This is a genomic window from Saprospiraceae bacterium (assembly GCA_016716185.1).
Lineage (GTDB): Bacteria > Bacteroidota > Bacteroidia > Chitinophagales > Saprospiraceae > Vicinibacter.
Genome location: JADJWV010000001.1, coordinates 346,027 through 403,697 on the forward strand (window position 1 = coordinate 346,027; position 57,671 = coordinate 403,697).

Genomic DNA, 57,671 nt, shown 5'->3' on the forward strand with positions numbered 1-57,671 from the left:
TTTATTACTTGGTTCAGAAATTAAATACTTTTTCAACCATCCTCTTTGCCCATCTCAAATCGATTGGGTACAATCCTTAAAAAGACCCATTCCTTTTGTGGTTCTGGATGGCGAACGGAACTACAATGCCTGGTTTAAAGGAATCGACATGTTGCAGGAAGGACATCAGATGGATTATGACAGAAAAAAACACAAACTAACAACTGTTCGTTATTGGGATCCTTATAAGTCCGTTATGAACAACTCGTGGAATTCTTCCCGCCAGATCATGGAGTCTTACATGGAGCTGCTGGATGATTCTGTGCGGATCCGGTTGGGCAATGGAACTCAGGCTTATTCTTTTCTTAGCGGAGGCCTCGATTCGTCTGTGATCTGTGCCCTGGCCAATAAATACAAAGCTCTGGATACCTTTTCCATTGTCAGTCAAACTACATTGCTGGAGGGGACATCCGATTTCTGCGACCGTCTGGCGAAAGACCTGAACTTTAACAACAAGCAGTTTCTCATTCCCTACAACAATCTTTTACTGGATGTTGCATTATGGAAAAAAAGGATCTGGCGCGCTGAATCCCCTTATGCACATACTGACAGTCTGACTAAAACATTGCTGCATTATGCCATTGGTAAGTATCATGGAGATGTACCCTATGTGTTGACCGGTACCGGCAGCGATCAGCTGAACGGAGGGCTCACCCGTTGGATCGTAAATGATCCCGAAAACGCAGAAGAAAAATGGCCGCAACTTGCTGAGGCCATTTACCGCGAAGAAATTAAAAACGCCATTCAGGAAAAACATCCCGTTCTTTTTAATTGCAAACATTATTTCAGGAAAAATTTTATCAGCTCGTTATCCGAATACCAACTCGAACCGGTTCTTTTTCACTACTATCTTAAAAGCAATGTTTACATCAACCAGTTTACCTTGCAATGGGATGAAAACAGAGCAGCTTCTCATCACAAAAGAAGTGTCCGATATCCTTTTTTAGATTACCGCTTTCTCCCTTTTATTGCCGGTATTCCCGAAGAATTTCACAAGGATTTGTTTTACGATAAAGAGATCCTGCGACACCCTGGACCTGCATATCTTCCCGATTATATTTTAAATAAACCGAAAGCGCCGGCGCTCACTGGCCCTTATGACAAACGCGCCGTAATGTACCGGTTTTTACTTGAGCAGGATAATCACAAGCTGATCGCTGAGGCACTCGAAAAAAACAGCGATATCATAGACATCGATAAACTGCTGTTGGACTTCGAAGAAATAAAATATCAAAATCAACCTGTGAAATTCGAATACCTCATGCACGTGATCAATCTGGGTTTACTGGAACTTCTTCCCGGGCAGGATGAATCTGAGCTGGACATGGAAACAGATCTCGACGCTGCAATTGAAATGATGTATCCATGGTCCGCTGCTTCCGCACAATCCTGCAAGAACAAATTAAATATTCTCGAGGAAGCCGATATGCTTGAACTTCAGCTTTCTTTTGCACCTCAATGTTCCGTGGTTCAGGATATACTCCAAAAGAAATTTTATATCGTCAAAGACGAAATTCTGATTTATGAATTAGACGAATCCCAACAAGATTGGTTTTGTTTCATAAACCATATTGACAATTTGAAATCATGCAATTCCATACTTTCAGAATTGGATATTCACTTTGAATCCATCAGAGATCATTTCTACCTCTGTATCCGCGAAAAAATTCTTCAGCTCAGCCACCAGACCTCATGAAAACAAAAAAATCATTTCCGTTTATTCAACAAACCGGTATGATGGAGTGCGGACCGGCTTGTCTGGCCATGATCTTTAAATATTATGGATATTACAACATCCAACCATTTATATCCAAACTTGCAGAAGTCAGCACCTCAGGTGTCAATCTGTACAATCTGGCAGAAGTTGCGCAGCAATTCGGATTTCAGGCGGAGGCATATGAAATGGGCTACGAGCACCTCAACCAAATCAATCTTCCCTGCATAGCCCACTATGGTGGCATTCATTTCATTGTAATTTATAAAGTAAGCGATACGGAAGTGTGGATTGCTGATCCGGCATATGGAAAAGACAAATTAAGCAAGGAAGAATTTCTCAAACAATGGAATGGCATTGTATTGACCGTAGAGCCTGGTCCGGATATTTTTAAAAACAAAGACCTCGAAGAATCGGTTCAAGACTTTTTGAAAACCAGGCAATCGCTCTATTCCAAATTTTACAAACCGGTTCTGCAAACATTGCGCGGCGTGATCTGGCAAATCCTCATCGCAACCGGTATTCTGCAGCTCCTGGGCCTGGCTTTGCCATTTTTTACACAAACCATCGTCGATTATGTTTTGGTGAACCAGAATAAAAAATTATTAATGATCATCCTTCTGGGTATGGTCTGTACTTTTCTGGTTCAGGTATTGATCATGTATGCACGAAACATCTTGCTTGTGCACCTGAGGGTTCATTTTGAATTGCATTTTTTCAGCAATTTTTTTAAACACTTCATCTCCTTGTACCAGGGGTTTTATGACCGCAACAAACGGGAAGACTTCATGGTCAGGTTTCAGGAAAACATTACCATCCGTCAACTTGTAAATCCGACAGTCATTGAAAGCGTGGTTGATCTGTTATTCGTCTTGCTTTACGTTCCCATTTTATTGCTGTATAATTTTAAACTGGGGAGCATCGCATTTATTTTTGTCCTGATTTACTTTTTACTGACGCTGATATACACCCCCGTCATTCGCAGCCTGGTATATAAAGTATTCTACAAGAATCTGGAAACTCTTGGTGAGTTTCTGGACACTCTTTTAGGAATGCAGTCCGTAAAATTGCTTGCCATTGAAAACTTCAAATTCTGGCAATGGAAAAATAAATTTAAAAGAGCATTGAACGTAGTTATGGATGCAGAACGTAAAAGTGCATTGCTCCATTCCATACAGAAATCCGTATATTTTATGAGTCAGCTTGCGGTATTCTGGATAGGCGCTTATATGACTTTTAATCAGGAAATTACCATCGGACAATATCTGGCGATGACGGCGATTTTTTTATTGATCCTGAATTCGCTGAACAACCTCTCTTTGGTGTGGTATAATTTAACCGAACTGTCCGTGAGCCTCAACAGACTGAATGATGTGCTGCTTCAGGAAACAGAAAATGCTTCGATACTTGACAAAGTCAATCAATTTGAAACCTTTCCACTGGAGATCAATAATCTTCATTTTAAATACCTGCAAAGTCAGCCGGAATACGTCTTGAATAATATTTCATTAAAAATAAAACAAGGAGAACACATTGGCATCGCCGGTAGAAATGGATCGGGCAAAACGACATTGGTCAGATTGTTGCTCAACTTATACCCGCATTACGAAGGACAGATCAAATTAGGCCAGCACGAACTCCGGCAATTGAATCCGACCGTTCTGAGAAAAAAAATATTTCTGTTCCCTCAGGAAATATACGTTTTTAACGGAAGCATTCGCGAGAACATCCAATATGGCAATCTGAATGCCAGCATGGATGAGATTATTCAGGCAGCCAAACTTGCTGATCTTCACGACTTTGTTTCTGCTCAATACCTTGGATATAATTATAAAATCGGAGATCTGGGAGCTAATCTTTCGGGTGGACAAAATTAAAAATTGGATTTGCAAGATTGTTTTTATCGGATCCCGACCTGATCATACTCGATGAAGCCAGCAGCATGCTCGACGTTGAGGCAGAAAAAAGGATTATGGATCATCTAAAACGTCATTTCAAAGATAAAACCATCATCAGTATAGCTCATCGTATGCAAACATTAAAAAATGCTGACAGGATATTGGTCATTGAAAAAGGCGAAATCGCAGAAGAAGGGCCGCATGAAGAATTAATGAAAAAAGAACAGGGCATCTATGCAAACTTTATGAAAACTTACATCGATTATTGATAAGTTATCCGGACATGGAAATCAAAGAACAAAATCAAATTGAGGGACTGGAACCACAACAATACCAGAGAATGTATTGGGAAGACGACGTCCCCGTTAAGGATCTCAGAAAAGGAATGATCCGAAAATTGTATTACTTTGCCATAGGCTTGTTTGTTATGATCCTATTGGTAGCTTCCATTGTTCGCTTTCCCGATCAGATTGAATTGCCTTTTATTTTAAAAACCAACGAGCCTGAAACCACCTATAAGTTTCCCTTTCCGGTATATGTCGATGAGGTCTATAAGCAAACGAAAGATACTGTTCAAGCCGGAAGTCCTCTTATTCGAATCAGTTCTCCGGAAATTGTCGATATGATTTATGCACTGGAAGATTCGCGTACTTCTACAGCTTTATTTGAAAGTCATCAGACACAAATGCAGGAGAAACAAAAAGAAATTTTGAAAACCAAGATCCGCCAGAATGAAATTCTAAAAATTGAATTGCTAAAACGCTGGAACACTACCCGGAAAAACTGGGAATTGCTTTCTGAAAAATTACTGCTCGACTGGAAAGATGCACAACAACGACTGCATGCTTATCAAAATCTGGTAAACGAAGGCATGAGTTCCAAATTTGATTTAAAAGATCGCGAATTGCTTGAAATAAAAGCACGCGAGGCCTTAAATTCTGGCAGAAGTCAATATCAATTGGACAGCAGCCGTGCTTTGCTAGAACTTAAAAATTTGAATCTGGATATCCATAATGCAAACTCCGAAATAGACCATCTTGAATTGGCTTCGCAAGAACAGGATCTTCAGCTAAAAAGCAAACTCCAGCTCAATCAACAAAAACTTTTGCAATCATTTGGTCCTTTTGAAATATCAGATGGAAGTATCGTGTTGAAAGCTTCACATCCGGGGATGGTGAGCTATATGTTTGAAGGTGAGAAAGAAATTAAAGAAGGAATGACCGTTTTGAAGATCAGTTCACACAATTCTACCGATTATGCTTTTATCAAATGTCCGCCGGGCATTGCCGGTAAAATTAAAATTGGGCAACAGGCCCATTTAAAAGTGGCCAGCTTTCCCTTTTACGAATGGGGAACGCTTACAGCTTCGGTATCAGAAATCAGTCAGAGTGCAGACGAAGCAGGACAATTCAATCTAAAACTGAGTATTGAAAATAATAATAAGCTGCAATCTTTGCTCATCCCGGGATTGAACGGCACAGCAGTTGTGCTCATCGATGAGAAAACCTTATTGCAATACTTTTTCAGAAATGTGAAGAAGAATTATCATCGGTTTATGGAGGGGTAGACCTGTCGCCCCGATGGGGCTGATCTCCCATTATCCTTCTGTTTCTTTTGCAACATCTTTTTGGTTGGTTATAAAGACAAATTTAAATTTTTTTGAGGTTTAATTCGGCTTCTGGTTCGCTGGCAAGATTGGCTCTTTTTTTACTTGAATCCCGGCTTACGTGGGTTTCGCTCCTACGGAGCTGGTATTTATTTTTTTGACTGCTATTGACCTGTCGCCCCGATGGGGCTGATCTCCCGGTCGCTGTTCGGATTCTTTCCGACATCTATTTGGTTGGTTATAAAAACAAAATTAAGCTTTTTTGAGGTTTGATTCAGCCTCTGGTTCGCTGGCAAGATTGTCTCTTTTTTTACTTGAATCCCGGCTTACGTGGGTTTCGCTCCTACGGAGCTGGTATTTATTTTTTTGATGACTGCTATTGACCTGTCGCCCCGATGGGGCTGATCTCCCGGTCGCTGTTCGGATTCTTTCCGACATCTATTTGGTTGGTTATAAAAACAAAATTAAGCTTTTTTGAGGTTTGATTCAGCCTCTGGTTCGCTGGCAAGATTGTCTCTTTTTTTACTTGAATCCCGGCTTACGTGGGTTTCGCTCCTACGGAGCTGGTATTTATTTTTTTGACTGCTATTGACCTGTCGCCCCGATGGGGCTGATCTCCCATTATCGTTCTGTTTCTTTTGCAACATTTTTTTGGTTGGCTATACAATATAATCAACAATCTTCTCTCTCCTCCTTAAGCTCCGTAGGAGCGACATGTCAATAGAATCAACATTCATCCCTCTCCTCTTTGAGCTCCGTAGGAGCGACACTATAGTCATCAAATATATATTCCGGCTTGAAATCAATTTCGTACACCTTCAAAAAATCAATGTATTCTTCCCTGAATGTTTTCTTTTTATGGTGAGCTTCCTGATTCAGGATATATTTTGCAATGGTTGCTATCTGGGATTGGCCAATTGTAAAGGCTCCATAGCCAGTCTGCCATTCAAATTTTCCCACTACATGTTTATTTTCATTGACCCATCTGGATGAATTGGATTTTATGTCCCGAATTAATTCAGAAAGATTGCAATCAGGTTTTATTCCAATGAGAATGTGCACATGGTCTGGCATTCCGTTAATGATCATTAATTTTTGATTCTTATTTGTAACGATGCCCGTGATGTATTGATACAATTTTTCCTTCCATTTTGTAGAAATGATATTGGTTCTGCCTTTTACTGCAAATACTACATGAACGTATAATTGTGTATAGGTATTAGCCATTTTTCTCCCTAGGTTTCGCTCCTACGGAGCTGGTATTTATTTTTTTGACTGCTATTGACCTGTCGCCCCGATGGGGCTGATCTCCCGGTCGCTGTTCTGATTTTCTCCAACATTTTTTTGGTTGGCTATAAAAACAAATTTAAATTTTTTTGAGGTTTAATTCGGCTTCTGGTTCGCTGGCAAGATTGGCTTTTTTTTTACTTGAATCCCGGCTTACGTGGGTTTCGCTCCTACGGAGCTGGTATTTATTTTTTTGATGACTGCTATTGACCTGTCGCCCCGATGGGGCTGATTTCCCGATCGCTGTTCGGATTCTTTCCGACATCTATTTGGTTGGTTATAAAAACAAAATTAAGCTTTTTTGAGGTTTGATTCAGCCTCTGGTTCGCTGGCAAGATTGGCTTTTTTATTTACTTGACTCCTGGCTTGTCTTGGTTTCGCTCCTACGGAGCTGGCATTTATTTTTTTGATGACTGCTATTGACCTGTCGCCCAGATGGGGCTGATCTCCCTTCCGATGTCCTGATTTTCTCCAACATTTTTTTGGTTGGCTATAAAAACAAATTTAAATTTTTTTGAGGTTTAATTCGGCTACTGGTTCGCTGGCAAGATTATCTCTTTTTTTTACTTGACTCCTGGCTTGTGTTGGTTTCGCTCCTACGGAGCTGGTATGTTTTTTTTGAATGCTATTGACCTGTCGCCCCGATGGGGCTGATTTCCCGGTCGATGTTCGGATTCTTTCCAACATCTTTTTGCTTGGTTATAAAGACAAATTTAAATTTTTTTGAGGTTTAATTCGGCTTCTGGTTCGCTGGCAAGATTGGCTTTTTTATTTACTTGACTCCTGGCTTGTGTTGGTTTCGCTCCTACGGAGCTGGTATATTTTTTTTGAATGCTATTGACCTGACACCCCGATGGGGCTGATCTCTCTTCCGATGTCCTGATTTTCTCCAACATTTTTTTGGTTGGCTATAAAATGTAATCAGCAATCGTCATTCTGATTTTTAAGCTCCGTAGGAGCGATATGTCAATAGAATCAACATTCAGTCCTCTCCTCTTTGAGCTCCGTAGGAGCGACACTATAGTCATCAAAGATATATTCCAGGTGTAATTTTTGTACTTTCATCAAACTAAAAAACCCCGGTTTCATCCCGGGGTTCAGTTCTTTTTCTTAGAGGTGTAATTACAAAGTATTTAAAAAATCCTTGATCTCCTGAAGCGTTTTAATTTCAAGTTCGATAACTACTTTATCATCCGCGATGATATCTTTTTCAAGGTAACCCAGGTAATATCCTTTGTTCCCTTTTCCAATCATAATATAATAGACCGGCTCGCCAACCGGCAATGGACCAAAGCAGACCTCTTCTTTGGATCCCTTGCAGCAGGGTTGAATGACTACCATGTAGTTTTTGAATACCGCAAATGCTTCCAAATTCACAACGTCACCGTTGGAGGGGCCATGCGCGATGAGACATGGAATCCCGAGCGGCTTGTCGTTTAGTTTGCTGAAGTAATCGCAATTGACCCAGCCCAATTTCTTCGGAAAACATTCCATCCCAAGAACATCGCGGCCTGTAGAGTCCGGTGTCCATTCTGCAAAAAATACATTGTTCTGCGTTTGAGGGTCTCCATCGGCTTCTATCCAGTTGATCCCATTGTTGGTTTCCTCCCCATAAAATAACTCCATTCCGGGGTTGAAATTTCCTCCAGGAACCGATAGCCTGAGCACATATCCTCGCGCTGGATCAATCGTTAATTCTTTGCCATCACAAAATGCTCGCACATTGGCCATCCCTCCAGACTCTATGATTTTATCACCTGAAGAAGTTCCTGCCAAGTGACTTACCATTTGTGTTTTGTTGCGAACCAGCTCAACTTCAATTTGAATTATTTTACCAGTGACCAGACTTCCATTTAGTAAAAAACTATTCCCCTGAAATTCAATGCCACTTCCATCCGGAAAAAAGTAGCCTCCACCCCAATCAGAAAAAATTTCAAACCGGTACGCATCGGGTTTTAAATCCTGCAATGAAACTTTGGAAATGTCACGTGAATAACTGAATGTGCTTGATTCATTGTCGGGAATAAACGTATCTTCATTCTCACAAGATACCAAACCCAAACATCCGATCAATCCCATCGACCAGATGAAAAAATACAATTTAGATGTTCTCATAATGATTTATTTTTGTTTAGATATCCTAATGACTGTTCGTTGATGTATTTTGTTTCTTCTGATTCAGAAATTTTTTCGAAAACCAACTCTCGCCTGAAAACTCTGGTATTTTTGATCGAAAGGATAAGCGTCCGCATTAAAGGGTTTTAAATAATAATGAATTCCTGGTTCTACAAACCATTTCCATTGATCGGTAATTCGACCACTTGCAGAAACGTGAAAACTGAAATAGGGTATGATTTTGCGATCAAATAACCTGATACCCCCCACATTTTCAAAAGCCATCGGCTCAGAAAATTCATTCAAAATTTTTCCCTGATGGGAACTCCACAAATTGAGACCAACACCGGGTTGCAATCCGAATTCAAGATTTTTCCATTTCCAATGGTAATTCAACATCAATGGTATGTTGAACTGATGGTGATAGTTGTGATTTTTGATCAAACGAAATCCATTGATGGTGTCTATATACAACAACTTGCCATCGCGATACACCGAAGTGATTCTGGTTTCACGGCTGTTTGATTGAAGCTGTTCGTACATCAAAAGATACTCCAGGCCCAATTTAACAGACCAATGCCCTTTGCTGAACACTCCTCTGACTCCTGCAGTCAATCCGGTCCGGACAGACTCCGTGGCTTCTCTTTTTTCCTGGTAGGCTTTTAAGTCGCCTTGCTTATCGTGCAACTGAAATGGACTGTATGCAGGCCCAGCATAAATTTCGATGCCCCAATTTGCATTCGACTTGTGAAACTGGTAACATTTTATTCCCGAATTGCCTGTGTAGAGTTCAGACGTTTCTGGTTTGGTGGTTTGTTGCTGGTAAATTAATTCAAAAGGCAAGGGTAAAACTGCTAAACCAATCATTCTTATGAATCCCTTTTCTTGAAAATATTCATCGCTTTCTAAGGATGATATCTGTGGTGCCGCCGAAGCAGTATTTTCAATAACCTTCGCCCTTATATTGTCCTGTTTTTCTGTTGTTTTACTTCCCTGGTCAGTTTTGTTAGTATGTTTTTGAAATTTAACAGCCTTTTCATTCTGGACGAGTATGGAAGAGGCATGATTCGTAAGACCGGATTGAAGAATTGATGTGTTTTGGGTTTGTGTATTCATCGCTTGCCCGGCCTGTTGAAGATCATCTGCTTTCTTTATAGATTCAATGTTTTCCTGAGCTTTGTTGCTTTGGACGGAAACATTGCTTTCTTTTGTTATGGCTGGTCCTTCTGTATATAAATCAGTAAAATACCATGCCGAAATGAGTAATGTACCTCCAAGCACGCACCACCAGAGCCATAGAAATCTTTTTTTGGATTTCTGAGGTAAATGAAGTTTTACCTGATCCCAAATAGCATCCGGAACTGCTTTTTCATGTCTTTCGGACAAGGTTTTTAAATGATCCTTCCAGTCTTGTTTCATGCCGGTAATTTTAAATTTGGGTACAAAGAGTGAATTCTTTGATATAAAAACTGTTTTGCTTTATGGAGCTGCGACCTACAGCTAACCTCTTTTATTTTCAACAGCGTTGCAATTTCTTCATAAGAGTATCCCTCGATAATCGATAAATTAAAAACGGTTCGATAACCTATGGGCATGCTTTTTAATATTTGTTCAAATGCCTGGTAGTCCAAAGAATAAAAAATATCTGGCTCCACTTGTATTTCAGGAACCAAAGTTTCCGAACCATTTAATACTTCCGGTCCGTGAGCCTGAATCTTGGACAAGCAAGTATTGACAATGATTCGACGGATCCAGGCACCCAATGGACCCGAATGTCTCCAGGATTGAAGATTTTGAAAAATTTTGATAAATCCTTCCTGCAAGGCATCCTCCGCTTCTGCGGTATGAGCTATATATCTATGGCATAGCCCCAACATTTTAGGTGCATATGATGAATAAAGCTCCTTACAGGCCTTTTGATCGCCTTCCAGACACTTTCGAACCAATTCCACTTCCTGCATGCTGCAATATGACTGTATTTTAATTCCATTTGTTGCCTGGCGGGTGAATTTTTTTCGTCCCGATAAAATAAAGCTCACTATTTCATTTCTTAAGAACTATGCCATTTTATCGGGATTTTGGCCTTAATGGTAATTCGAGACCTCATTCTCCGGTTCCCGTGAGTTAAATATTGTTAGCCGATGACCATGTTTTTTTAAGCGTTATCATGTTGATGCGAAATTCCTGCCTGAACGACAAGATTTTTATAAAGCTAAATAGTTCCATTTCGGGCGGGAAGGTGCGGGGTTTTCTTTTCAGTGAGGCTCCGGCAGATCATGCGGATTACAAAGAATGGGTAGTTTCTTTTTTGACGTTTCGATGCTTGAACTGTTCAACTCTCCTATGGTCTTACGCCTGTTGTTCTCTACTTTGAACTCTGAATTTCCCACTTTCTCTCGAATTGTCAACATTACTCTTTACACTTTCTTAAGCCTTAGGCCTTCAGCCTATGGGCATGAATCTTTGCATTCTGCGTTTTCAGATTTTATCCACTTTCATGTGATCAAAAGCCAAATAGAGGCCATCTACATTTGTGACATCATTTAACAAAATAATTAAACCATGTCTTTTTTATCAAACTTCCTGACCACTTCCGTAAAAACCGAACCGCTATCATTTTTGAAGAATTGTTTTCACCAAAAGGGATTAAAAAAATCTGATTATGCACAACTCGAAAAGATATTGCTTGAATTGAATTCAAATGCAATGCCTTCCGAAACAATGGATTCTATACGATCGCTTTTCAATGAAAAATTTCTATCCAACACCATCCAGGGATTTGCCATACGCAAACCCTTTGGATATTCCGGTGATTTTAAAATCATCGATATGATTTATACAGAACATAAATCGGAACTTCCTGAATATTATGGATGGGATGATTTTTTTCATACGCAGCCTGCACCCATTGCCGTGAGAAACCGAAAAACGTATTTCAAAAACCTGATGGCTGATAAATTAAAGAATGGTCCCGTCCGCCTTTTAAATGTGGCCAGTGGTCCTGCACGCGATCTTTGCGAAGTGTATATGAATTGTGCTGATCCCGCGATGCTCCAAACCGATTGCGTCGAGTTGGATCCCCATGCCATCGAATTTGCAGAAAAACTTTGTTCGAAATACAATCGTCAAATTCGCTTTCACAATAAAAATATACTTCGGTTTTCATCTGAAGAAAAATTTGACATCGTCTGGTCCGCCGGTTTGTTTGATTATTTCGAGGACAGAATCTTTATCCTTGCACTTAAAAAATTTCGCAACTTCCTCAAACCCGGTGGCGAAATTGTCATCGGCAATTTCAGCCAGAATAATCCAAGCAAAGCGTATATGGAATTGTTTGGCGATTGGTTTTTGATCCACCGGAGTCCGGAGCAATTGTTGTCCCTTGCGATGAATGCCGGATTTAAAGAAGAACAGATCAGCATCAAAAAAGAACCCCTGGGTGTAAATCTTTTTATGCACATTCAATGCTAAGCTGTATCATTAACATGTTGTACTGTGAGCCTGATCCCTCAGTTTATCTACTTTTATGTGATGCACTTTCATTTTGAGCTGCAGTAATTTTGTGGTACTTTATTTATTTATCCACCTTTTAAAATTATATTTATGAAAAAACTTACCAGGGTTCAACTCGCATCCATTGCGGCTGGAGGTCCTTATCTCCAATAATCTGATTGTGATCTCAATTTATAAAAAATCGGTAATGAAAAAATTAAGCCACAAGCAAATCGCCTCCATACTGGCCGGAGGACCAAATTTAAATTAGTCAGAATAAAAATACTAATTTGTAATTTTACGAAAAGCTGGTAATATGCAAAAGATCCGAATTGCCCTTGTAGAAGACGATCCAGACATCCGGTCCTCGATGGTCGAACTTATTTCTCTGGCGGATGATCTCATCTGCAATAAACAGTTTGAGCGTGCCGAGGATTTTTCAAAAGCATTTCCGGACATGATGGTCGATGTCGTGCTGATGGATATTACACTCCCGGGGATGTCGGGCATCCAATGCGTCAGGGAATGCAAACCCAAGCGTCCGGACATTCAGTTTCTGATGTGTACTTCCCACAACGATGCCGAACGAACTTTTGATTCGCTGTGTGCAGGCGCAACCGGCTACATCCTCAAAAATTCCAGTCCGGAACAGGTCTTCCAGGCCATACGCGATATTTATAATGGAGGCTCTCCCATGTCTTCCGAAATTGCACGAATGGTCGTAAGCTCCTTTCCCAACAAAAAGACCGACCACGTGCTGCTCGATAGTTTCACTACGAGAGAACAAGAAATCCTCCATGCGCTCGCCAAAGGTCTTTCCTACAAAGAAATTGCAGATCAGCTCTTCATCAGCATCGAAACCGTACGCACTTACCTCCGTAAAATCTACGAAAAGCTGCAGGTGCATTCGAAGGTTGAGGCCTTGAATAAAGTATTTCCTAAGTAGAGCGCTTTTAAGTCCACTTATTCAATCCAATCAGTTTCCAACCCAATGGCTATATTTCTCTTTGTGTTTAACCAGATCCTGTAACTACCCTCCACTTTTATATGCTTAAGCAGACTGTTTGATTTAAGCTGAATAAATAATCGTATTATTTAAGCTTAAGTACGGGTCTGATCATTATCAAAAATTTTAATAAGAATAAGTTTTCATCTTTGTAAGCGTCTCCGCGAATTTGTTTTGAACGTTTCCAAACGAGCGATCCAATATTTAGGGGTTAATATGTACCAACCAGGGATTGTAAATATTTGTAATACCCAGAAATACATATACCTAACTAAATAAGATTGGTTTTTAATAATCGGCATATTTTATGCCGATTATTGCTAAATTTGGGAGCTAATGGTTTTGAAATATACGAGTATATGGGAGTTCAAGCCAATTTTACAACAGAACCGACTTAGCACATGAATCAAAGAACAAGATAATTATAATTAATATGAGTAAAATATTATTTATCCTAAGGAGTTTAATCTTGTTGCTTACAACTCTACAATTCACTTCTTGCAAGGGACAAGTAAAAGAAAAATCTGTTACTGATACAATTCAAAATCAAGTAAACACCCAACCACTCATTTTAAAACAAAGCACTACATTTCCTCAAATTCACACCAACTTAAATGGAATGGTAAGAGAGTTTGTAAGGACAATGCATCAAGACAATAAAGGGAATTATTGGTTTGGAACAAATGGTGATGGGATTATACGCTATGATGGAAAAATACTTGAAAAAATCACTGTTGCAGGAATCAGCCCACTTTTTAGGGTTTTAGAGATTGTAGAAGACAACGTAGGTAATATTTGGTTTGGAACATCCGAAGGACTCATAAAATACGATGGTGTAAAATTTAAGACATTTTCATTCAAAGAAGGACTGCCCGGTGTGGTTGCGGAAATTTGGGGTTTAACAATTGACAAAAACGGACTTATTTGGGTTGGGGCGACAGGAGGAGTTTGTCATTTTAACGGTGAAAAGTTTATACCATTTTCTTTGCCAGTTTCAAAAGTCGAAAATGCAAAACCAATGCTATCTGACAAATTGGTTTTTAAAATCATTGAAGACAAGAATGGAAATATGTGGTTTGCTACTGATGGGAATGGGATTTTTAAATATAAAAATGGAGAATTTATTCATTTAACCGCTAAAAATGAGCTTACCGATAATAACGTTGCAGATATCTTAGAAGACAAACAAGGAAATATTTGGATTGGAACTTTTAATGGCGGTGTGAGCAAATTTGATGGTAAAACATATACCAACTTCACAAAGGATGGAATTATTGTAGGTGTAGAAACTTATAATTTTTATGAAGATAGCAAAGGTAATATTTGGTTTACGGCAGAAGGCTCTGGTGTTTACCGATATGATGGCAATAATTTCAAACAATTCACAACTGAATATGGCTTAACATCTAATGTTACACAAAGTATTCTTGAAGATAACAAGGGACAAGTTTGGTTTGGAAGCTGGCAAGGACTATGCATTTTTGATGAAGAAAAATTTATGGACGCTAAACACAAAGAGCCTTGGACGAACTAAAAACTGGCTATAACAGCACCTACAAAAAATTGGCGGTTCTGTGTTTAAGTGAAGTTTTGTGCTTCCAACCAAGTTCAGTGGCGACAGACAGTTTCCGTTTCCGAAATTGCCAACTTCTTGTAGCTGTAAAACGTTAAGGGCAATTTTACAGACACCGCGAACAAATAGACAAACAGACCTTAATATAATAAAATGAATAACTATTTAATTCTTGGAGCACTTGTTATGGGTTTGACAACCTCTTGCTCAAATTCAAATCAGTCTAAAAACGCTGACAAAGCAATCAACCAAAGTGTAGCAACAAATGACACCATCAAAACCAATGAAAATATGATTACTCAAAAAATAACCCCTTCAATTTGGGTCGAAACGACAGATGCAAAAGCAGTTGCCGAGTATTATCTTTCAATATTTAAAGACGGTAAACTAAAAGAACACCACAAATACACAAACCCAACAGAAGCTGGAGGCGGAAACTTTGAAACAGCCATTATTGAAATTGCTGGTATGGAATTAAGCATTTTAGCAGCAGGTCCATTTCAAAAATTTAATGAATCAGTTTCATTGGTTATTAACACTAAAGACCAAGCAGAAACAGATTACTATTGGAATGCCTTAACTAAAAATGGCGGACAAGAAAGCTCATGTGGTTGGTGCAAAGACAAATATGGCTTATCGTGGCAGGTAGTTCCTGTTGAGTATTTTGACCTTATAAACAATGTTGACCCAAAGGTTAGAGAAAAGGCAATGAAGATTACATTGCAACAAAAGAAAATTATCTTAGCAGAACTAAAATAAAAACTGCACAAAACAGCTTCTACCCAAAAGTGGCGGTTCAGTGCCCGCCCTTACCGAACGGGCACGTTCGGGCGGGGTTACATCAAGCCTTGTGTCCGCCTCAGGCGGAATTGTGCTTGGTTGACAGTGAAGTGCTCCGATCCCGATGGCTGTCGTGACGCCACCTTCGGGTAGCAGCAAACCGTTGTATGCCATTTAAAACATAAATTAAAATATTTAAGCGAATCTTAAGAAAACACTCATCAAAAATCAATGAAACTCTAAAGACATTTGTATTATGAGAATACTGATAGTAGAGGATGAATATGGAATAGCTGCTTTTCTTAAACAAGGATTAGAGGAAGAGTCTTTTGCAGTTGATGTAGCGGAAGAAGGTAAAAAAGGACTTCAATTAGCCCTCTCTGGTGAATATGACCTTTTACTATTAGACTGGATGCTTCCTGGTCTAAGCGGTATTGAAATTTGTCGCCAGTTTCGTAAAGAATACGAATCTACTCCTATTATCTTTCTAACGGCCAAAGACACTCTTGATGAAACAATTTTCGGTTTGCAATCTGGAGCAAATGATTATATCAAAAAACCGTTTCATTTCGAAGAACTATTAGAAAGAATCAAAGTTCAACTCAGGCCAAAATCTGGAGAACATTCTGTATTTGTGCTGGGAAACATTACCCTCAACACTGAAACCCATCAGGTACACAAAGGTGATCAGGAAATAAACCTAACACAGAAGGAATTTGCCTTGCTTGAGTTTCTTATGCGAAACAAAGGTAAAGTTTGTAGGAGAACCCGAATTATTGAGAGTGTATGGGATATTCATTTCGATTACAATTCCAGTGTAATTGATGTATATATCAATGCCTTGCGTAAGAAGTTAATGCTCACAAACGAGGAAAATTACATTCAAACGATCAGAGGAGTCGGGTACACGGCCAAAGAAGTATGAATCTCAATTTTAAAGACAGAATAGCATTTAATTACATGATCGCCACAGCATTGATCATGGCAGTTGTTTTCGGGGCAATCTACTTCGTAGTTCATGAAAAAGTAGTCAACAACTTGGACAATGACCTTTCTTATGAAGCTAAAAAGCATACCGGTGAGATCAAAATAATTGGTGACAGCATCATATTCAAGAACAAAGCAGAATGGGAAGAAAGGGAACATACAGAAATTCAGGTCAATCCCGTTTTCATTCAACTGATCGACAAACAGGGGAATTTGATGGATAAGGCCCCGAATCTTAAAGAAGATTATCTGCCCTTTAATGCCTCCAAATTTGGAGGTCATTTTGACGCACGATTAAATAACCGAACCATACGCCAGGTTCAACTACCAATAGAGCAAAACGGAAAAATTAAAGGATATATTCTGGCTGCCATGTCTTCAGAGGCAGCACAATCAGTATTGCTTCGTTTGAGAAATGTATTGATTGTCTCATTTCTAATTGTACTGGGATGCTTGTATTTTATCTCACGCTTGCTAGCTGGAAGAAGTATAAAACCGGTTCAGGACGTTACAAAAACTATTTCTCGAATTACTAAAAATAACCTGAAAGAAAGGGTGGCCTTGCCTGCAAATAGAGATGAAATCCACGAGTTATCATCCAATTTTAATGCATTACTTGAACGCATTGAAAATGCCATCGAACGAGAGCGGCAATTTACTTCTGATGCCTCTCACGAGCTAAGAACGCCTTTGGCCACACTTAGAGGCACATTAGAGGTGCTCATAAGGAAGCCACGGACACAAGATGAGTATGAATCTAAAATAAAGTATAGTCTGTCAGAGATTGAGAGAATGACAAATACACTAGAGCAGTTGTTACTTCTCGCTCGCCTAGATTCACAAGTTGCACAAAAAGAAATCAACTTTTCATCCCTGCCGTCAATCATTGATGAATCTTTGACCCACTTTAAAAGTCAAATAATTGCAAAAAACCTCACAATACAATTTGTTTTCGATAAGAATAAAGCGTTTCTAGTTCGTAGCTATTACACCAATCTCATCGTAGATAACCTATTGAGCAACGCTATCAAGTATTCAAATAAAAATTCTACCATAAGTATTAGTTTGAATGAACAAAGAAATCATGTGAATTTCACCATTCAGGATGAAGGTATTGGCATCAAAGAAAGTGACTTAAATCATATCTATGAGAATTTTTATCGGTCGGAAGCATTGAATCATAAAGATATTTCGGGTAATGGCTTGGGATTGTCCATTGTGAAGAAAAGTGCCGATGCAATAGACGCCAAGGTAAAGATCGAAAGTACGTTAGACAAAGGCACAACCGTAACCGTCATTTTCTAAAACAACCGCATTATATATGACAGATCCAGTAGACAATTATTTAGAAAATCATTTCATACACAGAAGCAACTGGTTACGTGCCGCTGTTTTAGGTGCTAATGATGGAATACTTTCTACGGCCAGTTTGGCCATTGGAGTTGCCACAGCAAGTTCTTCCCGCGAATCGATCATTCTCGCAACTTTAGCAGGCTTAGTAGCTGGAGCACTTTCAATGGCAGCAGGCGAATACGTTTCTGTGAGTTCTCAAACGGATGTAGAAAAAGCAGATATTGAAAGGGAAAAACAAGAGCTTAAAGAAATGTCAGAATTTGAGTTGCAAAGATTGACGGATATTTATGAGCAACGAGGGTTAAAAAAAGAAACGGCTAAGTTGGTTGCAAAAGAACTCACCGAAAAAGATGCACTTGCTGCCCACGTTAGAGATGAATTAGGTATAAATGAAATAAGCCAAGCCAAGCCTCTTCAAGCTGCTTGGGCTTCTGGCGCTGCATTTAGTGCTGGTGGTATTTTACCCTTATTGGTAACACTATGTATGCCGTTAGACCACATGGTGTATTACCTCTATAGCTTTGCTATCTTCTTTCTGATCATATTAGGGATATTGGCGGCCAAGACAGGCGGATCAAGTATTAAAAATGCCATCATTAGGATAACTTTCTGGGGCACCATTGCGATGGGTTTAACAGCCTTAGTAGGTCATCTCTTTGGTGTAAGCCTAAGCTAGGCTATCGTTTTAATGAAATCTTAAGAAAGGCTTGAGAAAAGCCTTAGACACCCCCCTCTACATTTGATATGTAATTAAACAGGACATATCAATGTTAGAAAAAATCATCCAGTATAGCATACATCACAAGCTGATTGTGCTGTTATTTTCAGCAGGAATCATTGTTTTTGGTTTCTATTCTTTATCTGAGATTCCAATTGGCGCTGTTCCTGATGTAACCAATAATCAAGTTCAGATCATAACAACGTCAAGAAGCCTTGCCACAGAAGATGTAGAAAAATTCCTAACCTATCCTGTGGAGTTGGAGATGGCCAATCTTCCAAATGTAAAGGAAATTAGATCAGTCTCCAAATTTGGACTCTCGGTAGTGACTGTTGTCTTTAACGACAAAATTGGAACTTATCTCCCAAGACAATTAATAGCAGAAAAGATAAAGGCTGCCGAAGAAAAAATCCCAGCAGGTTTTGGCAAGCCATTTATGGGACCCATAACTACAGGTCTTGGCGAAATTTATCAATACGTTATTGAAGTCGATTCTGCATATAGGTATGAGTATTCCCTATCTGATATTCGCACCATACAGGATTGGGTGGTTAGGCGACAGCTCTCCGGAATACCAGGAGTTGTTGAAGTGAATACATGGGGAGGTTATCTGAAGCAATACGAAGTGGCACTAAATCCTGAAAAGCTTAGAGGCTTAAACATCTCAGTAACTCAGGTTTTTTCCTCTCTAGAAAAGAACAATAGTGTAGCAGGTGGTGGATATATTGAAAAAACGAATCAAACCTATTTTATCAGAGGAGAAGGGTTGGTTGGTTCTTTACAGGACATTGAAGATATAGTGATTGAGAATAGAAATGGCACTCCTATCTTCATTAAGGATGTTGCCACAGTTGGTTTTGGTCATGCCACACGTTTTGGATCAATTACAGGAAATGGCGAGGGAGAAAAAGTTCTTGGTCAGGTTATGATGCTGAAGGGTGCTAACTCAAAGGCAGTGATAAATGCAGTAAAAGAAAGAGTTGATCAAATCGCACCTTCTTTGCCTCCTGGTATCACCATCAACCCCTTCCTGGAAAGAAGTGAACTCATAGGCAAAACAACATTCACAATTGCAGAAAATCTCATTCTGGGATGTTTGATTGTCATTTTCGTAGTGGTGTTGTTATTAGGAAATATACGTTCAGGTTTAGTTGTTGCCTCTGTTATACCCATGTGTTTGCTTTTTGCACTCTCGCTCATGTACATCTTTGGCGTGGATGCAAATCTAATGAGCCTTGGAGCAATAGATTTTGGTATTATCATCGATGGAGCGGTCATTATTGTGGAGTTCATTGCTTTCAAGATTACAGCAGAGCAATCCAAACTGATGGAACTGCCTAAAAACGAAAGACAGAATTTTATTGATAACATTACTCACCTTGGTGCAAGTAAAATGATGCACTCGGCAGTCTTTGGACAGCTCATCATCATCATTGTATTCATTCCAATCCTCTCTTTGGTAGGCGTTGAAGGTAAGATGTTTAGACCGATGGCCCTTGTGTTCTCCTTTGCGTTGACAGGAGCTATGATCCTTTGATTTCCCTTTTAGTCATTGTTGGCTTTTTATTTACCCGAATGGGAGGCGAATTTGTCCCCACTCTGGATGAGGGTGATTTTGTAATACAACCGGTATTAAAAACTGGAACGTCATTAAGCAATACAGTGCTTGCAACCACCCGCATTGAAAAGATTCTAAAAAGTTTCCCTGAAGTCGATCAAGTGGTAAGTAGGATCGGTGCAGCCGAGGTTCCTACAGACCCCATGTCAATGGAAGAAAGTGACGTCATAATCAAGCTAAGACCGAAGGAAGAGTGGGTTTCTGCCCATAGCAAGGACGAATTAGCGGATAAATTCAAACAAGCATTAACAAAAATTCCTGGAGTAGATTTTGAATTTACCCAACCAATTGAAATGCGCTTTAACGAATTGATTACTGGAGTTCGTGCAGATTTAGCTATCAAGATTTTTGGTGAGGATTTGGATATTCTATACCAAAAGGCTTTAGAAATAGAAAAGGCCATTCATAATGTGGATGGTGCAGCCGACATTATTATAGAAAAAGTTGCAGGACTTCCCCAAATGTCAGTAAAGTACGACAGACGAAAAATAGCAAAATATGGGTTGAATGTCGAAGACCTTAATAGCCTTATTGAAATGGGATTTGCCGGAAAACCTGCCGGAACAGTCTTCGAAGGTGAGAAACAATTCGATTTAGTAGTAAGGTTTGACACAGAACACCACAAAGATATTCAAGACATTGAAACAGCAACCGTTCAATTACCTAACGGCACTCAACTACCGTTGAGTGAATTTGCGACCATTTCATACACAAAAGGACCTGCGAAAATTTCAAGAGATAATACAAAAAGAAGGATTGTGGTTGGAGTCAACGTTAGAGGCCGTGATTTGGAATCTGTAGTAAAAGACGTTCAGCAAGTAATTGATAAAAAAATCAAACTTCCTACAGGATACACAATAGATTATGGAGGTCAATTTGAAAATTTAAGGACTGCTAAGGAGCGATTAATGATCGCTGTTCCTATTGCCCTGATCCTCATTTTTGTATTACTCTATTTCGCCTTTGATTCTGTAAAGAATGCCTTAATCATTTACAGCGCTATACCCATGTCAGCAGTTGGAGGGGTTCTACTTCTGTACATCAGAGACCTGCCCTTCAGTATCTCAGCAGGTGTAGGCTTTATTGCCCTTTTTGGTATAGCGGTTCTCAATGGCATAGTACTGATAGAAGAATTTAAAGAGCTAAAGGCACATGGGATTACTGATATAAACAAACGGATTCTAATTGGCACAAAAAATCGATTAAGACCTGTATTACTAACAGCCTCGGCAGCCGCTCTTGGTTTCTTACCAATGGCCATTTCTACCTCCGCAGGTGCTGAGGTGCAACGACCTTTAGCAACCGTAGTAGTTGGTGGATTAATATCTGCCACAGCGCTTACCTTAATTGTACTTCCGGTGCTATATGCTTTGTTCGATAGACAAGGCCATACACCAAAGATCAAATTAAATAGAAAGGTAACCTCAATATTGCTTTTACTTGCTATTCCAGTCTTAGTCCACAGTCAAACCAATCTAATAAATGTTGATGAGGCTATTAACCTGGCTATTCTAAACAATTCAGGTTTAAAAGCATCCGAGCAAAGAATAAATCAAAGTAAACAACTAGAAGGAAGTGCCATAGATATAAATAAAACGGATGTTTATTATGGAAAAGATCAGAATAATATCGCTCCAAATAATCTACCGCTTAATGTTTGGGGCATAAATCAAACGATTCAGTTTCCAACAGTATACGGAGCACAACGAAAAATAGCGCAGAGCAAAACAAAACTGTTGACTGATCAATATCTTATTGATAAGGCACTTGTCAGCAGGGAGGTGTCCAAAGCATACTACGAAATTGTCTATTGGCAGCAAATGCTCAAAAACTATTCCTATTTGGATAGTTTGTATGCCTCATTTGAAAATGCAGCCAGAAAAAGGTTTGAACAAGGTGAGTCTAACTATCTAGAGAAGTTAACAGCAGAAACGAAAAGAAAGGAAATCTCCTTGCGTCTCTATCAAATACAAGAGAGCATAAACAAGTCTTACAGCAATCTAAATCAATGGCTTCAAACCGAGACTCCATTTGAAGTTATTGAAGACTCACTTACGCAGTTAAGTCCTTTATCCATTGATACATTAAAACATCCGACATTAAACTATTACAGTGACGCTTTGAAATTAACCAATCGGCAGGTCTCATTAGAAAAGCAAAAGTTGCTACCCGATTTAAATATAGGCATATTTCAAGGAACGAATAATGGAACAGGAAAGCAATCATACTCAGGGTTTCAGGTAGGTCTTTCAATGCCGATATGGTTCGGAAGTCAAAAATCGAAAATATCCGCTGCAAAAACAGGAGTGAACATATTAGAGCTGGAAAATGAAAACCACAAGATACGGTTGATCTCAAAATATGATGCATTGCAATCCGATCTGAGACAATTCGAAGAAGGAATCAAATATTACACCAAAACAGGAAAAAAATTAGCATCTGAAACCCTTTTTCATGCAGTCAAAGCCTACCAAAATGGTGAAATAAACTTCTTGCAATACACCCAGCTATTAGACAATGCCAAGAGCATAGAATCCAACTACCTCACAACACTTTTTCAGTACAATATGACTGTACTGGATACAAACTATTTAATGAACTGAAAATGAAAAATCTTACTAGAATATCAACAATGAATCAGACGCTAGGCATCTTAGTAGTTGCCTCAATCATCACAATGTCTTCGTGTTCCTCTCGGAACGATGAAACTACAGCAGAGCCATTATTATCTGAAGCAGTACAAGCAAATGAGTATAAACTAACCCAAATACAGTTTTCATTCTCAAACATGGAATTGGGTAAGCTCGTAACGAAACCATTTCATGAAATAGTGAAAGCTACTGGTATTTTTGATGTTCCACCTGAAAATAGAGTTACTGTGAGCACCTATTTTGGAGGTGCCGTAACACATATCGATTTATTGCCAGGTGTACAGGTTAAAAAAGGACAGACATTATTCTCATTGGAGAATCCGGACTTTGTTCAAATTCAACAGGATTATCTGGAAGCAAAAGGCCAGCTGGCTTATTTAAAGTCCGATTTTGAGCGACAAAAAAATTTGGTCAAGGACAATGTTACATCAGAAAAAAACTTCTTAAAAGCTGAATCTGACTACACCGTAACTAGAGTAAAATTGGAGTCATTAGGAAAGAAATTATCACTGATGGGGATTGATCCAAAGAATTTAACTCTCGAAAATATTCGCTCATCCATTAATATTTCTTCCCCAATTAACGGTTTTGTTACCCAGGTTAACATTGCCAGGGGGGCATTTTTGGCACCTTCTCAAACAGCTATAACAATTGTTGATACCGATCATCTTCATTTAGAATTGAACATTTTCGAAAAAGATCTTCCGAAAGTCAAAGTAGGCCAGTCTATAAAATTCAATTTGCAGGAGGACTATTCTACAATTTATGATGCAACAGTTCACTTAGTGAACAAAACGGTTGACCCAGAAAGCCGAACAGTTGGTATTCACGGGCATTTATCAAATGAAAGTCTTTCTTCAAAATTCAATCCTGGGATGTATGTTGAAGCCAATATTTTAACAACATCACAAACAAAAACTGCTTTACCACAAGAAGCTCTGGTCGAAGTGGATGGCAAGTATTTTGTACTCGTTCTCAGCGCTTCATCCGATGAAGGTTTCACTTTTTTAAAGAAAGAAATCAAGATCGGCTCATCCAATAAAGGGTATGTAGAAATCCTCAATAGTAATGATTTAAAAGATAATTCCGAATTCCTTGTAAAAGGAGCATTTAACCTTATAAAAGAATAATTATGAACAACGCACATTTTCATTTAGTAGTCAATCACCTGCCAATTGTAGGCTTATTGATCGGTACTCTTATCCTGATTGCCGGATTATTAGTGAAGGAAAGGAATGTTAAACTTACAGCTTTAGGTGTATTTATATTTACCGCTATTACTTCAATTGTCGCTTTTTATACAGGAGAAGGAGCAGAAGATATAGTAGAGAATATTGCTGGAATAAGCGAAACACTTATCCATACTCACGAGGAATATGCCGAATCGTTTTTTACAATCACATTAATACTTGGCGGTTTAGCTTTAATTGTTCTTATAGCTGAGATAAAGAAACTCAAATACACAAAGTATTTTATATATCTGATCCTTTTACTTGCCTTGGCAGACGGTGTTCTAGCTAAATATGTTGGAACAAGTGGAGGTGAAATTAGGCACTCTGAAATCCGAAGTGATACCAAAATTATTCGATTAGAAAGGCAGGAAGATTGAAAAACGGTATACAACATTGTATAATCGTATTGCGGGCTGAAAGGCCAAAATTGAGCATTATTGCTCCAAAGCAACTTTGCAGCATTCGGATAGTAAACTGCTCCAATACCCACACTACGGTTATACTTTATCGTTATAAGCGATTTTAAGACGACACACCGTATGGGCAACCCAAAGACGAATTAACCCACAAATTAAAAAATTATGTTAGGAGAATTTTTATCAAAAAGAAAAAACAGGAAGTTGCTTTGGTTACTTTTGGGGTTATGGGTTTTATTAATTTCCAGAATACTAATTCTTTCTCAAACCAATTGAACTTAATGAAAAAGAAAAAATCGTGGAAAATCTTTAAGATAATTTGGTTTAGCCTTGTAATTATTTTCTTTATTTGGAATGGGACTACATTCCAATCTCACAATCTTCCCGAAGACACATTTTTAAACTCAGACATTGTTTCTATAATTGAAACGGATGAGCAAATCACTTTTAAATCTGACACTTCCAAAAACCAAATGGAGCTTATTTTCTTTCAAGGTGGCTTAACTGACCCAAAAGCCTATGCGCCTCTTTGCAGAAAATTAGCAGAAAACGGTTTTACCTGTCACTTAATAAAAATGGATTGGAGACTTCCGCAATATGACTATCATAAAGCATCCAAATTATTTGACCTCACAAAAGGAAACTTTGTTATTGGTGGACACTCACAAGGCGGGAAAATGGCTGCTCAATTTGTTTATGAAAATTCAAACGTATTTAAAGGATTATTCTTATTGGGTACTTCTCACCCACGGGATATTGATTTATCAGCCCAAAACATTCATTGTATAAAACTATATGCAGAAAATGATGGGCTTGCAAGTGTTGATGAAGTTTTGGCTAATAAAAACAAGTTGCCCAAGGACGCGAAATTAGTTTTGATAAAAGGAGGCAATCATTCTCAATTTGGGTATTTGGGCAAATTACTTATGGACAGTTCGGCTGACATTTCATTAGAAGAACAGCAACAACAAACATGTGACAACTTGATTAGCTTTATGTACGAAATAATAAAAGGTCTATAACGCGGGGTTGGCAAAAGTGGCGGTTCAGTGCCCGCCCTTACCGAACGGGCACGTTCGGGCGGGGTTAAATCAAGCTTTGTGTCCGCCTCAGGCGGATTTGTGCTTGGTTGACAGTGAAGTGCTTAGATCCCGATGGCTATCGGGACGCCAACTTCTTGTAGCTGCAAACCGTCAATCTGTCTAAAAACTCAATCGAAATTGTTGAATACTTTTTGTAGTGGATAAGATATAATCCGTTTCTATTTACTATCTTTAAAGCATGCGATATATTGGCTAAAGATATAATAGACGATTACTTTTTTTCTTTGACACTATGATTTTCAAAGAAAATCCTGATTGGGCAAGTTGTTCTTGTATCGACTATCATTTCATTTATCACACGAATTGAAAAACAGACTGTCTGAGTAAATATCATTTTCGCAATTGAGTAGTGCTTCTGGGTACAATACAGATGGAAGAGATCTTAAAAATAAGTCTTTTGATTGGCAATAAACCGTTTGATCTGAAGAGCCGTTTCGGCAAATTTATAGCTAAACATTTCATTACGTTCTGCTTATTTTTGTCTGGTATTCACCAAAATAGCTTTGTTCAAAAAGCTTTTCAAGAATTTTCTGTGTTAAGAGTTGTAAATTAACATTTATTAAAATGGCTCGCAAAAGACAAAAACAACATTCGTGTGCAAACTGCGGTTTTGAATTCAGTGCAAAAAGCGAACACACAAATTATTGCCCACATTGCGGCCAGGAAAATCACAATCCCAGATTTCCTTTGGTTCATTATGTCTATGAATTGCTGGAGGGTTTTATACACTTCGACACCAAATTTCTTCATTCTTTTAAGATACTCCTCTTAAAACCTGGTAAAATCACTTTTGACTATATTCATAATATTCGGGGCCGATACACCCCACCTTTAAGGCTATTCATTTTTATTTCGATTTTTGCATTTTTAGTAATAAGTATTTTTGAAAAGAAGCTGGCCGAATCCGGATATTTCGGATCGTTTTCGGAAGATCAGGCGAATACGAATATGACGATCGGTGAGATCTTTGACCATTCTCCCGACAGCGTAACGGCACGCATACTGGTTCCGCCATTTTCCTGGATTATGAAAAATCCTGAAATAACAAATGCCCATTTAAGAGAGCTGAAAAAAGCTTCTTCCGATAGTGTTGGAATCTGGTTAACGAAATATGGATATGACGATAATCCCCTTACTCGTTTTTATGCTCTTAATAAAAGACTTCAGCTGAATAGGCAAATGACCATCCCTGAAGTCGTTATAATGGTCTCCGGTATTTTTAAGTGGCTTTTCCTCATAATAATTCCTGTAAATGCATTTATCTTATATATAATATTCTACAACAAGCTACTGTTTTATTATGATACCCTGCTCTATTCAATTCACTTCGCTTGCTTTTTTCTATTGTTCTATTCTGCTTTATTACTAGAGCTTCTTTTCTTTTCAGCCGTAGAAGGGCCTTTGTTAAATGTATTATTCGTTCTGAATTTAGTGATGTTGGTGCTGTATCTGGCTCTTTCGATGAAAAAAGTATTTGCGTATCCATGGGTCAGCACTATTATTAGGTTATTCTTATTTTGTTTTATTTCTTTTGCCGTATACCAACTCATTCATTACACTATTTCATTTTACTCAGGTAAGTAGATGAATTCTTTAAATAGAAAATTAAAATATGTACAACCTCTCCTACTTCAAAGAAAAAGACAAACAAACAGTATTAGATTTTATAGAAGAATATCCATTTGCATTTTTAACGGGTAGTTTTTTATCAGGTGAACAGGTTGCAACGCAAATACCTGTTTTACTTGAAGAGAGAAATGGGGCTTTGTATTTGCATGGCCACATCATGCGCAACACCGACCACCATAAGGCGCTTCTTGAAAATCCAAACGCTTTGTTGGTGTTTACGGGTCCGAATTGTTATGTAAGTGCATCCTGGTATAGCAATCCCCAAATAGGTTCGACCTGGAATTATCTGAGTGTTCAAATAAGCGGACGAATCCAATTTATGACCGATGATGAACTCATAGCATTTATGCGAAAACTGACTTTAAAATTTGAAAAGGGGAATACCCAATCCCAGACATTCTATGACAATCTCCCGGAATCGTTTTTAAGCAAGATGATGCCTGCCATTGCTGGCTTTGAAATGAAGACAGAGAAATTGAAAAATGTATTTAAACTCAGCCAGAACAGAGATGAGAAAAGTTACCTGAATATTATTTCTAACCTTGAAAAAATAGGTGGGTCCAGTGCTTTAATTGCATCGGAAATGAAAAAAAGAAAAGCAGAATTGTTTCCTGCAGGTGTGGATTGGGATGCCTCAAAATTTGATTCCTGAAAATTACCAATGTTGCTCTGTGCTTTATGCAATTAGAAAAAGAATATGGGTCGGTAATCTAAAAGCCCGAACTGATGTATCCATTCAACAGAATGTAGCTCTCACACGACTCCAGCCAAATGGGAAAAACTGAGCTTTTAGGCCTCCCTTTTCGCGGTAGCCTTTCTTAGGTTCCATTATCATTTATCTACTTTCATGTGATACCTCTCCATTATAGGGTATTCTACTTTTGTTGGGACAATTACATTTATTATTTAAAAATTAAATGATCATGAAGAAACTAAACAAACAACAAATTGCCTCCATTCTGGCCGGAGGACCTTCACTGAATTGATTATTGGTGTAGTAACTTATTATTTTAACTTTTAAATCAGCAATTATGAAAAAATTGAAACCATCTCAAATCGCATCTATTTTGGCAGGAGGACCTTTGCTTCAATAGATTTATAACAACTTACAACTTTTTTACTTCAAATTTTTTATTATGAAAAAACTGAACAACAAACAAATAGCTTCCATTCTTGCCGGAGGACCAATCCTTCAATAACATATCAAATTCTTAACTTCTATTTTTAAGATTGAATTTATTGGTCTTATAAATGAGTTAAAAGAATAGTATATGTTCTTATTACGCTTCAATTTACTGTAAGCCACTTCAAAACATATTGAATAAAACTACATTCACACGTTTTCAATTCTATCAAATATTCAGGGTTTACCCTGAATATTTTTTTTAAAAAATCAGGGTTTACCCTGATAGTTGGTTATGTGATTAGCATTAGCTTTGCACTTGTATTTTCCCTTCTATCCCAATTTTACGGCGATCCGTTAAGATTTTTCATTTCTAAAATTTTATAACATGCTGTGTTTAAAAAACCGACTATTAGCTATTGCCCTGCTTTGGGGTCTTATTAGCCTATCCGCCCAAAACATTACTACGATTCAGGTCAATTCACAGGATCCTGTTTCCATTTCACCCGTGGCTTCACAGGTAATGACCGCCAAAAATCAACAAGGCAGTTTCTACCAGTCCAAAGCAGTTCATTTGTCATCCCTTCCTTTTGCCACTTACAGAGGTCAGGATGCTTCAAAATTGAAACTACTCGAGCCCAATCTGAGCGAACTTCGTTCACTATTAAAAAATAAGCCCTCTGCTTTGAGTCTTGAGATCCCTGTCGACGAAAGGGAAATCATAGTTTTAGATCTCGTTAGAGTCGATCTCTTTGCAGAAGGATTTCAGGTTTTTACTTCTGATGGTTCCAAGGCTTTCCCTTATGTAAAAGGTGTATACTATCGTGGCGTTGTCCAGGGACAAGAATCCGGCAGCCTTGCTTCAATCAGTATTTTTGAAAACGAGATTATTGGAAGTTTTACTGTAGGTGAAGGGAACATCGTCATCCAACCTACTTATGATGCTCCTGGGCAAATGATCCTTTACAATGACAGAGATATCAACACCGACATCCCTTTCGAATGTTTGACCGATGAACTGCAACCCATACAAAAAGAAATGGATCAACGGGGCGTGCAGGCCGCAGGTGATTGTGTCCGAGTTTATATCGAATGCGATTATGCCCTGCACAATAACAAAGGTGGTGTGACCAACACAACCAATTGGATTACCTCTGTTTTTAACAACGTGAAAACCCTCTATGCTAATGAGTCCATAAATACAGCCATTTCGGAGGTATTTGTGTGGACTTCAGAAGATGGCTATTCCAAAACCAGCAGCGTGACTGCGCTTAATCAGTTCAAAACCAAACGTCCAACTTTCAACGGCGACCTTGCACATTTAGCAGCGTTGGGTGGAAATAACATCGGCGGTGTTGCCTGGCTCGATGTTTTGTGTTCTTCTTATCGCTATGCATACAGCAACATTTCTTCTACGTATTCTAATGTACCCACCTACAGCTGGACTGTTGAGGTGATGACCCATGAAATGGGACATAATCTTGGTTCCAATCACACACATTGGTGTGGTTGGCCCGGGGGTGCTATCGACAATTGTTATACAACTGAGGGTGGATGCGCTAAAGGTCCTGCACCACCGAATGGCGGTACCATCATGAGCTATTGTCATTTGACCAATTATGGCATCAATTTCAATAATGGATTCGGTCCGTTACCAGGAGATAAGATCCGGTCTGAAGTGGCTTCGGCCACCTGTTTGGGACAAAGCTGCGGAGGCGGAGGCGGATGCAACGCGCCCACCGGACTTAACATTACCAATATTACCCAAACCACAGCTACTGCCAACTGGAACACCGTTACGGGTGCGACGTCTTATAAATTTGAATATAAAACCAATTCCGGGGGTACGTGGACTGTTGTCACCACAACCAATCCTACTTATAACATGACGGGACTTACTGCCGGCACTTTATACAATACACGTGTAAAAGCAGTTTGTGCCTCTGGCGAAAGCACTTATTCCGCAACGGTCAATTTTACGACGAATAGTAGCGGAGGATCATGCAATACCCCAACCAATTTGGCTGCAAGCAACATCACTGAAACCACGGCCACAGTTTCCTGGTCCCCCGTTTCCGGAGCAAACTCTTATAACTTCCAATATAAACTGGCATCTTCGAATACCTGGTATCAGGTAAATGTAACCACCACTGCCGTCAACTTAACCGGCATGAGCCCGAATACAAATTACAATGTCCGGGTTCAGGCGGTTTGTTCTGGCGGAAACAGCGCTTTTACCAGTACTCTTACTTTTAAAACCCTTGCCGGATATTGCACTTCAAAAGGCAATAATGCAAACTACGAATGGGTCGCCAGAGTGAAAATTGGAACAATCGACCGGGTTTCAGGAACCGATGGTGGATACTATAACGGTACCTCTTTAGTCACTGATGTAACGAAAGGAACGACCTATACATTTAATCATCAAATAGGTACAACCGGTAGTTCCGGCAATATTTATAGGAGGGTGTGGATTGATTTCAACAACAATAAGTCATTTAACGATGCCGGCGAGCAGGTACTATCACAGGCATCTTCCAGCACGGCTCTCCAAAGTGCAAATATTACGATTCCAGCAGGAGCAGCCACCGCACAAGTCAGAATGCGCGTTGCAATCAGATATGGAGGTTATCCAACTTCGTGTCAAACATTTGCATATGGAGAAGTAGAGGATTACAGCATAAACATCAAAGCTGCCGGTAGTCTGATCGATCCAAATCAGGGCACCGCTCTTGATCTGGAGTCAATTCAGATCACACCAAATCCATTTGACCAAAATTTACAGGTTTCGTTTTTTTCCACAAGTGAGCAACGCGTTCAGTTGAACATTCTGGATCAACTTGGCAGAGTAGTAAATAAGGAGCAATTAAATGCAACGGAAGGGATCAACATTTTTCATTTGAATACAGCTTCGCTGAATCCGGCAAGTTATTACATCAGGCTGGTTGCTGCCGGCAATCAACATACAAGAAAACTGATAAAGTTGGAATAAATTTTTAGACAGGGATTTACTATTTAGTTTTTGAAAAAGGTCCGTCAAACTCCGGACCTTTTTCTTTTTAACTCTATCAATAAAAATCGCATCAAGCCAAAAGCTAAATCAATAACTAACACATGTTAGTTTCAATCTGCCTGGAGGTTAAAGCACACTCCTTACAGAGCAAGGAGTAAGAATCACTGCCTACTGCTCACTACCCACTGCTTACTGCTCACTGCTTACTGCTTACTGCTTACTGCTTACTGCTTACTGCTCACTACCCACTGCTCACTACCCACTGCTTACTGCTTACTGCTCACTGCCTACTGCTCACTGCTCACTGCCTACTGCTCACTGCTCACTGCATACTGCTTACTGCTCACTGCTCACTGCCTACTGCTCACTACTCACTCACGTATTGCTTCCTGTTCATGAGCAAGGCCTCTCCTGCAATGGTCTGATCCCCTGACTGAACATCGAATACCGCGCAATCGTATAAAACGCGATGTTTCTCTGTATTGATTTCTTTGACCGTGATGACTGCTTCGTATTCTGTATCGACAAACATGGGCTTCAACCACTGCATGCTTTGTTTCAGATAAACATGTCCGTCGGCCATCCAAAGCGCCCCGAAAATTTTAGTGAAAACGGATGCACCCAGAAATCCGTGGATGATATTCCTCCCGAACATGCTGTTTCTTCCAGCTTCCGGATCGGTGTGAAGCGGATTGGTGTCGCCAGAAATTTTGGCATATAAATTGACGTCTTCCTGTGTGTAACTGAATCTGTGTTTGAACTGATCTCCTGTTTTTAGCATATTATTAATAATTTCTTTGCAGTTTCCGGTTTTTTTTGTACTATGTTTGCGGCACAAAGTAAATCATTCTAACGCATAAAAAAAGAAAACCATGAGCGCAAAAAACAACAACCATTCAAAATCTTTTGTAGATTTAGTAGTAGAAACACAATCCAGCGTTATTGATCAGTTCGTTGATGCCACAAAGAAACTTACCAAAGATGTTCCTTTTGTGCACGAAACACTCGACAAAGGAAATAAAATGTACAAAGATGCCTTGACCGCACAGGCTGACATGATTGAAAAAACAACAGCACAATTGAACGAAACTTCCGAACACATGAAGCAAACAAATGAATCGGTGAAAAATTATTTCCAGGAGTGGTTTGACAACCAAATGAACTGGGCAAAGAACTCTTTCCAGATGCAGCAGGATGCAATGGCTAAGGGTACTACTCCAAATCCTGCTGATTGGGCAAACCAGTGGCAAAACTGGACCAACCAATTTAATGGATACTGGGCAAAAAACATGAATACCGCACCTTTTTACCAGATGATGTCTAACAATCCGTTCATGAATGGCATGAATATGCAGAATCAAATGAACGATCATATGGGTCAATGGGGTCAGTATTACAAGAATTACCTTGACCTGATGAACCAATCTTTTGGCGAGTGGTGGAATAAAATGCCAAATCTTACTGCTGCTGATTCTTTTCATGGCATGAATAAAATGTCAGAAAGCCTGAGCAAGTTTTATGAATTGTGGGCTCCGATGTTCAAAAGCATTGAAAACAGCAGTTTCAATTTTGCAACTTATAAGGAAATGATGAATGCCGATAAATACAAGGCATTTGTCGATAAATTCTTTTCATTTCTTCCGGATGATTCCAGAAAGCAATTTGATGAAATGAACAAGCAATTTGTTCAGTCCATGAAACAGTTTTCTGAAATGGGTTTGAGCAACTTTCATCAGATGAAAAGCCAAATGCAGCAACTTCCCTGGATGCAAACCAGTCCGTTCAACCAAATGGTCGATATGTATACCAATTGGAAAAATGCCATGATCGAAGCCACCTCGCCTGTTTCCAGACTTTTTGAAGAAAACAGCAATGTAAAAAATGCGAAAATCTGGAACGAGATCTACGATAGAATGGTGATGTTGAACTTAAAAAACAGCGAATTGCAATACCTGGTTTATCAAAACAGCCTGAAAGTCATGGATGCCCTGGCTGAAAAAGTAAGCAAGCGAATTGAAAACGGAGAGACCATAGACAGCATCGTAAAATTATTCCAGGAGTGGATGATGCTTGGCGACGAGAAATTTACAACACTTTTCCAAGGCGACGAATACAGCAAACTCATGACCGAAGTGAGCAGCTTGCAATTGAAGATCAAACAAGATCTGGATGTTCAAATGGAAAAAATGTTCTTTTCAAATATGCCGGTAGCAACCCGCACTGAAATGGACGAAGTTTATAAAAACCTTTATGACCTCAAAAAAATGTACCGCAATCTGGAACATATGCTGAGCAATCAAAAAGAAGAGCCAAAAAATGAGGCTAAAACTTCGAAAAAGAAGTAATTTCAACCAAATCACAATAAAAGCCTGAGTAAAACACTCAGGCTTTTTTATTTTTGCGCTTCAATTTTAAAATCATGCTGAATACAGGATCCATTTTTAACGAACTCGTCCAAATTAACGATAAACTTCAAAAAGGCTATAAAACCCTCAGGGAAATCGAAGAAGTGGATGTAGCCGTTACTCCCAAGGAGTTGGTTTGGGAATGCGATAAGGTTAAACTCTTCCACTACATTCGCGAAACGCCTCCTAAATGCGACATTCCTGTGTTGGTCTCCTTTGCCATTATGAACAGGCACGATGTGCTTGATTTGCAACCGGACCGTAGCCTCATGAAAAAATTGCTGGACGAAGGCCTGGATATTTATATTATGGACTGGGGTTATCCCACCCGTGCCGACCGATACATCACCATGGAAGATTACATCCTGGGTTATATGAATGATGCAATTGATTTTATCCGCGAAAGGCATAATCTAGATAAAATTCATAAAATGGGCATTTGCCAGGGTGGTTTGTTCAGTATGATCTATGCATCCATTCATCCCGAAAAATTGCAAACGCTTACTACATACGTTGCACCATACGACTTTACGGACGCCCACTGCAACATGCTCTACAATTGGGCAAAACATTTGGATGTTGACACCATGGTAGATACTGTTGGAGTAGTGAGTGCAGACATGCTTAATAATGCATTCAGCATGCTTAAACCCAGTCTCGATGTTTCTAAATATTTTGGGGTAATGGATATGATGGAAGACAAGGACAAGCTCATGAATTTTCTCCGCATGGAGCGTTGGAAAAATGACTGCCCGGACCTTTCAGGAGAAATGTACAGAAAATACATCAAAGACCTGTTTCGCGATAATAAACTGATCCAGGGTACATTCGAGCTCGATGGGAAGAGGATTAACCTCAAAAATATGAATGTGCCATTTTTAAATGTCTACGCCACAGAAGATAACATCATCCCAAATAAATCCACCATCGCCATTATGGACCATATAGGCAGCAAGGACAAACAGCTTTATGCGTTTCCGGGTGGTCACATAGGGGTCTTTGTGGGCGCAAAATCTCAAAAAGAACTGGCTCCAGCGGTTGCCAAATGGGTCATGGCCCGTTCCTGATTTAAATCACTTTAGTTTTTCACACTTCCCCGATTCCAGTGTTCCACGTGGAACAAAACCCGCTATTTATTGGCTTAAATTGTATGAAAAGCAAAAACACCCCAAGATAAACTTGTAGTCTTCTGTTCATACCAATTGTTGCATCTCCATTCCCAAAATTATCATAAGCTCTCATAGAATATGTAAAGCTGCTATTCTGGTAGGGAGTTATACAATGTTATCGCCAATTTTAGTAAGCAAGGTGCGATGGCCTACAATTTCTAAATTTTGCTTTCCACAAGCCTGATATTGAATGATCTTTACGTAGTCGCTATCCTTAGCTACGAATGCTCTAAGGCTCAAAGTTTCACAAATCGGATCTTTTGCTAAAAGAATTTACTCCCCATACAATGAACTTGCCCCGTTATACATGCCTTGATTCACATGTTTCTCTAATCTAATATGGTGCATTTATGTTCCACGTGGAACATTGTGGCCACCGGATTGGTAATTTTTAGAAAAAAGGGTTTGTCAGGATCTCTTGTCCTATGGTGGTTGTCCCCCCATGTCCGCTGTAGACAATTACATCCTTATCCAATGAAAAAATCTTATTACGGATATTTCTGATTAAAGCCTCGTGATTGCCTCCAGGCAGATCTGTCCTACCAATGCTTCCTTCAAAAAGCACATCCCCTCCTATAAGAATTTTGTCTTCCCTATTATAGAAACATATACTACCGGGGCTATGTCCGGGACAGAAAATACAGCGCCACTCCGAATCACCTAATTTTAAAATCTGATCTTCTTCCAACCAGGCTCCCGGAGTTGGACCTGCTTTAAAAGGAACACCATACATGCCAGCCACGTATTGGCCAGAATTATAAATATCCAGATCGGCAGGATGGATTTCAGGTATTAACTGAAAAGAACGAAAAAGAAACGCACAACCTAAAATATGATCAATATGGCCGTGAGTAAGTAGCAATCTTTCCGGCTTTAAATGATTGCGTTCTAAATAATCAGCAAGCTCCTTTTCTTCCTCTGCATTAGAACAACCCGGATCAACAATCCAGCATTGGCCCGCATCGTTGTATACTACATAAGTATTTTCATAAAAAGGATTGAAACAGAATGCCTTGATTTGAATAGCTGTCATTATTTTGCGTTGATTATGGTTTGGAAAAATTCCAATCTGGTTCTCTTGGTTTTACTGTTCTGCTTTAGCGGACAAGATTGGCTTGCTGCCCAAAATGCTAAGGAAATATTTGGCAAAAATAAAGTGCAATTCTCCGACGACCAATTCGACTGGTGGCAACACGAAACAAATAATTTTATCACCTACTATTATGGTAAATCCAGAGAACCCGCTAAATTCTGTATTGAAATAGCTGAATCTGAAAATGCTGAAATTCAAAAACTTTTCGAATTCCACCTGAAAGATAAAATTGAGCTGGTGGTTTATGCAGATGCATCCGATCACGCACAATCCAATATCAATCTTGATGGTGTTTTTCAGGAGAAAACCTGGGAATCCTCCCCTAAACTCAAAGATCAAAAAATACTGCTCTACTTTGAAGGCGACCACGAAAAGCTAAGAAAAATGTTGCGGGCTGGTATCATCAAATTATATTTTTCATCTCTTTTCGACGGAACAGCGCTTCAAGATGCCGTGCAAAAAGTAATCTCTTTAAAACTTCCCGATTGGTTTGAAGCCGGACTCATTCTTTATCTCACAGATGGTTGGAATCAACAAACCGAGTTGGAATTCCTCGAAAACTGGGATCACAAACCGTTTAAAAAACTAGCTAAAAAATTTCCCGAATTAACCGGCTTATCCTTTTGGAACTTTCTTGTTAATACCTACGGACAGCAATCCGTTGCAAACTGGCTTTACCTGACCAGAATCCAGAAAGATTTTGCAGAAGCAGCCCGAATCGTCTTTTCGGAGGATTTTACAAATTTAATGGAGCTGTGGTTCCAATATTATCACGAGATCAATAGAAATAATCCGCCATCATTATCACATAAAGCAGATCTGCTCAAGTTTAAATTAAAGGAAAAGGAAAAAATAATTTCACTCAAATATGAAAATCCGTTTCAAAAACGCATTCTATTGGCAACACATCAATTCGGAAAAAACAGGGTACGGATACTGGATCCTGCAACCGGTCAATTAAAAACCATATTCTGTCAAGGCAGTAAATCCAAACTCTACCAACCCGATAATAATTATCCGCATGTATGCCAGGACGGTAGTGGAAAAACAAGGTATATCGCATACGAAAAAGCAAACAGAGTCCATCTTAAAATTACGCAAGATAACCAGGTAAAAACTTCCATCAAGTTACCGGAGGACATTCAACGAGTTTACAGCATGGCCTATTACGACAAAGATCACCTGGTTTTTTCAGCAAACATCAGAGGACAATCAGACATCGTATTATACGCTTTGAAATCGCGGCAATACAAAAATCTGACCGAGGACCTATGGGATGATCTCGACGCAGAAATATTACGTTCCGGTCCTAACAAAAAAATATTCTTCAGATCTAATCGTACAACTATTCAGCAAAAAACCGGAGACTCTTCCGACATAAAAGACTTGCCGTTAACGCCCTTTGGAATTCAGGAAATAGAGCTAAACGAAAAATATAACATCGAATCCAGGAAAATATACTTTAGCCATAAAGAACACTCTGTCAAAAAATGGCTGGCTTGCAAAAGTGGTTTACTCGCAGAACTGGAAAATGCAAACCAATTACAATGGTACCACATCAATTCAGATTCCATTGCTCAGTGTTTATTTGAAAAGCATCCTGAACATATCCTTTGTTCTGAAAATGAAGACCAGCTGCTCTTTCTGATTAACAGACCGAAAGAGGTTCACATTCATCAATCGAAACTAACAACTGTTAGTGCCTTCCTCAATGCCCTCTCCGCGCCCATGGAAGAGGTATCCTCCGCCTCTGATCGCACAGATACCATCACCGAAACCGACACCCTTTACTTTCAATCACCCTTTGGAAATCCACCAAACCTGCAACTCATATTCGATGAATTCAAACAGAAAAGACAAAAAGTTTCCAATCCCGGCATAAGGACCACACAACCCGGACAAAGATTCAAACTACCCGTTGTTCAGCCCTTTCTCAGTCATCAATCCATTGCCTATAGAAACAAATTTTATTTCGAAGACATTTCTACTACGCTCAATAATGAATTGCTCTTTTCCGGTTTAAATACCTTCTCCGGAACGTCACAAGACTATGAGCCTCCTGAAATAGGAATCCTTTTTAAGACCAAAATTCTGGAAATCTTAGAAAATTATCATCTCGAGGCCGGCATCCGGATACCCACGTCTTTTAACGGACTGGAATCATATTTGCTTTTAGAAAATCGTCTACCTCGATTTGACCACACCTATGCGCTCTATCATAAAATAAATACCGAAACGCTTTCTAACACCAGATTCGGAAACATCAAACAACAAACCAATACTTTCATTCTCAACCACCAACTTAAATATCCACTGGATCATTATACCAGCGTTCGCGCTATATCGACTTTGCGCAACGATCATGTTGCGTATTTGTCGACAAACTCTTCCACCTTGTTTGATTCTTCCAGCCATACACAACAAAGAATAGGAACGCGGCTTGAGTTTGTCTATGACAATGCCCTGGATCTTGGATTGAATCTAAAATCGGGTTGGCAGTTTAAACTGTTTTTTGAGGCATCCAAACGATTCGAGCTAAATTTCAGCGACCGCACAAGAATCTTGCCGGGATCGTTATTGCTCACAGGATTTGATGCCAGATGGCATCTGCCCATTTTGAAAAAATCCACGTTCTCTCAACGCGCATTCAGCTATATATCCTTTGGTTCACAAAGAATATTGTATCATCTGGGAGGCACCGAAAATTGGCTGGTGCCTAAATACGAAAACCAGAATCCGCTGGCAACATCCGGTGAATACGTTTATAGTGCTCTTGCTACAGAAGTCCGCGGCCATTCTTATGGTACCCGGAAAGCAGCTTCCGTTTTTGGCTACTCCGCTGAAATCCGAATGCCCTTATTTTTATATCTTATTAGTAATAACTATAAAAACAGCATTCTCCGAAATTTCCAGTTGATGCTTTTTTACGATGCTGCTGTTGTCTGGGATGGGTTCGTTCCAGAAATTCACAAAACAAGCACAGTTGATTACCAGGCTGAAAATCCTGTTGTAAAAATAAACCTGCAATACAATCGCGAACCCTGGATTGCCGGTTCGGGATTTGGCTTCAGAACTTCATTATTTGGATATTACCTGCGAATTGATCATGCCTGGCAAGTCAATAATTTTTCTTTCACAAATCCAAACTGGATTTTTTCTTTAGGCCTGGATTTTTAAAACGAAATTTTGCAACCCCCTTCAAACATTCTTATATATGCTAACAGCTTCACAAACTAAATCGAAATGCCGCGCCTCCGGTCAAATTTAAATCGCTGCTTTTCGAACTCCAGAAAGTTAAAGACTCCCAATAGAGCTGAAGTCCAATAGATTTTGTCAACAGAACAGTAGCGTGTGCCCCTACATCCCAGGATGCATAAGAATGTTTTTTGATCAGCAATCCTGTCGCAAATCCTTCGCTGAACCTGTATTGAGAATTTATAAAATAATTTGTTTGCGAAAAATCGCTCCGAATGCCGCCAACACCCAGATTCAGATACAACTTATCATTAAGTAATTTTAATCCTGCCGTTGCTAACCATTCCGCAGGTAACTGGCTTCTTTTACTCTGGTTATATTTTGTCTTTACAAAATCAGATTCTATCTCTTTGATGCTCTTCACTGTGATAGAGAAGGTATCGAGTAGGTTATCAATTTCGATTCCGGAATACTGATACAAAGTATCAATGTTTCTTTTTCTCAGTTGATCATTCCAATCGATAAATCCAAGGTTCCTCACTTGAAACCCGAGATCTAAAATTCCCATGGCCTGCCAGTTGATCCCAATCTCTCCCCGTACTCCCATTCCCTTCGTATTCCAGATTCCAGGAGAAGCTGAATTCAGATCTGAACTCTCCAATTGCATCTTCAGTTCAACAAATTTTCCTTCCGGTGCTGTATAAAGTGAAGAATTCTGCGTTTCAACGGTCAAATAATCCAGTCCGCTGACTAAACCCGCCTTTAATTGTATTCTAAAACTTGAATACGCTTTTTCCAAACCAAAACTGAATCCGGAATAATCTATCCTGTTCACTAAAAATGGATCTAAACCAGCCGATTTTCCTTCATAACTCTTGTTCCCTTTAAAGTACAGCACAAAAACATCCTTGTGGAAAAAAACCTCATTAAAACTGTTGTATCCCGCTTCAAAAATTAGTTTGGTTGCGGAACCACCCCAACCCAATTTAACACTCGCATTTCCTCCATAGCTAATCAATGCCCTGTTCTTTGTGTTCATCGCCGCGATGCATTCATCCTTTTGCTCTTCGGTAATAAAACCCCCTGCTATGTAATCTTTAAAAAATGAACTCGTAATCCCATCAGATGCCATGTCCTGGTATGCGCAAACACCAATACTCAAAGTCTTTACATCGCTGACCCGGTCAAATAAATGATTGTAATCCTGGGCAACAATCAGACTGGCCGAAACCGTAAAATAAAACAAAGCCAATGTTCTCAATTGCAGACTTATTTTAAATTCAACATTCCCTCTATTTTCCTGCTTCATATGTAAAATCTGCTGTTAGAATAAACTCCAAAGAATAATCCTCGTAAATTTTTTGAAAAGAATTGCCCGGTTTGGTATCAAACCTGGCGACGATATATACTTTTTTAAAATTCAGAATATTTTGAATTCTATCGTAGTCCATTGGAATGTCTTTCCGGGTTTCTTTACTCCCCTGGGTTTTTCCACCGGGTCCGGCTATGGCCGCATCAATGGTAACTCCATTTGCAAAAAGAGAATCAATCAAATCGTTTTCCTCATTCAAAACGTAAATCTGAATGTTGCAATCCACCGGAAAATCATTTTTAAAAAATGCATGCAATACTCCTTCTTTGATGCGAGCGTAATCGTTTCCAGAGATCTCAATCAAACTTGTATCCGCCAAAACCAATCCTTCTGCAGAAACCGAAAGTGGAATTTCAAGCAACAAATCCAAATTCATCAATTCTCCATCGTAAATAAAATCATTCCAATTTGAGACATTTCCTTGTGGGTTGGCCATGAGATCGATATCGTAAACAATCTCCTCCGGTAAATTTGCGATAAACTCCCGTATCCCTGAATTTGTTTCATTAATATCTATAAGAACCACGCTTTCCCGAATTGGGGGCTTTCCTCCCTGATCCGTTGCTCTGGGAATAAAAACCGGATTCATCAAGGGCTCTGCGTTCAAGGGAACGAGGGTAGCGGTTTTTTTATTGATGCCTTCCAGTTTATGGACAATCATATTCAGATCAACGCCAATCTTATTTGTGACTTCTACTTGCAATTTCGCCTTTTCAACTTCAAACTTTCCTTCGCGTATGTTAGAAAAAAAATCCAAGCCGGAATACGTTTCCCCTGTTCCTAAAACCGTATCATTCAAATATCCCTTTGCATAATCCGGATGCAAATTTTCAAAAGCAAGCTCTACAAAAATGCTATCCGTTTTGCTGATTGTTTTGATCTCACCCGTGCTGTCTATAGACGCTACAACTCTATTGAATTGAAGATTAAACGAATCACTATTTTCTCCTGAAAAATCAAAATGATAGCCCTTGAGGCTTTCTTCCTCTACCCGCTGTGAGACTCCCCCGGGAGTTGCCGGACTTAATATAACGTCTTTATGAAAAGGAACTCCATTCTTTGTTGCCGTAGGAAGGCTGTAACTAAATCTTACAGAATCCTGAAGCGTACTTGAAAGTCTGATTCTTGCGAGTCCTGAGCCAATAAAAGACTCCTTCAATTCGACAGGCAATCCTTCCAATCCAAAATAATAACTGTCGTTTATTAAGTTTTGTGCCGGCCAAAGTGCTGTTGCTGTAAGCGGGTGCAAGTTCGATACCTGAATCCGAGCTAAAACCTGATTGGAAGTATCGATTAAAACGGGTACCCCTTTGCTGCCCGGCGATGATAAACTTACCAGTTGTGCCGTCAACATTCCTTCAATAGTCTTCCCCGAAAGATCAATACTTCGTGTGACCAGACCCCCGGCTGGTATGAGCGGAAAATTTCCGGCAACGATAACCTCATTATTTCTCGCATTCTTCAGCAAGTATTCCACATTGGTAATATCAATGGGCAGTCCGTTTTGCAAACTCAAATCCATCGTGCCCGATTCAAGTGTCATGGTTTGAAAAATTGTATCTGCGCTGATATCAATGGGGGCCCCGCTGATGGGTTGAATTTCGGGTATAATTTGTGTAAATCCGTGAAACAGCAAGAGCAATTGCCCAACAGGTCCGGCATTTCTGGCCAGGGTTCCGAGACTTAAAGGATAATCAAACCTGGAATTGTAAAGGGATAAAGAATCTATTCGAAAAGTGTTCTTCAAACTGGTATCGCTGAATTCAAAAAATGAATCTATCGCAAGGTCGTAAAGATGTGTTCGGTAAACTAACTGCAATACGCCTGCACTATCCTTACTAAAATCATTTTCGTTGCTCAGCTGATTGATGTTCAACCTGGTTTTCAGCAAAGGTGTTACAATTTCTGTATCCCAACTGGGTTCTTTCAGGCTACAGGAGCATAAGCTCAACAGACAAATTATACCCAGGACGTTTTTAATCTTTATCAATGCTAACATGTGTTATGAAGACTTGCATAAAAGTATGCAATTATTGAAAAAAAATGTAGCGATTCTGCTCGATCAGGCCAGCTCCCCCTTGAGGCGTTCCGCGTTTTCCGCAACCTGTAATGCCTCGATAATCTCATCGATCTGTCCATTCATAATGCTGTCCAGGTTATATAGTGTTAAGTTAATTCGATGATCCGTAACCCGGTTCTGAGGAAAATTATAGGTCCTGATCTTATCCGACCGGTCTCCTGTACCTACCAGAGATTTTCTTTGCCCGGCCTGTTCCGACTCGTATTGGGCCACATGCGCATCTTTCAATTTTTGGAGCATTCTGTTGAACGCAATTTCGCGGTTTTTATGCTGGCTCCTGCTGTCCATACTTTCTGCTACGATACCCGTTGGAATGTGTGTAAATCTTACACCAGACTCTGTTTTATTAACATGCTGGCCACCCGCTCCACTCGATCTGAAAGTATCAACCCGGAGGTCCGCTTTGTTGATGCTGACTTCCTCCATTTCCATTTTCGGCATGACGACGACGGTCGCCGCTGAAGTATGAACCCGGCCCTGAGATTCTGTTTTGGGTACGCGCTGCACCCGGTGTGCGCCGGACTCAAACTTTAATTTGCCATAAACATTTTCACCACTCACTTCCAAAATGATCTTGCTGTAACCTCCGACATTCCCTTCGCTGATCTCCAATGCTTCATACCGCATATCATGCGTATCAAAATAACGCGTATACATTCTGTAAAGATCTCCGGCAAAAATGCTGGCCTCGTCACCACCAGTTCCGCTGCGAATTTCGAAGATCACGTCTTTGCTGTCTTCGGGATCCTTGGGGATCAGTTTTTTTCTGAGCTCTTCTTCAATTGCAACGATCTCTTCTGACAATGTATTAATTTCTTTGTCTGCCATTTCTTTCCAGTCGGGATCTGACAACATTTCCAAAGCCTGGCTCTTTTCGTCCAACTTCTTTTTAAAGATTAAAAAAAGATCGACTATTTGCTTCAGTTCTTTGTACTCTTTGGAAATTTTACTGTACTGCTCGATATTGGAAACTGTGGCCGGATCAGACATCCGTTCTTCGATGTACAGAAACCGTTCATAAATAGATTGTAATTTATCCAGCATAAATCTGAAAATCGGATTGCAAAGCTAACAGGAAAAGTTATTCCCTTTTAAAGCAGTAAGCATCCGGAGGAATAAACTTAGTCTTAATTGGGGTTTTTTGAAGCGCTTTTGATTTGTTGCTTAATCTGTTCGGCCAGATTTTCGGAATGGACGGGTCTGTATAAATTGTTCTTCAATTTTGCCCTGATGGATTTTTCCTTTAAAAATGCATTTTGCCCTGCAGGATGATTTTCAATTTCCTTAAGAAAATCACTTTCATCTTTTTTATTCATTTCTTTATCAAAATACCGGGTGATGTTCTTGATGAGCTCCAAAAATCTCGAATCTTCCATAATCAGCTTTTACATGTTTATCTATAATTATTCGTTGACCGAAGGTTTCTGGTGTTTTTGGCCTCTAAGATCCTTATAACCCATCGACTCCGCGTATTTCTTCAACTTTTCCTTCAGCATGTTTCTCGCTCTAAATAATCGGGAACGAACGGTTCCTATGGGTACTTCTATAATCTTGGCAATTTCCTCATAACTGAAGTCTTCAATATCACACAACCAAATGACCGTCCTGAATTCTTCCGGCAACGCATTTAAGGCCCCTGAAACCTCATCGCCCATCATTTGATCGAATATGTCTTCCCTCAGGTCATAATAGCTACTCCCCAGACCCTCTTCTTCCTCCTGATAAACATTGACTTCTTCATAATCAACAAACGAAGGTTGCCTCGACTCCTTCCGATATTGATTAATATAAGCATTCTTCAAGATTTTAAACAACCAGGCTTTGGCATTAGTTCCTTCTTCAAATTTGTCTATAAACCTGAATGCCTTCAGAAAGGTCTCTTGTACAAGATCTGCTGCATCTTCTTCGTTGAAACTGAGGTGAAATGCAAATGTATGCAGGGCCTCCAGATGCGGGAGGAACTCCTTTTCAAATCTTTCTTGTTCCGGACTTTGTATTTTGTTCAAAAAAAGCTAATTCTGCGCAAAGAAATGAAATACTAACGTCAGAGTGGACCATAAAGTTATAAAACTATCAATTTTAAGTTATGCCCGTACTCCTTGTCTTTTTCTTGCTCATAAACATGATTCAACCCGCTTGCCAGCCGGTAGAATTGGGTAAAGTAAACTGGTTGAGGTCCTTGGATGCTGCCCGGGAAAAATCAAAATCGGATAACAAGCCTATATTTATATTGTTCCAGGAAGTCCCGGGATGCCATACTTGTAGAAACTATGGTTCTGAGATCTTAAGTCATCCGCTATTGGTGGAAGCCATCGAAACGTATTTTGTTCCTTTATGTATTTATAATAATAAAGGCGGCGAAGATGCTAAAGCTCTTAAACTGTTTAACGAACCCGCATGGAACAATCCAGTCGTCAGAATTACGGATAGTAATCTCAAGGAACTTGTTATGCGTTTGAGTGGAAATTATTCGATGTTCATGATTACCAATCAGATAGTTTCAGCGATGATAAAAATTGGCGAACGTCCACCCGAATATCTATTGTTACTCGAAGAACAGGCAAAAGCTGAATACACGGGTATCCAAAGCCTTTATGCTCAAATGTATTGCTTCTGGTCCGGGGAAAAACAATATTCCCGTCTTCCCGGCATCGTTTCAACGCGCGCCGGTTTTATGAGTGGTCATGAAGTTGTAGAAATTCAATACAATCCTAAAAACCTGTCAGCCAACGAGATTGTCCGTTTTGGAAAGATGAATCAAGTCGCCGACAAAATATATTCCAACGATAAGCTCAGTATTACAGAAAAAATTACGATCGAATCTGTGAGCGATTTCAAGGTCGATCGCGAAAACAAATATTATCTGTACAATTCCAATTACAAATACATTCCCATGTTGCCATTACAGGCTTTGCGCGTCAATAATTTGCTTTCGGAGAAACAACCAGTAGACCACTTGCTCTCTCCGCGACAACTCGAGCGTTTACATGAACAGATCGGGCTCCCTGAAAAAAAGCGGAAAAACATGATTTCTGAAGATATGATCAAATCCTGGTATCGCTGAGTAGCCTTGGACCTGGCGGATTCCCTATCTTTGCGCTACAAATATGTCAACTCCCCGCACAGTAGCATTTCACACCCTGGGTTGTAAACTTAATTACTCCGAGAGTTCTTCTATTGCCAAACAATTTCAACTGGCGGGTTACGAGGAAGTAGCTTTCGAACAACCCAGCGATCTTTACATCATAAACACCTGTTCTGTAACCGATCAGGCAGACAAAAAATGCAGAAAAGCTGTACGTGCTGCCGTTGCTTCGAATCCACATGCCCAGGTTGTTGTGATTGGATGTTACGCACAACTCAAACCCGAAGAGATCTCACAAATCCAGGGAGTAAGCCTGGTACTGGGCGCGGCAGAAAAGTTTAACATTTTACAACATCTTCCAGATGAAGACCTGCACCAAATGAAACCTGCGGTGTATTCCGGATCTGTCCAGGACGTGAAATCCTTTGTCCCTTCCTTTTCAACCGAAGGACGCACTCGTAGCTTTTTAAAAGTACAGGACGGTTGCGACTATAAATGTAGTTTTTGTACCATTCCACTTGCACGAGGCGCTTCCCGAAGCCCATCCATACAACAGGTCCTCCAAACCGCTGAATTGCTCGTTCAGGAAGGAATAAAAGAGATCGTACTAACGGGTGTTAACATTGGAGATTTTGGTAAACACCCGGGAGCTACAGAAAACACAACTACAAAAGAAAATTTCCTTGAACTGATTTCAAAGCTCGATCAGATCCCAGGTGAATTTCGCTACCGGATTTCCTCCATTGAACCAAACCTTTGCACTGAAGAAATAATAAATTTTATAGGTAATTCCGAAAAATTTATGCCTCATTTTCACATGCCTTTGCAATCGGGAGATGATGAAATTCTGGCCAAAATGCAACGCAGATATAAAAGAAGACTGTATCAGGAGCGGGTAAACTATATTAAAAAAATCATGCCTCATGCCGGAATCGGAGTAGATGTGATTACCGGTTTTCCGGGCGAGACCGATTTTCATTTCAATAATACGTTTGAGTTCTTAGAGGGTTTAGATGTCAGTTATCTTCATGTATTTACGTATTCCGAACGATTAAATACGCCCGCAGCAAAAGAACCCAATCAGATTTCCGGAACGATCCGGAAAAAAAGAAGCGATGTGCTCCGCAAACTTTCAGACGACAAGAAAAATAAATTCAATTTAAAAAACATCGGAACGGTTCAGCAGGTTCTTATTGAATCCATAAATCAGGAAGGATTATTCGAAGCGTATACGCCAAATTATATACGCGTTGCGATCTCACCGCCGCACGTCTATCCCAATACTTTTAAAAATGTAAAATTAGAATCTCCAGGACCAGATCATCTGGTTCTTGCCAGCCTATTGCCAACAAAAGAGAACACACAATTCTTTGACGAACATGTAACCGCAGCTAAAGTGTATTAAAAGCTGCTTTTAAAAAGAAACACCAACGCTGATGGTAATAAAATCAGCCGTATAATCCTTTGCCGTATAAAATGCCGACAAGCCTTTTTCAAAAAATACATCGACTGAAAGGTATCCCAAATCAACTCCTCCGCCAACTTTAACACCAAATTGAGCATCCTTAATACTTTCGCTATTCAGATCCAGATTGTTCTTTTCAATTTTGGCAGTTAGCCCAAGCACCCCACCTCCCATGGCTCTGAGTACAAAGTCATCTGACTTGATCAGTTGATAACCTCCTAATAAAGGAATTTTCAAAAGGTAAATTTTTGGTTCCTCTGTAAAAACGGATAATCTGTTTAGCGATGTTTGGTTGAGTACATTCAGAATGACCCCTGTTTGAACAAAACTTCTTTGTTTAAAAAATCGCCCATTTACTGCGGCATGGATTCCACTGATGAATCCATCGTTGGTATTCGTCACCGGATTGGAAGTATACATCAAAGAAATTCCTGTGGCAACATGAATTTGTAACTGTGCACTGACCGGTTGACCAGAAAACCAGAAAACAAGGAAAAATAACAGCTTTAAGAAAGCATTCATAAATAGCTTACTTTTACGTTTGCAAATATATCCTATTATTTCAATTTTCTTTTAATCGTATACCCTCTATGTGGCCAGATCTTTCGTACATCATACACAGTATTACCGGAGTTCCTCCCGATAATGTTTTTGCGGTTGTAAAAACTTTTGGTCTTTTCCTGGGATTTGCATTTATCGCAAGTGCATTTCTGGCTTATCAGGAATTAAAAAGAAAAGAAACACGCGGTGTGCTGGCCGGGAGGGAAGAAAAAATAATTACTTACCAGCCCTTGCAGATCCAGACGATACTTTTACAAATGGCTATCCAGTTTATCATCTTTTCAAAGCTGGCCTACATCCTGCAACATGGTACTGAATTTATCAAGGACCCTGCTTCCATTGTTTTTTCTCTAAAAGCCACACCGCTGCCTGGTCTTATTGCTGCCCTTGTTTATGGTGTTTACCTCTTCATAAAAAAAAGCAAGCAGACAGAAAATGAAATCAAATATCAAATCGCCTACATCCATCCAAAAGACCGCATCTATGACATCACAACCATTGCCGCACTTTATGGGATTATCGGTAGTAAATTATTTTCCATACTGGAAAATTTTCAATCTTTTATAAAAGATCCCATTGGCGAATTTTTTTCCGGAAGTGGACTTACCATCTATGGTGGTTTGATCCTTGCTTTTATCATGGTGTTTCGCTATGTATCAAAAAAAGGTATGGCTCCTCTTCATGTCATGGACGCTGTTGCGCCTGCTCTTATGATCGGTTATTGCGTGGGCAGAATGGGTTGCCACTTCTCCGGTGACGGAGACTGGGGAATTGTAAATGAAATGACCAAACCGGGGTGGTTTATCTTTCCAGACAGCTGGTGGGCATACAATTATCCTCATAATGTGCTGAAGGAAGGTTTACGGATTGAGGATTGCCATTGGGAATATTGTTATCAATTATTTCCTCCTGTTTTTCCAACGCCACTATACGAGGTGCTGCTCGCGGGCCTGATCACTTCTGTGCTTTGGGTTTTGCGTACTCATATTCACCGCGCAGGCGTTTTGTTTTTTATTTACTGCCTTTTGAATGGGATTGAACGGTTTTTTATTGAGTTCCTTCGCGTCAATCCAAGATATCGCATTTTTGAGTTTGACCTGTCCCAGGCACAGTTCATCGCACTTGCACTTATCGCAACCGGCATCGGTGGAATTGTATATTTCTGGAAGAAAAATATTCCCAACTAACATTCGTTAGTAATTGATGATTACGGCCAAATCCTTTCGGTCCGGATTGTATAGCTGGGCGGAGCAAAATCCACGAACGTTTCCGTGGACGGGCGAAAAAGACCCCTATAAAATCTGGATTTCAGAAATCCTTTTGCAACAGACTCGTTCTGAACAGGCGTTGAGTTATTATCAATCTTTTTTACAGGTTTTTCCCGATATTCATTCATTATCCGATTCCCCGCTTGATACTGTATTAAAATACTGGCAGGGATTAGGATATTATTCCCGTGCCAAAAATCTTCATGAAACTGCCAAAGAATTAGTGAAAAAGTACAACGGTGTTTTTCCTAAACATCCTCGGGAATTATTGGCCCTGAAAGGAATTGGTAACTACACCTCTGCGGCAATTGCTTCTTTCGCATTTAAACATCCTGTATCTGTAATGGATGGGAATGTAATCCGCCTTTTCGCCCGATTACTTGGCATCCCTCATTTGCCCGAACGAAAGGACAGCAAAGCAGAGTGGGACCGGTGGTTGGAAAAATATCTGGACACAGAGCAGTCGGATATATATAATCAGGCACTGATGAATTTTGGAGCTGTTCAATGCAAACCGGTTAATCCACAATGTGAGCATTGTGTTTTCAGCAAGAAATGCGTGGCTTACCTGACACAATCGATCGCTTTATTTCCTGCAAAAAAACCTAAAGTCAAAATCAAAAAACGCTACTTCAATTTTATTTTATTCTCTAATGCGCAAAATGAAATTCTGATTCAGCAAAGAAATGAAAAGGACATCTGGAGAAACTTATACCAACTTCCATTGCTCGAAAAAAAAACTAATCAAAAACTCCGGAGCATTTCATTGCGTGCATCAGGAATCGCAACTGAAAAAATCGTTCTCAAGCTGCAATTTGAAGAATGCCGTCAGGTGAAACTTTCGCATCAGGAATTGCATTGCAACTTTTACAGTGCGCAGGACCCGCCCAAAAGACTTAAAATAAAGCCTGGTTTTTCTTTTGTAAACCGACAAAACTTGGCCAATTTTGCATTCCCAAGAGTCATCAGCCAGGTATTGTATAGCGAAAACAATCATAACAATCATGTTAAACAAAGTAACTTTAATCGGCAATCTGGGAAAAGATCCTGAATTCAGAACCCTGGAAAGCGGCACCACAAAAGCCAGTTTTTCTCTTGCTACGAACGAAAATTATAAAGACCGCAATGGCAATTGGCAAAAGAATACAGAATGGCATGATATTGTACTTTGGAGGTCCATGGCTGAAAAAGCCAAATCGCTCCGCAAAGGAATGCTGATTTATATTGAAGGAAAACTGACACACAGAAAATGGACCGATAAAGAAGGACGCGACCATTATACTACTGAAATAGTAGGAGATTTGATCCGGATTCTCGAAAAACGAGACGGTCCATCTCCATATCAATCTTCAGCCGTCTCTGGCGAAGATAAAAAGCCCGATGAATCTCAAATCGATGCTCCTGATACAAACGAAGACGACTTGCCTTTTTAAGGTCTTCTTCCAATTTTTAACTTAAACATCAAGAGTGGACCCCGATCCTTTTTCGAACACTTACTTCAATCATTTCTTTTCCACATTCCTGCTGGTTTCCTGGCCAGTATTGCTCCCTTTTGTGTTCTTGATATTATTATTGACTCTGCTTGGTATTTTTATGGCCAGCCAATCAGCCATTTTATCAATATCGTCGGAAGTCTACGCAAAACAGAACAGCCGGGCAGCAAAAGCATTTCTTTTTTTGAAAAGAAATCAACGATCATTTTCGAGTTTGATATTGACTTGCAACACAGTTGTCATAATTTGTATTTGTTTTATCGTGTACCATCTTCTTGAGCAATGGTTCTTGCCGGTAAACACTGCTGAATCCAATGGAATAGAGTTGCCTTTCTACTCAAATTCCAGATCTCCGCTGACGATTGCCCCACATTCTCTAACTGTGTTCTCTTCTATCCTGATATCATCTACTCTCATATTGCTTTTCAGAGAGTGGATGCCTAAATTTTTTCAATTAATCAATCCTGAACGGCTTGCACTATTTGCTTCCATTCCCTTGAAAAATTTAAACTGGATTCTATGGCCATTGCTTTATCCGATGGTATCCATTGCGAATTACGCTGAAAAACGCATTCAACAGCGTAAAATTATATTGCAACATACTACTAAAGAAGATCTCGACACGGCCATTGATCTGGCATTGAAAAAAGAAAAAGTCAACGATAAACAAGTCAACATTCTGAGAGGCATAATCAATTTCAATGATGTAAGCACAAAACAAATAATGACGCCCCGAACCGAAATTTATGGGCTGGATTTTAATTTGCCTTACCATGAAGTTTTAAACACCGTAAAAGAATGTGGGTTTTCAAGGCTTCCGGTGTACAACGAAGACTTTGACCAGATCACCGGCATCTTATATGCAAAAGATCTTATCGCACATCTTCGCGAAGATGTGAATTTTGAATGGCAGAGACTCATAAGAACAGATATCATGTTCGTTCCGGAATCTAAAAAAATCAATGAATTGTTGGATGAATTCAGACAAAAGCACAAACACATGGCTTTTGTTGTTGATGAGTATGGAGGTACCAACGGACTTATTACCTTAGAAGACATTATGGAAGAAATCGTTGGCGAAATCAAAGATGAATTCGACGATCAACAGGAGATTGCATATGTAAAACTCGATTCAAACAATTATCTTTTTGAAGGAAAAACACTGATCAATGATCTTTGCAGAATTTTAAATCTGGATACTGACTTGTTTGAATTGGCAAGAGGGAACGCAGACTCCATCGCTGGCCTGTTTCTTGAACAAACAGGTGAAATGCCTTATAAGGAACAGACGCTTGAAATCCAAAATGTTCGACTTACCGTGACCGCCGTATCTAAAAAAAGAATTGAACAAATCAAAGTGAGCTTATTATAATCGTTTTGTCTTATGAATGCAGTAAACATCCCGGGATATTTTTTCATTGTAATAATGGCATTGGCTTGCTCAGAACCCGTCTATCAGCCGAAACCCAGAATGTTTCCTTCCATCAATTTTCCTGAAACGCATGATCAGAAATTTCAGCCAGAATCTTGTCCCTATACATTTCAACATGCGGGATACTTTCAAATACAAATGGATACCAATTTCTTTGACGAAAATGTATCGGGTAAATGCTGGCTCAACATGCAGATTCCGGTCTTCAACGGAACTTTGCATTGTTCTTATTATCCGCTGACTTCACAACAAGACTTGACTAAATACATTAAAGATGCATACCAGCTTGCACGGGAACATCAGAAAAAAGCGAATTTCATAGACGAGTTACCCATTCATAAACCAGGCCGGCTTTCCGGTATGTTGTTTAATATCGAAGGTCCGGTCGCATCGCCTTTTCAATTTTTCCTTACCGACAGCAGCCATCATTTTTTTAGAGCATCCTTGTATTTTAACAGTCAGGCTAAACCCGATTCCCTTGCGCCCATCGTCGAATATGTCAAAAAAGACATCATGGAAATGATCAATAGCTTCGAATGGAGGTAGGGGGGCTTTTGGGCTTTTAGGCTTTTGGACTTTTAGACTTTTGGACTTTTGGACTTTTAGGCTTTTAGGCTTTTAGGCTTTTTGGCTTGTAGGCTTGTAGGCTTGTAGGCTTGTAGGCTTGTAGGCTTGTAGGCTTGTAGGCTTTTGGACTTTTGGGCTTTTAGGCTTTTAGGCTTTTAGGCCTATATGCCTATATGCCTCCACGCCTCCCAACTGAAATAATCAAGCTTTACAACAGATACATTCAAATCACAGCACCCTGTATCTCAGTCCTATGTTGAGACCGAAGAAAAGGTACTTTTGCTTAACCGGATACGAATCTTCTGTTATGGAGTTAAAGTAATATCTGGCAGAAGGTTCGAGCATGAGCATCATGCGCTCGTTGTATTTATAATTAAGTCCAATGCTGGTTATAAGGCTTAATCCTGCTTTGGTTTTATATATCAATTGGCTTCCTTCTCCGGGATCGCCCAGGTTATAGATTGTTTTTTGGTCTGCCTGATAAATTTTTCCGGAATGTCTTGTCGAAATATTAAATCCCAGTCCGCCATTCACACTTAAGATAAAATCCTTCAAATCTCTTTCATATCCAAGTATAAATGGAATATCAAAACTTCTGAAATGATTATAGGATTGATCCATGATTTCGGTGATCTGTGTATCGAGACTGATAACATTTCCATTTTTATCTTTGATGATCGTCTGGGTTTCTTTAATGTAATTGTAATCAAACCGCTCAGAATTGTTGGAGTATTGCAGGCCTGTTCTAAATGCGAGACCATTGCTGAATACTACAGAACCCCTTAAACCCATGGTATAAGATAAAATTGGTTTTTCAGTATTCGCTCTCTTCTCAGCATAGGATAGCATTGAAGGATCTGATACGGAAAAGCTTCTTTTCGCTAGTTCAGGTGCGTAATATGCATCAACGAAAAAATGAGTTTTGTCGTTGTTGTATACATTACAACCTTCTGCAATTTTAGTGAAATCCAGTTTCCGGTCTTTTGCCTGCAGAAAGTTTTGAATGCCTGGAATTTTACTTGTTTCACTCCACCGGGTCTCCTCTGTTTTTTCGATGATAAAATTCGGGTCTGCAGAAGCTATAAGATGATCTCCTGCTGTGTAATTTAAATCATTTGCTACGGATTCGTTTTCCTCTGCTATTTCATCCTGATCAGATCTTGCAGATAAATCTTTTTTGCTTTGTGTCGTTTCGCTATTTCTTTCATATCCATAGCTTGCACTGGAATTTGAAGATAACAAATTTTTATCCCCGATTTCAGGAGCCTTCTTTTCAACAATATAACTAACCTGTGTCGCAATTGCTTCTGATGCTTCCGAAATAGAATTACTGGTTTGGCTTTGCAGTGAAAGCATGGCTGTTCCTTTGTCTTCTGCCCCCTGATTTTGATCGGGAAGATCCAAAGGATGTTTAGGTTGGATCATCTGATCCGGATTCCGGTTTAACCACAGCAGTGCAACCAATCCGCCGACCACGGCTAAAAAGATCACAGCCCATAACCAGTTCACCCAATTCCCCAACAGAAAAGGCCTTCTTTTTTCGCCATCGAGATGCCTGGCGATATTTTCCCAAACTGCATCACTTGGATTCATCTCAAAAGAGTCCAATCTCTTTCTAAAGAGTCGATCCAACCAATGTTCCTGCCCCGATTTACTCATATAACCGTTTTTTGATATTTCAATAGTTTTTCTTGTAATGCTTTCCTGGCCTTTACCAATTGAGATCTTGATGTGCTTTCTTCAATTTGTAAAGAATCTGCTATTTCCTTGTGCGAATACCCTTCAATTGCATACAAATTAAAGACCATTCTGTAGCCTTCGGGCAATTCATTGATCATGTTCAGCAATTCTGTCTCGGCCATTTGATCGATTACTTCCGGTTCTTCTGCAGAGTCCGGAAGATCATCTCCCGCCGTAAATTCGTTTTGAAAACTTTTGCGATTACAATTTTTAATCGCATTGTTGATCATAATTTTCCTTACCCATTGCTCGAAAGGGCCTTCCGACTTGTATTGTTCCAGATTGGTAAATACTTTTATAAAACCATCCTGCAACAAATCTTCGGCCTCCATGCGGTGTCTTGAATAGCGAAGACAGACCGCTAACATCTTCCCTGAATAGCGATCAAACAACTGCTTCTGACTGATACGATCTCCCCGAAGACAACCTTGTATGATCTTTTCTAAATCCACGAGACCACTAGCTTTATAGATGACCCTTCATCACATGAAAATGCTGCCTGCCACCTCTTTGAATTTTAAGAAGGACAATATTAGCTTAACACATTGACATTCAATAGGAATTTTTCCAAAATTTCGTTAAAAGCATCCGGTTTTTCCATCATCGGAGCATGCCCGCAATGGTCCAGAAAGAACAATTGGGAATTGGGTATCAGCTCTCTAAACTTTTCAGCTACAAAAGGGGGGGTCACACCATCGTTGCTGCCCCATATCAAAAGGGTGGGTATTTTGATTAAATGAAGCTTATCGCCCATGTTGTGCCTGATGGCAGATTTTGCTGTGGCTATGACCCTGATTGCTTTTCCCCGGTCATTGACGATATCGTAGACTTCATCCACCAACTCCTTGGTGGCAACCGAGGGATCGTAAAACGTCTCTTCTGTTTTCTTTTTAATGAATTCGTAATCTCCCCTTTTAGGAAACGTATTCCCCATACCACTTTCAAACAGCCCAGAACTTCCAGTCAAAGTAAGACTCTGCACTTTATCGCTGTCTCTTATGGTGTACATCAACGCAATATGTCCTCCAAGACTATTCCCAACCAGATTCAGCTGATGGTAATTTTTATACTCCACAAAATCATGCACATAGTCTACGAGTCCGCTAACCGATGCTTGAAGTATAGGAAGTTCATAAATGGGTAAAAGTGGGACGATTACATTGAAATTCTTTCCAAAATTGCGAATAATGCCTTCAAAATTACTTAAGGCACCAAAAAGTCCATGGAGTAGCATGAGATTCGGGCCCTTAGTGCCCGACTCGATGTATTTAAATTTTCCTTCAGTGCGAATGGAATATTCCATGATTTTTCAATGCTTCGAACAAAAATAGTAGAATTATTAACAAATTAGGTATGCTTGTTCTCTGCGCCTATTTTCCAGTAGAAAAACAAACAATAGAGGAACAATACGATTCCAACAATTTGGTGAAAAACAGCGAACCAAATTGGTATGGCTCCAACGCTATTGATCAAGGTTAGAATACCCAACATGACCTGTAAAGACAACAACAATATCGCGCATCCGATCCAATTTTTATACCGATCGCCATATCTTTTATAAATCCTGTATAAAACAAAAATCATGAAACCAAAAATCAAATACGCCAAACTTCTGTGCCAAAATTGTACGATGAGCGGACCGGCTGCAGAAATTTCATAGTCGCCGAAAACGTACAGACTATACGATGTAACATTGAAGGCCTCATCAGGAATCCATTTCCCTTGAATCAAAGGCCAGGTGGGCGCTACGATGGCTGCTTTCATTCCGGCCACGACACCCCCAATAAAAATCTGGAGAAACAATAAAATATTGGTCGCAAGAAGCATTCGATTTAATGTTCTGTCCCTTGGTCCCATTAAGCTCTTAGCCAATGATCTTTTGACAATGATCCACAACAAATAGGCAACAGTGATGACTGCAGCAACAAGATGGAAAGACAATTTATAAGCATTCACCCAGGGGCGATGAATCAAGCCACTGCTCACCATGATCCACCCCAGACTGGCCACAAATGCAGCCAGCAAAACCAAAATTAAAAGCCTTTTAATTAAGACTGAATCGAGTTTTTTCTTGAAAAGAAAATAGAAAAAAGGAAAAACAAAACAAAGTCCCATAAGCCTTGCCCACAACCGGTGAAAGTATTCCCAGAAATAAATAAATTTAAAATCATTCAGACTAAAAGCACTGTTAATCTTTTGGAACTGAGGAGTAGCTTTGTATAAATCAAATTGTTCGCGCCAGGATTCTTCTGAAATTGGAAAATAAATCCCCGTTACGATGTCCCATCGCGTGATGCTCAATCCGCTACCAGTCAGTCTGGTGATCCCACCCAGGAAAATTTGAATGATCAACATAAACAAACCCAGATAGAGCCAGATATTTATCGAATCTTTTGATCCTCCAATCATGGGTCAAAGATCAAAATATTCGCTAACTCTTCATTTTTGATTTCGTTTTCCCATCATATATATTCAATTTAAATATATAAATAAAATACATGATGTATTTACTCGTGTTGAAATGTGGAAAACGTTCTATTAAAATTCAATATAATGTTTTCAACAATTTATTTTTAATCTATTTAATTCATTATCAAGATTAAAAAATACTTATGAACACTTGTTGAAATCAGACCTTGTTAAAAACAGATGTTGATACTGATGTTTAATAAAAAATAAATATCCGTGTTTATGAACAGCTTTACCAAAGAAAACGCCATATTGAATAATTTGCAGTGGAATTCTTACTCAAAATTTAATAATAAGATAAAAACCGTCTGAAGTACATTTTAAAATTAAAAAATTCAGGTACTGAATAGCAGCGTTTTAAATGTACGAATTATTCAATATGTTTAAAAAAAAGTATGAGAGCATTGTTACAGCGGGTTCAAACAGCAAAGGTGGAGATTGAGGGACAAATCGTCGCAGAAATAGACCACGGCCTCCTGGTTTTTCTCGGGGTATGTGACGAAGACGATGCATCCGATATTGAATGGTTGTCATCGAAAATCGTTCAAATGCGCATTTTTTCAGATGAAAATCATAAGATGAACTTGTCGGTAGAAGAAACTGGAGGACAATTTCTGATCATCAGTCAATTTACGCTCTATGCGTCTACCAAAAAAGGAAACAGACCGGGATTTACTGCTGCCGCCCGAGGTGAAAAGGCTAAAAAATTATATGATGATTTTGTCGGTAAGATTGAGGAATTGAGCTCTAAAAAAGTTGAAACTGGTGAATTTGGGGCGGATATGAAAGTTTATCTGATCAATGACGGTCCGGTGACCATATGGATAGACAGCAAAAATAAAGAATAAAAAAAAATGAATAAGTACCAGGAACAAACCGATCAGTGGATCCGGCAATTCGGTGTCCGTTATTTTGATGAAAGAA

46 protein-coding genes and 1 pseudogene (2 of these 47 only partly in view) are annotated in these 57,671 nt (G+C 39.5%); 30 read left to right on the top strand and 17 right to left on the bottom strand.

All coding sequences use genetic code 11. The features are described 5' to 3' along the window. The 4 genes in view from IPM34_01290 to IPM34_01305 are tightly spaced (at most 17 nt apart) and all read left to right on the top strand, a layout consistent with a single transcriptional unit that may run on beyond the window. Positions 1-1,735 carry the 3' portion of a hypothetical protein gene (locus tag IPM34_01290; GenBank protein MBK8954178.1) on the top strand. It extends 416 nt beyond the left edge of the window, so 1,735 of the gene's 2,151 nt are visible here — the last part of the coding sequence; the start codon falls outside the window, past its left edge; its stop codon occupies positions 1,733-1,735. Then, a complete protein-coding gene (locus IPM34_01295; protein MBK8954179.1) occupies positions 1,732-3,630 on the top strand; it encodes a peptidase domain-containing ABC transporter in 1,899 nt (632 codons plus the stop codon). The genes IPM34_01290 and IPM34_01295 overlap by 4 nt, the downstream gene beginning before the upstream one ends. A 17-nt stretch (positions 3,631-3,647) precedes the next feature. Next, on the top strand, positions 3,648-3,920 hold the full coding sequence (locus IPM34_01300) for a hypothetical protein (GenBank protein ID MBK8954180.1): 273 nt from the start codon (positions 3,648-3,650) through the stop codon (positions 3,918-3,920). 14 nt (positions 3,921-3,934) lie between these two features. After that, positions 3,935-5,218: an HlyD family efflux transporter periplasmic adaptor subunit gene (locus IPM34_01305; protein ID MBK8954181.1), complete on the top strand. Its 1,284-nt coding sequence runs from the start codon at positions 3,935-3,937 to the stop codon at positions 5,216-5,218. A 765-nt stretch (positions 5,219-5,983) separates the two neighbouring features. On the opposite strand, the gene tnpA is transcribed toward IPM34_01305, so the two are convergent. The 5 genes from tnpA to IPM34_01330 form a co-directional block, all read right to left on the bottom strand. Further along, complete coding sequence (gene tnpA / locus IPM34_01310; protein ID MBK8954182.1) at positions 5,984-6,484, bottom strand: IS200/IS605 family transposase; 501 nt, start codon at positions 6,482-6,484, stop codon at positions 5,984-5,986. A gap of 773 nt (positions 6,485-7,257) precedes the next feature. Next, positions 7,258-7,440 (bottom strand): hypothetical protein, encoded by a 183-nt coding sequence (locus tag IPM34_01315; GenBank protein MBK8954183.1) that lies wholly within the window; start codon positions 7,438-7,440, stop codon positions 7,258-7,260. A 226-nt stretch (positions 7,441-7,666) separates the two neighbouring features. Next, positions 7,667-8,659, bottom strand: coding sequence for a hypothetical protein (locus tag IPM34_01320; protein ID MBK8954184.1), 993 nt, complete (start codon positions 8,657-8,659; stop codon positions 7,667-7,669). Between the two features lie 63 nt (positions 8,660-8,722). Then, positions 8,723-10,078 carry a hypothetical protein gene (locus tag IPM34_01325; GenBank protein MBK8954185.1) on the bottom strand — a complete coding sequence of 452 codons (1,356 nt, stop codon included), beginning with the start codon at positions 10,076-10,078 and terminating at the stop codon, positions 8,723-8,725. Continuing rightward, the gene (locus IPM34_01330; protein MBK8954186.1) at positions 10,075-10,698 is read right to left on the bottom strand and encodes an RNA polymerase sigma factor; all 624 of its coding nucleotides are present in this window, start codon (positions 10,696-10,698) and stop codon (positions 10,075-10,077) included. Before IPM34_01330 ends, IPM34_01325 begins: the two co-directional genes overlap by 4 nt. Positions 10,699-11,221: 523 nt before the next feature. Between IPM34_01330 and IPM34_01335 the strand changes: the two genes are divergently transcribed. The 14 genes and pseudogenes from IPM34_01335 (at position 11,222) to IPM34_01400 (ending at position 31,332) form a co-directional block, all read left to right on the top strand. Next, positions 11,222-12,130, top strand: a complete 909-nt coding sequence (locus tag IPM34_01335) for a class I SAM-dependent methyltransferase (protein MBK8954187.1) — start codon at positions 11,222-11,224, stop codon at positions 12,128-12,130. Positions 12,131-12,467: 337 nt separating this feature from the next. Continuing rightward, positions 12,468-13,097, top strand: a complete 630-nt coding sequence (locus IPM34_01340) for a response regulator transcription factor (protein ID MBK8954188.1) — start codon at positions 12,468-12,470, stop codon at positions 13,095-13,097. A 493-nt stretch (positions 13,098-13,590) separates the two neighbouring features. Then, positions 13,591-14,691, top strand: a complete 1,101-nt coding sequence (locus tag IPM34_01345; protein MBK8954189.1) for a hypothetical protein — start codon at positions 13,591-13,593, stop codon at positions 14,689-14,691. A 225-nt stretch (positions 14,692-14,916) separates the two neighbouring features. After that, complete coding sequence (locus tag IPM34_01350; GenBank protein ID MBK8954190.1) at positions 14,917-15,489, top strand: VOC family protein; 573 nt, start codon at positions 14,917-14,919, stop codon at positions 15,487-15,489. A 277-nt stretch (positions 15,490-15,766) separates the two neighbouring features. Then, complete coding sequence (locus IPM34_01355) at positions 15,767-16,435, top strand: response regulator transcription factor (protein ID MBK8954191.1); 669 nt, start codon at positions 15,767-15,769, stop codon at positions 16,433-16,435. Then, on the top strand, positions 16,432-17,802 hold the full coding sequence (locus IPM34_01360; GenBank protein ID MBK8954192.1) for a HAMP domain-containing protein: 1,371 nt from the start codon (positions 16,432-16,434) through the stop codon (positions 17,800-17,802). The genes IPM34_01355 and IPM34_01360 overlap by 4 nt, the downstream gene beginning before the upstream one ends. Before the next feature lie 16 nt (positions 17,803-17,818). Continuing rightward, complete coding sequence (locus IPM34_01365; protein ID MBK8954193.1) at positions 17,819-18,526, top strand: VIT family protein; 708 nt, start codon at positions 17,819-17,821, stop codon at positions 18,524-18,526. Between the two features lie 91 nt (positions 18,527-18,617). Further along, a pseudogene (locus IPM34_01370) lies at positions 18,618-22,789 on the top strand (CusA/CzcA family heavy metal efflux RND transporter). Positions 22,790-22,818: 29 nt separating this feature from the next. Further along, positions 22,819-23,967, top strand: a complete 1,149-nt coding sequence (locus IPM34_01375; protein MBK8954194.1) for an efflux RND transporter periplasmic adaptor subunit — start codon at positions 22,819-22,821, stop codon at positions 23,965-23,967. A gap of 2 nt (positions 23,968-23,969) precedes the next feature. Beyond that, positions 23,970-24,446: a hypothetical protein gene (locus IPM34_01380; GenBank protein MBK8954195.1), complete on the top strand. Its 477-nt coding sequence runs from the start codon at positions 23,970-23,972 to the stop codon at positions 24,444-24,446. Positions 24,447-24,766: 320 nt separating this feature from the next. Beyond that, a complete protein-coding gene (locus IPM34_01385) occupies positions 24,767-25,507 on the top strand; it encodes an alpha/beta hydrolase (GenBank protein ID MBK8954196.1) in 741 nt (246 codons plus the stop codon). Between the two features lie 645 nt (positions 25,508-26,152). After that, on the top strand, positions 26,153-27,172 hold the full coding sequence (locus IPM34_01390; GenBank protein ID MBK8954197.1) for a DUF3667 domain-containing protein: 1,020 nt from the start codon (positions 26,153-26,155) through the stop codon (positions 27,170-27,172). Between the two features lie 28 nt (positions 27,173-27,200). Next, positions 27,201-27,869, top strand: a complete 669-nt coding sequence (locus IPM34_01395; GenBank protein ID MBK8954198.1) for an FMN-binding negative transcriptional regulator — start codon at positions 27,201-27,203, stop codon at positions 27,867-27,869. 859 nt (positions 27,870-28,728) lie between these two features. Then, positions 28,729-31,332, top strand: a complete 2,604-nt coding sequence (locus IPM34_01400; GenBank protein ID MBK8954199.1) for a fibronectin type III domain-containing protein — start codon at positions 28,729-28,731, stop codon at positions 31,330-31,332. A 388-nt stretch (positions 31,333-31,720) separates the two neighbouring features. Here IPM34_01400 and IPM34_01405 read toward each other — a convergent pair whose 3' ends face one another. Then, positions 31,721-32,134: a MaoC family dehydratase gene (locus tag IPM34_01405; GenBank protein ID MBK8954200.1), complete on the bottom strand. Its 414-nt coding sequence runs from the start codon at positions 32,132-32,134 to the stop codon at positions 31,721-31,723. Positions 32,135-32,225: 91 nt separating this feature from the next. Here IPM34_01405 and IPM34_01410 point away from each other — a divergent pair, with 91 nt between their 5' ends. Both IPM34_01410 and phaC read left to right on the top strand, forming a co-directional pair. Beyond that, on the top strand, positions 32,226-33,698 hold the full coding sequence (locus IPM34_01410; protein MBK8954201.1) for a hypothetical protein: 1,473 nt from the start codon (positions 32,226-32,228) through the stop codon (positions 33,696-33,698). A gap of 74 nt (positions 33,699-33,772) precedes the next feature. Beyond that, positions 33,773-34,825, top strand: a complete 1,053-nt coding sequence (gene phaC, locus IPM34_01415) for a class III poly(R)-hydroxyalkanoic acid synthase subunit PhaC (GenBank protein MBK8954202.1) — start codon at positions 33,773-33,775, stop codon at positions 34,823-34,825. A 493-nt stretch (positions 34,826-35,318) separates the two neighbouring features. Here the strand turns inward: phaC and IPM34_01420 are convergent, their stop codons facing one another. After that, the gene (locus IPM34_01420) at positions 35,319-35,960 is read right to left on the bottom strand and encodes an MBL fold metallo-hydrolase (protein ID MBK8954203.1); all 642 of its coding nucleotides are present in this window, start codon (positions 35,958-35,960) and stop codon (positions 35,319-35,321) included. A 15-nt stretch (positions 35,961-35,975) separates the two neighbouring features. Between IPM34_01420 and IPM34_01425 the strand changes: the two genes are divergently transcribed. Then, positions 35,976-39,197, top strand: a complete 3,222-nt coding sequence (locus tag IPM34_01425; protein MBK8954204.1) for a hypothetical protein — start codon at positions 35,976-35,978, stop codon at positions 39,195-39,197. Positions 39,198-39,246: 49 nt separating this feature from the next. On the opposite strand, the gene IPM34_01430 is transcribed toward IPM34_01425, so the two are convergent. From IPM34_01430 to IPM34_01450, 5 genes are all read right to left on the bottom strand, one after another. Then, entirely contained in the window at positions 39,247-40,524 is a 1,278-nt protein-coding gene (locus tag IPM34_01430; protein ID MBK8954205.1) for a hypothetical protein, read from the bottom strand. Next, positions 40,508-42,586 (bottom strand): hypothetical protein, encoded by a 2,079-nt coding sequence (locus IPM34_01435; protein ID MBK8954206.1) that lies wholly within the window; start codon positions 42,584-42,586, stop codon positions 40,508-40,510. Before IPM34_01435 ends, IPM34_01430 begins: the two co-directional genes overlap by 17 nt. 63 nt (positions 42,587-42,649) lie before the next feature. After that, complete coding sequence (gene prfA, locus IPM34_01440; protein MBK8954207.1) at positions 42,650-43,711, bottom strand: peptide chain release factor 1; 1,062 nt, start codon at positions 43,709-43,711, stop codon at positions 42,650-42,652. Positions 43,712-43,794: 83 nt separating this feature from the next. Continuing rightward, positions 43,795-44,043, bottom strand: a complete 249-nt coding sequence (locus IPM34_01445) for a hypothetical protein (protein ID MBK8954208.1) — start codon at positions 44,041-44,043, stop codon at positions 43,795-43,797. A gap of 27 nt (positions 44,044-44,070) precedes the next feature. Further along, positions 44,071-44,673, bottom strand: coding sequence for a sigma-70 family RNA polymerase sigma factor (locus tag IPM34_01450; GenBank protein ID MBK8954209.1), 603 nt, complete (start codon positions 44,671-44,673; stop codon positions 44,071-44,073). A gap of 80 nt (positions 44,674-44,753) precedes the next feature. Between IPM34_01450 and IPM34_01455 the strand changes: the two genes are divergently transcribed. Beyond that, a complete protein-coding gene (locus tag IPM34_01455) occupies positions 44,754-45,731 on the top strand; it encodes a thioredoxin family protein (protein MBK8954210.1) in 978 nt (325 codons plus the stop codon). 43 nt (positions 45,732-45,774) lie between these two features. Then, positions 45,775-47,157, top strand: a complete 1,383-nt coding sequence (gene mtaB / locus IPM34_01460; GenBank protein MBK8954211.1) for a tRNA (N(6)-L-threonylcarbamoyladenosine(37)-C(2))-methylthiotransferase MtaB — start codon at positions 45,775-45,777, stop codon at positions 47,155-47,157. Between the two features lie 9 nt (positions 47,158-47,166). On the opposite strand, the gene IPM34_01465 is transcribed toward mtaB, so the two are convergent. Next, positions 47,167-47,739: an outer membrane beta-barrel protein gene (locus tag IPM34_01465; GenBank protein ID MBK8954212.1), complete on the bottom strand. Its 573-nt coding sequence runs from the start codon at positions 47,737-47,739 to the stop codon at positions 47,167-47,169. Positions 47,740-47,807: 68 nt separating this feature from the next. Between IPM34_01465 and IPM34_01470 the strand changes: the two genes are divergently transcribed. The 5 genes from IPM34_01470 to IPM34_01490 are packed head-to-tail and all read left to right on the top strand — an operon-like array spanning position 47,808 to position 52,517. Further along, positions 47,808-48,965, top strand: a complete 1,158-nt coding sequence (locus tag IPM34_01470; protein MBK8954213.1) for a prolipoprotein diacylglyceryl transferase — start codon at positions 47,808-47,810, stop codon at positions 48,963-48,965. Positions 48,966-48,981: 16 nt separating this feature from the next. Continuing rightward, complete coding sequence (gene mutY, locus IPM34_01475) at positions 48,982-50,097, top strand: A/G-specific adenine glycosylase (GenBank protein ID MBK8954214.1); 1,116 nt, start codon at positions 48,982-48,984, stop codon at positions 50,095-50,097. Then, positions 50,051-50,479, top strand: a complete 429-nt coding sequence (locus tag IPM34_01480; protein MBK8954215.1) for a single-stranded DNA-binding protein — start codon at positions 50,051-50,053, stop codon at positions 50,477-50,479. Before mutY ends, IPM34_01480 begins: the two co-directional genes overlap by 47 nt. A gap of 34 nt (positions 50,480-50,513) precedes the next feature. Beyond that, the gene (locus IPM34_01485) at positions 50,514-51,911 is read left to right on the top strand and encodes a DUF21 domain-containing protein (GenBank protein MBK8954216.1); all 1,398 of its coding nucleotides are present in this window, start codon (positions 50,514-50,516) and stop codon (positions 51,909-51,911) included. Positions 51,912-51,923: 12 nt separating this feature from the next. After that, complete coding sequence (locus tag IPM34_01490) at positions 51,924-52,517, top strand: hypothetical protein (GenBank protein MBK8954217.1); 594 nt, start codon at positions 51,924-51,926, stop codon at positions 52,515-52,517. 249 nt (positions 52,518-52,766) lie between these two features. Here the strand turns inward: IPM34_01490 and IPM34_01495 are convergent, their stop codons facing one another. From IPM34_01495 to IPM34_01510, 4 genes are all read right to left on the bottom strand, one after another. After that, positions 52,767-54,197 (bottom strand): hypothetical protein, encoded by a 1,431-nt coding sequence (locus IPM34_01495; protein MBK8954218.1) that lies wholly within the window; start codon positions 54,195-54,197, stop codon positions 52,767-52,769. Beyond that, complete coding sequence (locus IPM34_01500) at positions 54,194-54,730, bottom strand: sigma-70 family RNA polymerase sigma factor (GenBank protein ID MBK8954219.1); 537 nt, start codon at positions 54,728-54,730, stop codon at positions 54,194-54,196. Before IPM34_01500 ends, IPM34_01495 begins: the two co-directional genes overlap by 4 nt. An 80-nt stretch (positions 54,731-54,810) precedes the next feature. Then, positions 54,811-55,581 (bottom strand): alpha/beta hydrolase, encoded by a 771-nt coding sequence (locus tag IPM34_01505; protein ID MBK8954220.1) that lies wholly within the window; start codon positions 55,579-55,581, stop codon positions 54,811-54,813. 44 nt (positions 55,582-55,625) lie between these two features. Beyond that, positions 55,626-56,687, bottom strand: a complete 1,062-nt coding sequence (locus IPM34_01510; GenBank protein MBK8954221.1) for a COX15/CtaA family protein — start codon at positions 56,685-56,687, stop codon at positions 55,626-55,628. Between the two features lie 455 nt (positions 56,688-57,142). On the opposite strand from IPM34_01510, the gene IPM34_01515 reads away from it, so the two are divergent. Continuing rightward, complete coding sequence (locus tag IPM34_01515; protein ID MBK8954222.1) at positions 57,143-57,595, top strand: D-tyrosyl-tRNA(Tyr) deacylase; 453 nt, start codon at positions 57,143-57,145, stop codon at positions 57,593-57,595. Between the two features lie 6 nt (positions 57,596-57,601). Continuing rightward, positions 57,602-57,671, top strand: the beginning of a protein-coding gene (locus tag IPM34_01520) for a nucleotide pyrophosphohydrolase (protein MBK8954223.1). Its footprint extends 275 nt past the window's final position; only the first 70 of its 345 coding nucleotides appear in the window; it begins with the start codon at positions 57,602-57,604; the stop codon falls past the right edge of the window.

Bases quoted from the DNA above. Each gene is read 5' to 3' on its own strand.
- IPM34_01335 (MBK8954187.1), top strand. From the start codon at position 11,222: ATGTCTTTTTTATCAAACTTCCTGACCACTTCCGTAAAAACCGAACCG.
- IPM34_01320 (MBK8954184.1), bottom strand. From the start codon at position 8,659: ATGAGAACATCTAAATTGTATTTTTTCATCTGGTCGATGGGATTGATC.
- IPM34_01345 (MBK8954189.1), top strand. From the start codon at position 13,591: ATGAGTAAAATATTATTTATCCTAAGGAGTTTAATCTTGTTGCTTACA.
- IPM34_01455 (MBK8954210.1), top strand. From the start codon at position 44,754: ATGCCCGTACTCCTTGTCTTTTTCTTGCTCATAAACATGATTCAACCC.
- mtaB (MBK8954211.1), top strand. From the start codon at position 45,775: ATGTCAACTCCCCGCACAGTAGCATTTCACACCCTGGGTTGTAAACTT.
- prfA (MBK8954207.1), bottom strand. From the start codon at position 43,711: ATGCTGGATAAATTACAATCTATTTATGAACGGTTTCTGTACATCGAA.
- mutY (MBK8954214.1), top strand. From the start codon at position 48,982: ATGATTACGGCCAAATCCTTTCGGTCCGGATTGTATAGCTGGGCGGAG.
- IPM34_01340 (MBK8954188.1), top strand. From the start codon at position 12,468: ATGCAAAAGATCCGAATTGCCCTTGTAGAAGACGATCCAGACATCCGG.
- IPM34_01425 (MBK8954204.1), top strand. From the start codon at position 35,976: ATGGTTTGGAAAAATTCCAATCTGGTTCTCTTGGTTTTACTGTTCTGC.
- IPM34_01365 (MBK8954193.1), top strand. From the start codon at position 17,819: ATGACAGATCCAGTAGACAATTATTTAGAAAATCATTTCATACACAGA.
- IPM34_01350 (MBK8954190.1), top strand. From the start codon at position 14,917: ATGGGTTTGACAACCTCTTGCTCAAATTCAAATCAGTCTAAAAACGCT.
- IPM34_01435 (MBK8954206.1), bottom strand. From the start codon at position 42,586: ATGTTAGCATTGATAAAGATTAAAAACGTCCTGGGTATAATTTGTCTG.
- IPM34_01295 (MBK8954179.1), top strand. From the start codon at position 1,732: ATGAAAACAAAAAAATCATTTCCGTTTATTCAACAAACCGGTATGATG.
- IPM34_01480 (MBK8954215.1), top strand. From the start codon at position 50,051: ATGTTAAACAAAGTAACTTTAATCGGCAATCTGGGAAAAGATCCTGAA.
- IPM34_01515 (MBK8954222.1), top strand. From the start codon at position 57,143: ATGAGAGCATTGTTACAGCGGGTTCAAACAGCAAAGGTGGAGATTGAG.
- IPM34_01355 (MBK8954191.1), top strand. From the start codon at position 15,767: ATGAGAATACTGATAGTAGAGGATGAATATGGAATAGCTGCTTTTCTT.
- IPM34_01495 (MBK8954218.1), bottom strand. From the start codon at position 54,197: ATGAGTAAATCGGGGCAGGAACATTGGTTGGATCGACTCTTTAGAAAG.
- IPM34_01305 (MBK8954181.1), top strand. From the start codon at position 3,935: ATGGAAATCAAAGAACAAAATCAAATTGAGGGACTGGAACCACAACAA.
- IPM34_01360 (MBK8954192.1), top strand. From the start codon at position 16,432: ATGAATCTCAATTTTAAAGACAGAATAGCATTTAATTACATGATCGCC.
- IPM34_01385 (MBK8954196.1), top strand. From the start codon at position 24,767: ATGAAAAAGAAAAAATCGTGGAAAATCTTTAAGATAATTTGGTTTAGC.
- IPM34_01410 (MBK8954201.1), top strand. From the start codon at position 32,226: ATGAGCGCAAAAAACAACAACCATTCAAAATCTTTTGTAGATTTAGTA.
- IPM34_01390 (MBK8954197.1), top strand. From the start codon at position 26,153: ATGGCTCGCAAAAGACAAAAACAACATTCGTGTGCAAACTGCGGTTTT.
- IPM34_01325 (MBK8954185.1), bottom strand. From the start codon at position 10,078: ATGAAACAAGACTGGAAGGATCATTTAAAAACCTTGTCCGAAAGACAT.
- IPM34_01470 (MBK8954213.1), top strand. From the start codon at position 47,808: ATGTGGCCAGATCTTTCGTACATCATACACAGTATTACCGGAGTTCCT.
- IPM34_01315 (MBK8954183.1), bottom strand. From the start codon at position 7,440: ATGTTGGAGAAAATCAGGACATCGGAAGAGAGATCAGCCCCATCGGGG.
- IPM34_01420 (MBK8954203.1), bottom strand. From the start codon at position 35,960: ATGACAGCTATTCAAATCAAGGCATTCTGTTTCAATCCTTTTTATGAA.
- IPM34_01430 (MBK8954205.1), bottom strand. From the start codon at position 40,524: ATGAAGCAGGAAAATAGAGGGAATGTTGAATTTAAAATAAGTCTGCAA.
- tnpA (MBK8954182.1), bottom strand. From the start codon at position 6,484: ATGGCTAATACCTATACACAATTATACGTTCATGTAGTATTTGCAGTA.
- IPM34_01395 (MBK8954198.1), top strand. From the start codon at position 27,201: ATGTACAACCTCTCCTACTTCAAAGAAAAAGACAAACAAACAGTATTA.
- IPM34_01510 (MBK8954221.1), bottom strand. From the start codon at position 56,687: ATGATTGGAGGATCAAAAGATTCGATAAATATCTGGCTCTATCTGGGT.
- IPM34_01490 (MBK8954217.1), top strand. From the start codon at position 51,924: ATGAATGCAGTAAACATCCCGGGATATTTTTTCATTGTAATAATGGCA.
- phaC (MBK8954202.1), top strand. From the start codon at position 33,773: ATGCTGAATACAGGATCCATTTTTAACGAACTCGTCCAAATTAACGAT.
- IPM34_01400 (MBK8954199.1), top strand. From the start codon at position 28,729: ATGCTGTGTTTAAAAAACCGACTATTAGCTATTGCCCTGCTTTGGGGT.
- IPM34_01445 (MBK8954208.1), bottom strand. From the start codon at position 44,043: ATGGAAGATTCGAGATTTTTGGAGCTCATCAAGAACATCACCCGGTAT.
- IPM34_01465 (MBK8954212.1), bottom strand. From the start codon at position 47,739: ATGAATGCTTTCTTAAAGCTGTTATTTTTCCTTGTTTTCTGGTTTTCT.
- IPM34_01380 (MBK8954195.1), top strand. From the start codon at position 23,970: ATGAACAACGCACATTTTCATTTAGTAGTCAATCACCTGCCAATTGTA.
- IPM34_01375 (MBK8954194.1), top strand. From the start codon at position 22,819: ATGAATCAGACGCTAGGCATCTTAGTAGTTGCCTCAATCATCACAATG.
- IPM34_01505 (MBK8954220.1), bottom strand. From the start codon at position 55,581: ATGGAATATTCCATTCGCACTGAAGGAAAATTTAAATACATCGAGTCG.
- IPM34_01405 (MBK8954200.1), bottom strand. From the start codon at position 32,134: ATGCTAAAAACAGGAGATCAGTTCAAACACAGATTCAGTTACACACAG.